This window comes from uncultured Pontibacter sp. (assembly GCF_947499215.1).
In the GTDB taxonomy this organism is placed as follows: Bacteria; Bacteroidota; Bacteroidia; order Cytophagales; family Hymenobacteraceae; genus Pontibacter.
Genome location: NZ_CANMNI010000002.1, coordinates 460,211 through 517,881 on the forward strand (window position 1 = coordinate 460,211; position 57,671 = coordinate 517,881).

Annotated in this window: 54 protein-coding genes (2 of these 54 running past the window's edge); 29 read left to right on the plus strand and 25 right to left on the minus strand. The window is 49.5% G+C overall.

Features of this window, described 5'->3' with window-relative positions:
- A protein-coding gene (locus Q1A04_RS09915) for a hypothetical protein (RefSeq protein WP_018476926.1) crosses the window boundary here: on the plus strand, nt 1-229 show its 3' portion. The gene continues 20 nt to the left of window position 1, outside the view; the window shows 229 of its 249 coding nt (coding positions 21-249); its start codon lies off the left edge, out of view; its stop codon occupies nt 227-229.
- A gap of 109 nt (nt 230-338) precedes the next feature.
- Here the strand turns inward: Q1A04_RS09915 and Q1A04_RS09920 are convergent, their stop codons facing one another.
- The 4 genes from Q1A04_RS09920 to pnuC all read right to left on the minus strand — a co-directional run bounded on the left by Q1A04_RS09920 (nt 339) and on the right by pnuC (nt 3,128).
- Nucleotides 339-1,214: an aldose 1-epimerase family protein gene (locus Q1A04_RS09920; protein WP_299704812.1), complete on the minus strand. Its 876-nt coding sequence runs from the start codon at nt 1,212-1,214 to the stop codon at nt 339-341.
- Between the two features lie 13 nt (nt 1,215-1,227).
- Nucleotides 1,228-1,749 carry an ATP-binding protein gene (locus tag Q1A04_RS09925; protein ID WP_299704814.1) on the minus strand — a complete coding sequence of 174 codons (522 nt, stop codon included), beginning with the start codon at nt 1,747-1,749 and terminating at the stop codon, nt 1,228-1,230.
- A 433-nt stretch (nt 1,750-2,182) separates the two neighbouring features.
- Nucleotides 2,183-2,359: a hypothetical protein gene (locus tag Q1A04_RS09930; RefSeq protein WP_299704816.1), complete on the minus strand. Its 177-nt coding sequence runs from the start codon at nt 2,357-2,359 to the stop codon at nt 2,183-2,185.
- A 145-nt stretch (nt 2,360-2,504) separates the two neighbouring features.
- Nucleotides 2,505-3,128, minus strand: a complete 624-nt coding sequence (gene pnuC / locus Q1A04_RS09935; RefSeq protein WP_299704819.1) for a nicotinamide riboside transporter PnuC — start codon at nt 3,126-3,128, stop codon at nt 2,505-2,507.
- A gap of 108 nt (nt 3,129-3,236) precedes the next feature.
- Between pnuC and Q1A04_RS09940 the strand changes: the two genes are divergently transcribed.
- The 9 genes from Q1A04_RS09940 (at nt 3,237) to Q1A04_RS09980 (ending at nt 13,578) form a co-directional block, all read left to right on the plus strand.
- Nucleotides 3,237-3,554 (plus strand): rhodanese-like domain-containing protein, encoded by a 318-nt coding sequence (locus tag Q1A04_RS09940; RefSeq protein WP_299704821.1) that lies wholly within the window; start codon nt 3,237-3,239, stop codon nt 3,552-3,554.
- Nucleotides 3,555-3,640: 86 nt separating this feature from the next.
- A complete protein-coding gene (gene guaB / locus Q1A04_RS09945) occupies nt 3,641-5,110 on the plus strand; it encodes an IMP dehydrogenase (RefSeq protein ID WP_299704824.1) in 1,470 nt (489 codons plus the stop codon).
- A gap of 204 nt (nt 5,111-5,314) precedes the next feature.
- On the plus strand, nt 5,315-7,384 hold the full coding sequence (locus Q1A04_RS09950; RefSeq protein ID WP_299704827.1) for a GAF domain-containing SpoIIE family protein phosphatase: 2,070 nt from the start codon (nt 5,315-5,317) through the stop codon (nt 7,382-7,384).
- 19 nt (nt 7,385-7,403) lie between these two features.
- Nucleotides 7,404-7,742: an STAS domain-containing protein gene (locus Q1A04_RS09955; protein WP_299704829.1), complete on the plus strand. Its 339-nt coding sequence runs from the start codon at nt 7,404-7,406 to the stop codon at nt 7,740-7,742.
- A complete protein-coding gene (locus tag Q1A04_RS09960) occupies nt 7,735-8,145 on the plus strand; it encodes an ATP-binding protein (RefSeq protein WP_299704832.1) in 411 nt (136 codons plus the stop codon). Before Q1A04_RS09955 ends, Q1A04_RS09960 begins: the two co-directional genes overlap by 8 nt.
- Before the next feature lie 164 nt (nt 8,146-8,309).
- Entirely contained in the window at nt 8,310-10,619 is a 2,310-nt protein-coding gene (locus Q1A04_RS09965) for a peptidylprolyl isomerase (protein ID WP_299704835.1), read from the plus strand.
- Nucleotides 10,620-10,655: 36 nt separating this feature from the next.
- Nucleotides 10,656-12,041 carry a peptidylprolyl isomerase gene (locus Q1A04_RS09970; RefSeq protein WP_299704837.1) on the plus strand — a complete coding sequence of 462 codons (1,386 nt, stop codon included), beginning with the start codon at nt 10,656-10,658 and terminating at the stop codon, nt 12,039-12,041.
- A gap of 7 nt (nt 12,042-12,048) precedes the next feature.
- Nucleotides 12,049-13,014, plus strand: coding sequence for a MoxR family ATPase (locus tag Q1A04_RS09975; RefSeq protein WP_299704840.1), 966 nt, complete (start codon nt 12,049-12,051; stop codon nt 13,012-13,014).
- A gap of 132 nt (nt 13,015-13,146) precedes the next feature.
- Entirely contained in the window at nt 13,147-13,578 is a 432-nt protein-coding gene (locus Q1A04_RS09980) for a hypothetical protein (protein ID WP_299704842.1), read from the plus strand.
- An 82-nt stretch (nt 13,579-13,660) separates the two neighbouring features.
- Here the strand turns inward: Q1A04_RS09980 and Q1A04_RS09985 are convergent, their stop codons facing one another.
- Complete coding sequence (locus Q1A04_RS09985) at nt 13,661-14,527, minus strand: SDR family oxidoreductase (protein WP_299704845.1); 867 nt, start codon at nt 14,525-14,527, stop codon at nt 13,661-13,663.
- A gap of 178 nt (nt 14,528-14,705) precedes the next feature.
- On the opposite strand from Q1A04_RS09985, the gene Q1A04_RS09990 reads away from it, so the two are divergent.
- Nucleotides 14,706-15,335 (plus strand): GNAT family protein, encoded by a 630-nt coding sequence (locus Q1A04_RS09990; RefSeq protein ID WP_299704848.1) that lies wholly within the window; start codon nt 14,706-14,708, stop codon nt 15,333-15,335.
- 5 nt (nt 15,336-15,340) lie between these two features.
- On the opposite strand, the gene Q1A04_RS09995 is transcribed toward Q1A04_RS09990, so the two are convergent.
- Nucleotides 15,341-16,453, minus strand: coding sequence for a hypothetical protein (locus Q1A04_RS09995; RefSeq protein ID WP_299704851.1), 1,113 nt, complete (start codon nt 16,451-16,453; stop codon nt 15,341-15,343).
- A 198-nt stretch (nt 16,454-16,651) separates the two neighbouring features.
- Here Q1A04_RS09995 and recA point away from each other — a divergent pair, with 198 nt between their 5' ends.
- From recA to Q1A04_RS10020, 5 genes are all read left to right on the plus strand, one after another.
- The gene (gene recA / locus Q1A04_RS10000) at nt 16,652-17,695 is read left to right on the plus strand and encodes a recombinase RecA (protein WP_299704854.1); all 1,044 of its coding nucleotides are present in this window, start codon (nt 16,652-16,654) and stop codon (nt 17,693-17,695) included.
- 172 nt (nt 17,696-17,867) lie between these two features.
- Nucleotides 17,868-18,680, plus strand: coding sequence for a DUF3108 domain-containing protein (locus Q1A04_RS10005; protein ID WP_299704857.1), 813 nt, complete (start codon nt 17,868-17,870; stop codon nt 18,678-18,680).
- A gap of 193 nt (nt 18,681-18,873) precedes the next feature.
- Nucleotides 18,874-19,569: a response regulator transcription factor gene (locus Q1A04_RS10010; RefSeq protein WP_299704860.1), complete on the plus strand. Its 696-nt coding sequence runs from the start codon at nt 18,874-18,876 to the stop codon at nt 19,567-19,569.
- 3 nt (nt 19,570-19,572) lie between these two features.
- Entirely contained in the window at nt 19,573-20,613 is a 1,041-nt protein-coding gene (locus Q1A04_RS10015; protein ID WP_299704863.1) for an ATP-binding protein, read from the plus strand.
- A 267-nt stretch (nt 20,614-20,880) separates the two neighbouring features.
- Nucleotides 20,881-21,594, plus strand: coding sequence for an RluA family pseudouridine synthase (locus tag Q1A04_RS10020; RefSeq protein ID WP_299704866.1), 714 nt, complete (start codon nt 20,881-20,883; stop codon nt 21,592-21,594).
- Nucleotides 21,595-21,657: 63 nt separating this feature from the next.
- Here Q1A04_RS10020 and Q1A04_RS10025 read toward each other — a convergent pair whose 3' ends face one another.
- Complete coding sequence (locus Q1A04_RS10025; protein WP_299704868.1) at nt 21,658-22,638, minus strand: NAD(P)H-quinone oxidoreductase; 981 nt, start codon at nt 22,636-22,638, stop codon at nt 21,658-21,660.
- Between the two features lie 201 nt (nt 22,639-22,839).
- Here Q1A04_RS10025 and Q1A04_RS10030 point away from each other — a divergent pair, with 201 nt between their 5' ends.
- The 6 genes from Q1A04_RS10030 to tsf all read left to right on the plus strand — a co-directional run bounded on the left by Q1A04_RS10030 (nt 22,840) and on the right by tsf (nt 28,760).
- Entirely contained in the window at nt 22,840-23,205 is a 366-nt protein-coding gene (locus tag Q1A04_RS10030) for a BlaI/MecI/CopY family transcriptional regulator (protein WP_299704871.1), read from the plus strand.
- A gap of 1 nt (nt 23,206) precedes the next feature.
- Nucleotides 23,207-25,828 (plus strand): M56 family metallopeptidase, encoded by a 2,622-nt coding sequence (locus Q1A04_RS10035; protein ID WP_299704874.1) that lies wholly within the window; start codon nt 23,207-23,209, stop codon nt 25,826-25,828.
- Between the two features lie 240 nt (nt 25,829-26,068).
- On the plus strand, nt 26,069-26,518 hold the full coding sequence (rplM, locus tag Q1A04_RS10040) for a 50S ribosomal protein L13 (RefSeq protein ID WP_299704876.1): 450 nt from the start codon (nt 26,069-26,071) through the stop codon (nt 26,516-26,518).
- Nucleotides 26,519-26,524: 6 nt separating this feature from the next.
- Nucleotides 26,525-26,911, plus strand: a complete 387-nt coding sequence (gene rpsI, locus Q1A04_RS10045; protein WP_299704878.1) for a 30S ribosomal protein S9 — start codon at nt 26,525-26,527, stop codon at nt 26,909-26,911.
- A gap of 21 nt (nt 26,912-26,932) precedes the next feature.
- A complete protein-coding gene (rpsB, locus tag Q1A04_RS10050) occupies nt 26,933-27,700 on the plus strand; it encodes a 30S ribosomal protein S2 (protein ID WP_299704881.1) in 768 nt (255 codons plus the stop codon).
- A 226-nt stretch (nt 27,701-27,926) separates the two neighbouring features.
- Nucleotides 27,927-28,760, plus strand: a complete 834-nt coding sequence (tsf, locus tag Q1A04_RS10055; RefSeq protein ID WP_299704884.1) for a translation elongation factor Ts — start codon at nt 27,927-27,929, stop codon at nt 28,758-28,760.
- A 135-nt stretch (nt 28,761-28,895) separates the two neighbouring features.
- Here tsf and Q1A04_RS10060 read toward each other — a convergent pair whose 3' ends face one another.
- From Q1A04_RS10060 to Q1A04_RS10070, 3 genes are all read right to left on the minus strand, one after another.
- Complete coding sequence (locus Q1A04_RS10060) at nt 28,896-29,138, minus strand: hypothetical protein (RefSeq protein WP_299704887.1); 243 nt, start codon at nt 29,136-29,138, stop codon at nt 28,896-28,898.
- Between the two features lie 69 nt (nt 29,139-29,207).
- Entirely contained in the window at nt 29,208-31,073 is a 1,866-nt protein-coding gene (locus Q1A04_RS10065) for a DNA mismatch repair protein MutS (protein WP_299704890.1), read from the minus strand.
- Entirely contained in the window at nt 31,057-31,482 is a 426-nt protein-coding gene (locus Q1A04_RS10070; protein WP_299704892.1) for a Rid family hydrolase, read from the minus strand. The genes Q1A04_RS10065 and Q1A04_RS10070 overlap by 17 nt, the downstream gene beginning before the upstream one ends.
- Nucleotides 31,483-31,654: 172 nt before the next feature.
- On the opposite strand from Q1A04_RS10070, the gene Q1A04_RS10075 reads away from it, so the two are divergent.
- Complete coding sequence (locus Q1A04_RS10075; RefSeq protein ID WP_299704895.1) at nt 31,655-32,752, plus strand: acyltransferase family protein; 1,098 nt, start codon at nt 31,655-31,657, stop codon at nt 32,750-32,752.
- Nucleotides 32,753-32,759: 7 nt separating this feature from the next.
- Nucleotides 32,760-34,385, plus strand: a complete 1,626-nt coding sequence (locus tag Q1A04_RS10080) for a sulfatase-like hydrolase/transferase (RefSeq protein ID WP_299704898.1) — start codon at nt 32,760-32,762, stop codon at nt 34,383-34,385.
- Between the two features lie 112 nt (nt 34,386-34,497).
- Here the strand turns inward: Q1A04_RS10080 and Q1A04_RS10085 are convergent, their stop codons facing one another.
- From Q1A04_RS10085 to dapF, 13 genes are all read right to left on the minus strand, one after another.
- The gene (locus tag Q1A04_RS10085) at nt 34,498-35,613 is read right to left on the minus strand and encodes a hypothetical protein (RefSeq protein ID WP_299704901.1); all 1,116 of its coding nucleotides are present in this window, start codon (nt 35,611-35,613) and stop codon (nt 34,498-34,500) included.
- The gene (locus Q1A04_RS10090) at nt 35,594-36,259 is read right to left on the minus strand and encodes a hypothetical protein (protein WP_299704903.1); all 666 of its coding nucleotides are present in this window, start codon (nt 36,257-36,259) and stop codon (nt 35,594-35,596) included. Before Q1A04_RS10090 ends, Q1A04_RS10085 begins: the two co-directional genes overlap by 20 nt.
- A gap of 28 nt (nt 36,260-36,287) precedes the next feature.
- The gene (locus Q1A04_RS10095) at nt 36,288-36,845 is read right to left on the minus strand and encodes a sigma-70 family RNA polymerase sigma factor (RefSeq protein ID WP_299704907.1); all 558 of its coding nucleotides are present in this window, start codon (nt 36,843-36,845) and stop codon (nt 36,288-36,290) included.
- 400 nt (nt 36,846-37,245) lie between these two features.
- Entirely contained in the window at nt 37,246-38,820 is a 1,575-nt protein-coding gene (locus tag Q1A04_RS10100) for an aldehyde dehydrogenase family protein (protein ID WP_299704910.1), read from the minus strand.
- A 163-nt stretch (nt 38,821-38,983) separates the two neighbouring features.
- On the minus strand, nt 38,984-40,480 hold the full coding sequence (locus Q1A04_RS10105) for a Do family serine endopeptidase (protein ID WP_299704913.1): 1,497 nt from the start codon (nt 40,478-40,480) through the stop codon (nt 38,984-38,986).
- Between the two features lie 177 nt (nt 40,481-40,657).
- Complete coding sequence (locus Q1A04_RS10110; protein ID WP_299704916.1) at nt 40,658-41,167, minus strand: Hsp20/alpha crystallin family protein; 510 nt, start codon at nt 41,165-41,167, stop codon at nt 40,658-40,660.
- Nucleotides 41,168-41,311: 144 nt separating this feature from the next.
- A complete protein-coding gene (locus tag Q1A04_RS10115) occupies nt 41,312-42,088 on the minus strand; it encodes a DUF2490 domain-containing protein (protein ID WP_299704919.1) in 777 nt (258 codons plus the stop codon).
- Between the two features lie 6 nt (nt 42,089-42,094).
- Nucleotides 42,095-43,297 carry a M20 family metallopeptidase gene (locus Q1A04_RS10120; RefSeq protein ID WP_299704922.1) on the minus strand — a complete coding sequence of 401 codons (1,203 nt, stop codon included), beginning with the start codon at nt 43,295-43,297 and terminating at the stop codon, nt 42,095-42,097.
- A 119-nt stretch (nt 43,298-43,416) separates the two neighbouring features.
- Nucleotides 43,417-43,926, minus strand: a complete 510-nt coding sequence (locus Q1A04_RS10125) for a sporulation protein (protein ID WP_299704925.1) — start codon at nt 43,924-43,926, stop codon at nt 43,417-43,419.
- Nucleotides 43,910-44,581: a deoxyribose-phosphate aldolase gene (gene deoC, locus Q1A04_RS10130; RefSeq protein WP_299704927.1), complete on the minus strand. Its 672-nt coding sequence runs from the start codon at nt 44,579-44,581 to the stop codon at nt 43,910-43,912. Before deoC ends, Q1A04_RS10125 begins: the two co-directional genes overlap by 17 nt.
- Nucleotides 44,582-44,721: 140 nt before the next feature.
- Complete coding sequence (secA, locus tag Q1A04_RS10135; RefSeq protein ID WP_299704929.1) at nt 44,722-48,093, minus strand: preprotein translocase subunit SecA; 3,372 nt, start codon at nt 48,091-48,093, stop codon at nt 44,722-44,724.
- Nucleotides 48,094-48,327: 234 nt separating this feature from the next.
- On the minus strand, nt 48,328-48,846 hold the full coding sequence (locus tag Q1A04_RS10140) for a GNAT family protein (protein ID WP_299704931.1): 519 nt from the start codon (nt 48,844-48,846) through the stop codon (nt 48,328-48,330).
- A gap of 3 nt (nt 48,847-48,849) precedes the next feature.
- Nucleotides 48,850-49,635, minus strand: a complete 786-nt coding sequence (gene dapF, locus Q1A04_RS10145) for a diaminopimelate epimerase (protein WP_299704933.1) — start codon at nt 49,633-49,635, stop codon at nt 48,850-48,852.
- A gap of 102 nt (nt 49,636-49,737) precedes the next feature.
- On the opposite strand from dapF, the gene Q1A04_RS10150 reads away from it, so the two are divergent.
- The 3 genes from Q1A04_RS10150 to Q1A04_RS10160 all read left to right on the plus strand — a co-directional run bounded on the left by Q1A04_RS10150 (nt 49,738) and on the right by Q1A04_RS10160 (nt 53,219).
- Nucleotides 49,738-50,628, plus strand: coding sequence for a class I SAM-dependent methyltransferase (locus Q1A04_RS10150; protein ID WP_299704934.1), 891 nt, complete (start codon nt 49,738-49,740; stop codon nt 50,626-50,628).
- A gap of 150 nt (nt 50,629-50,778) precedes the next feature.
- Entirely contained in the window at nt 50,779-52,116 is a 1,338-nt protein-coding gene (locus tag Q1A04_RS10155) for a Shedu anti-phage system protein SduA domain-containing protein (RefSeq protein WP_299704936.1), read from the plus strand.
- Between the two features lie 164 nt (nt 52,117-52,280).
- Complete coding sequence (locus Q1A04_RS10160) at nt 52,281-53,219, plus strand: phosphatase (RefSeq protein ID WP_299704938.1); 939 nt, start codon at nt 52,281-52,283, stop codon at nt 53,217-53,219.
- A gap of 83 nt (nt 53,220-53,302) precedes the next feature.
- Here Q1A04_RS10160 and Q1A04_RS10165 read toward each other — a convergent pair whose 3' ends face one another.
- Entirely contained in the window at nt 53,303-55,684 is a 2,382-nt protein-coding gene (locus tag Q1A04_RS10165; protein ID WP_299704940.1) for a hypothetical protein, read from the minus strand.
- 188 nt (nt 55,685-55,872) lie between these two features.
- Between Q1A04_RS10165 and Q1A04_RS10170 the strand changes: the two genes are divergently transcribed.
- Both Q1A04_RS10170 and Q1A04_RS10175 read left to right on the plus strand, forming a co-directional pair.
- Nucleotides 55,873-56,940 (plus strand): Ldh family oxidoreductase, encoded by a 1,068-nt coding sequence (locus Q1A04_RS10170; protein ID WP_299704942.1) that lies wholly within the window; start codon nt 55,873-55,875, stop codon nt 56,938-56,940.
- Between the two features lie 4 nt (nt 56,941-56,944).
- Nucleotides 56,945-57,283: a hypothetical protein gene (locus Q1A04_RS10175; RefSeq protein WP_299704944.1), complete on the plus strand. Its 339-nt coding sequence runs from the start codon at nt 56,945-56,947 to the stop codon at nt 57,281-57,283.
- A gap of 73 nt (nt 57,284-57,356) precedes the next feature.
- Here the strand turns inward: Q1A04_RS10175 and dnaK are convergent, their stop codons facing one another.
- Nucleotides 57,357-57,671 carry the 3' portion of a molecular chaperone DnaK gene (dnaK, locus tag Q1A04_RS10180; protein ID WP_299704946.1) on the minus strand. It continues 1,548 nt past the right edge of the window, so only the last 315 of its 1,863 coding nucleotides appear in the window; its start codon lies beyond the right edge, outside the window — the gene reads right to left on this strand; the stop codon is at nt 57,357-57,359.

Sequence of the window (57,671 nt, forward strand, 5' to 3'; positions counted from 1 at the left end):
TACTTTAGCACTGCTAACGATACTGGCATATTACGCTTTCGCTCCGCGCAAAAAATTCAGGGGGTCTTCCTCTACTGATAATGACGATGACGGAGGCGAACCTCTAGGCGACGATCTGCCAGATCTGGATCTACCCCCCGGCATATCATTGCCTATCAATGACTATGAACCGAAGTATGACTTGAGACGCATTAAGGTTCCCAAGTTTCCGGAACCTTCTCTGCAATGAAAACAAAAAAGTCCCCTGCTCTATCTACCGAGCCGGGGACTTTAAATTTATAGGAGCTACTCCTACCTAGTTTGAGGCGATTCCCAATCTAATACGTAATCTACCTTGCCTACAGCACCTCTAACGTATAGGTGCGTTCAAACACATGGTCCGGGCTGAGGTGGTTGATGCCCTCTTTCTTTTCCAGTTCGCCGGACTCGCCGTCGCGGCCCGCTATACCACACCACGGCTCGATGCACACATAAGGCGACGGTCCCGGCTTAGCCCAGATGCCAAGATATGGAAAACCTTCAAACGTCATTTCGATGCGTCGTTGGTTGGTCCTGCTGCCCAAGGAAAGCTTATCTGAGTTTAGTTTCTTAAACACGAGTGCATCTTTGTCAAAATAGCTGTGCCTGAGCGGCAGTTTCCGTTCATGCTCAAGCACCTTCTCCGTATCGCCACTCTGCAACCCTTTGTCGGTAAGCAGGTAGCGGTGAAGCGTTTCCTCTTTGTCAAACTCAATAAAATAGTCTGCATACTGCTCGCCGGGGTAGAAAGGCACATTGAAGCCCGGATGACCGCCAATGGAGAAGTACATCGCCTTTTTGTCGCGGTTAAGCACTTGGTAGGTTATAGAAAGCTTATTATTCTCGAGCTTGTAGGCGATCAGCAGCCTGAATTTGAAAGGGTATACCGGCAGCGTCTCTTCATCATCTTCCAATTCAAACACCAGTTTATTCTCTTCTTGCTCTATCACCTTAAACTCTTTCTGCCGGGCGAAACCGTGGCGCTTCAGGGCGAAAATCTCATCGTCATAAGTATAGGTCCCATCGGGCAGCTCCCCCACGATCGGGAAAAGATTAGGCGCGTGACTGCCCCAGATTTCCGGGTCAGCCTGCCAGATAAACTCCAACTGCTCATCGAGCTTGATCAGGTGCTGCAATTCGGCGCCATTACTTTCGACGCCCACTTTAAAGTTATAGTTCTGCAAATAGTATAGCATGGCAAGGTATAGGTTAGGATTGTTGCTTGAGCAAGCTGTCCACGTACCGCTTGGCCTGCTCCAGACGGGAATCCTGCTGTCCGCTTATTTCCACGAAGGGCACCTGCAGTGCTTCCAGCTCCTTTTTGTACCATTCGTAAAAATACTGTCGCAAGTGCGGATGCTCTCGCTGCGGATCAGGCTCCCACGGCAAATCAACGCCCATGAGCAGATAAAGGTTGTAGTCCTGTTGCTTTAGTTTTTGCAGCACCCAATCCGGGCAGTGGCCAAAGGCGTGTTCGCTCCAGATTTTGATCACGAGCAGGTCCGTGTCGACAAACAAAACCTGCTTTGCCTGTAGCTCCGTTTGCCTTTCCAAAGCCAGCTGCCCCTGCGCAATCGTCTCTATATCCTGCAGGGTATAAGGCCTTCCCAGTTCCTCTATATACGTACGGGCATACTCCGGTACCCAAACTGTGTTGTAGTGCACAGCCAGTTTTTCCGACAAAGTAGATTTGCCCGTAGATTCAGGCCCGGTGACAGCGACTTTCAGCATACAGCAAAGGTATGGCAAAATTTAACAGGGAGACGCTATACCTAGTCTCTCAAAAAAACTGCCGCTGATAAGTCTCCCTACCGGCGGCAGCTCAATTAAACAGCCTCCTACTGTTTGCATTCATCTAATTGCTTGCAACCTATATAGCTGATCAACAAGTATCTTCACTGAAAGTAATATCCTCTAATCTTATGGAACGTTATTCGGTTCTTAGACTCAACAGTGAGTCAATTCTAATTAAGTATACCTTGAAAAATATAATCAATCTAATAAATTTTCAGATTTACAGCAGATAAACAGTCTAATAGTGCTAACGTTGTCTAACACAGGGTATAGAAGAGATGCATTAAACCAAAAAAAGAGGGGATGCATCCGTTAAAATGCATCCCCTCTGTACTTTCCTCTCTGTCAGGTTGGTTAAGACAGGTATTTCTTAGTTTTCTGTGAAGCTGTAATCATAAAAGTTATACACCTCCACCTCTTTGGGGTGCCGATTGCCGTGCTGCTGAAGCAGCAGGCGCTTAGGGCTCTCGTCAGGAGACTCATAGCCCCATTTCATACGGTTTTCGTACTTAAGTTCGGCAGGCAATTCAATCTTACGGTTCTTCATACATAGTGTCGTTGTAGCGTTGAACATAGGTACTCGCATACTTTGGCGCACTAAAATCATCTATTGCCTCAGTTAGACTCATTTACGTTGCTGCTCTTTGCACGATCACATAAGATAAAAACATAAAGTAGGACATTTCCAATAATCAACTTGTAACATGGGCTACAGCCTCTTTTTCCATGTCACGTTTCCAGTCGAAATAGCCAATAGTAGCCAAGATCAGAAATACAAAGTACAGAAAAGCCGTTAGGTATAACTCCTTATATAGGTATACCCCCACATATACCACGTCAACAGCCAGCCACACCAGCCAATTCTCTAGTCGCTTCTTGGCCATCATCCAGTAGGCCATCAGGCTCACGGCAGTGGTGCCAGAATCGGTATAAGAGAGATCAGCGTCAGTGTAATTATCCAAGAAGTAACCTAGTCCGCCTGTAAACAAAACTACTAGCGTTATTAACACCCAGAGTTCGCGCTGTCCTACTTTGGTAACCTTTCGCTCGGTGTGCCCTTTGCCGCCGTACAACCACTCGTACCAGCCATACACACTACTGATGATATAAAATACGCTCAACCCCATATCGGCATAGAGCCGAGCATCGTAAAACACAAATACGTATGCCGTCACGCTCACAATACTAACAGGCCATGTCCAAATATTTTGGCGGGCAGCCAGCCACACTCCGGCTATACCTGAAATCACTCCTATTACCTCTATCAGGCTCATGGCCTGCAGCGCATCTGCTATACTTGTGTAAAAATCTGACATCTATACCTGTTTAAGGGCTGTGCTTTGGGCTAATTTGTTGCTAAGTTTGCAAATCGGAACCAAACCGCCAAAGCAAGCGGTATAGCCATACAAAAGGCATGTAAAATTATGGAAGAAATCACAGTGCTGGAACTGAAGGAAAGACTGGGACGCAGTGACAAACTGCAAGTGGTAGACGTGCGTGAGCCTGAGGAGTTTGAGATCTGCAACCTCGGCGGCGAACTGATACCTTTGGGTGAGCTAGCCAAACAATCGAGCCGCGTCCGCCGCGATGTACCTGTGGTTATGATTTGTCACCATGGCTTCCGCAGCGCACAGGCCATCAACTACCTGTCCCAGCGCCTCGGCTACGACAATCTCCTCAACCTCAAAGGCGGCATACACGCGTGGGCTACGGAGGTGGATCCGACCATGCGGGTGTACTAAAAATAATTTCTACCTCCCCTTGCTATATTATCCGGATTAATTTATGTAATTTTACGCGGCAAATAAGGACCCTTAATTTATTTGCCATGATCTCTGATCAATCCAAGATTGTATTCGAAGCCCTCACCTACGATGACGTGCTTCTGCTCCCGGCCTACTCCGAGGTGCTCCCCCACAACACTGACACTTCCTCACAGCTTACACGCAATATTCGCATAAATATTCCGCTGCTTTCCGCCGCCATGGACACCGTTACCGAGGCTGAACTCGCTATCGCTATGGCCCAAGAGGGAGGCATAGGCATTATCCATAAGAACATGTCTATCCGGGCGCAAGCCGAGCAGGTTCGCAAAGTGAAGCGTTCTGAGAGTGGTATGATCCTCGACCCGATCACGCTGGAGGAAGACGCGACACTGGGCGACGCGGTGCGCATCATGAACGAAAACAAGATCGGCGGTATACCTATCACGAACGGCCACGGCAAGCTGACCGGCATCCTGACCAACCGTGACCTCCGCTTCGAGAAAGACCTAACCCAGCCTGTGAAGGCGGTCATGACCACTGAAAACCTGATCACGGCAGAAAAAGGAACCGACTTGGCTAAAGCGGAGGACATCCTGCAGCAGTACAAGATCGAGAAACTGCCGGTTGTAGATGGTGATGGCAATCTGGTGGGACTTATCACGTACAAAGACATTCTAAAGAAAAAAGACCGTCCGAACGCCTGCAAAGACGAATACGGCCGTCTGCGCGTGGGTGCCGCCGTTGGCGTAACGCCCGACGTGATGGACCGCATCAAGGCGCTGGTAGAGGCCGGAGTAGACGTGATCAGCGTGGACACTGCGCACGGTCACTCCAAAGGAGTGCTCGACGTGGTGCGCAAGATCAAAGAGAACTTCCCTAAGTTGGATGTGATTGCCGGTAACGTAGCTACCGCCGAAGGAGCTAAAGCCCTTGCCGACGCAGGCGCTGATGCCGTGAAGGTTGGCGTTGGTCCGGGCAGTATCTGTACCACCCGCGTGATTGCAGGTATAGGCGTACCGCAGCTTTCGGCTGTGATGGAGGCCACCAAAGGCCTGCAGGGAACTGACGTTCCGGTAATTGCCGACGGTGGCATCAAGTTCTCAGGCGACATCGTGAAAGCATTGGCTGGTGGCGCCAGCACCGTAATGGTGGGCTCCCTGCTGGCCGGCACCGAAGAGGCGCCGGGCGAGATGATCATTTACGAAGGCCGCAAGTTCAAGACCTACCGTGGCATGGGCTCTATCGAGGCGATGGAGGAAGGCTCAAAAGACCGTTACTTCCAAGGCAACGAAAAAGACAGCAAGAAACTGGTACCGGAGGGCATTGTGGGCCGCGTGGCTTACAAAGGCTTGGTGTCAGAAGTGATCTACCAGCTGGTGGGCGGCATACGCGCCGGTATGGGGTACTGCGGCACGCCGGATATTCCGAGCCTGCAGGAGGCCAAAATGGTAAAAATAACAGGGGCTGGTTTGCGCGAAAGCCATCCGCACGATGTGCATATCATGCGCGAGGCGCCTAACTATAGCCGCTAAGCACTCCCGCTATACAACAACAGAAGAAGTAGGTCGGCCTTTGGTTAACCTACTTCTTCTTTTTTACGTTATGCAAGGTGTTCTTTCAAAACTCACCTTGACAGCTTGGCCAAAGAGCGAAAATTTTTCTTACCTTACATGCCGACAAAGTCTCGGGCAAGCCAAATGCTGTCGCCAATAAAACTAAGCACGGGTTACCGTTTTATGCTTTATAGAACCAACGCGAAATCCTTATTTGTCACGGCAGCCATCATCAGCTGGTCACTTCTGCTGGCCAATGTGCTGCTGGCGGCCGAAAGCTTGCGGCAGGACAGCTCCAATTCGCTCGCCCTGCCTTACGTCAACAACTTCCTGATCGTCATTTTCATCGTGTCTGTTTTTGGCTACCAGCGCCTCAGCGCCGAAAACTTAAAAGGCATCGATTTCATCAGCTATCTCTGGAATATTTTCGTGAAGGGAGGTGTGGCCGCCTACCTGAGCGTGGCCCTGTACATGGTGTACCGGATAGTAGTCAATTATGCTAACGTCCAGTCCCCCCTATTGCTGCACATGGTATACCAAGTGAACTTCGGCTTGCTCGTGCTCTTTCTGGCCAAGGCTTTTTACATCTGGCGCCAGCTGCTGCTTTACCACAAAAACAAGTTTCTGCAGATTGCCTGGGACTGGTATGAAATTCTGCTTTTTGCCACCCTGCTACTCACCCTGCTCAACTTCGACTACAGCAGTATGATTTTCCTGCCGCTTCTGGTCCTGATTGGTCTCTACACCTTATTCCTGAGCACCAACCTGAAGTGGGTAGCCTACCTGACGTTCAACAAAAAGGGGCGCTCGTTGATTCTCTTGGCCGCTATCCTACTGGCCTGCTACATTTTCACTGATTTCTTCTACAACTTTGTCGATAGCCCTGAACTGGTGATCGACTACACGGATGTCGGCTTCCTGCAGTTGGCTATGCTCTTTGTGGGCACCTATACCTTGGCAGCCTTTTTGGTGGCACTGTTCAGTTTGCCAACCTCCAGTGTGTTTGAGCAAAAGAGCGAAGACCTGCTCAATTTCCAGCGTCTGAGCCAGTCCATACAGCAGGGGCAAAGCGAGAAGCAGGTATACGACATGCTATTTGAGAGCACCGTAAAAGCCGCCGATGCCAGCGCCGCTTGGCTTGAGATCTTCAAGGGTGACAAAGACGTGGAGCTGTGCCACCAGCTGACCATCGAAGAAGAGCAGATCAAGCGCATCCGCCACTTGCTGCTGGCCTACAACATCCAGAACATCGACTACATCAACAATAATCTGGATCGCAACCCCGGTTTTAGGGACCTTACCCTGCCTTGGAAGTCGCTCATCATACTACCCATCAAATCGAAGAAGCACTTATTTGGCGTGCTATACCTGCTGAAGGATATTGAGCAGGGCTTTGACAGGGAAACGGTGAACGTGCTGCGCACTTTTACCAACCAAACAATTCTCACCATCGAGAACTTGCGACTGGTGCATGAGTCGTTGCAGAACGAACGCTACAAAGAGGAGCTAAAGATTGCCTCGCTGGTGCAGGACAGTCTAATCCCGAAAAACTTTCCGAGTGATAGTTGGTTTGAAATAGCGACACACGCTAAAGCGGCCAAGGAGGTTGGGGGTGATTTTTACGACTTCCTTCAACTCAGTGAGTCACGTATCGCCATTATTATCGGTGACGTGTCGGGCAAAGGTATTTCAGCGGCTTTCCATATGGCGCAGATGAAGGGTATCTTTCACGGGCTGATGCAGCAGGATATGCCGCCGAGCGAGTTCATGAAACAGGCCAACAGTGCGCTGAGCCGCTGTCTTGAGAAAACCTCTTTCATTACTTCTGCGCTATATATCATTGATTATCGCATGAAGGGCTTTATGTTTGCGAGAGCGGGCCATTGCCATACCCTGTACTACAACTCCATGATGGAGGACACCTTCTACTTCCAGACGGACGGACTGGGACTGGGCATTATCCGCGATAAAAGCTACAACAACCACGTGCGGGAAATGTACTACGACTACAACCCGACCGATGTGATGGTGATCTACACGGATGGTATTGTGGAGGCGCGAAACAAGGAAAATGACGAATATGGCGAAGATCGCCTGCGCTACATGCTTACTCAAACCTACCACTTGGAGGCTGAGGATATCAAATGCGCTATTATAAACGACTTGGAGGATTTCACGGGTCCGACAGACAACCTGTACGACGACCAGACCCTGCTTGTCATTAAGTTTAAACCTACTCAACCTAGTGAATAATTACACGTAAAGGATGCCGATGAAAATTACAAACCAAATCAAAGACACGACAATCATCATCACCCTTGATGGTGAACTGGACGCTAGCTCATCAGTTATGCTCGATGAAGCGCTCTCAGACCCCGAAATCATGACTTACAGCAAAATTCTGGTCGACTGCGAGAATCTGAATTACATCTCCTCTGCCGGCCTTGGGGTATTTATTTCGCACCTGCAGCGATTTGAAGACGCACAGATTAAACTCATTTTCTATAACATGCAGGACAAAGTGCGCAACGTATTCGAAATTTTGGGTCTTGACTTACTCATGACCATCGTTTCGGATTACGAGGAAGCCATGACCATCGCTGATGAATAATAAGATTACAGTTAGCTGTACTAAAAAAAATCTAAAGCAAATACGTGATTTCGTCACGGTTTATCTGGCAGGCTATAAACTGTCGGATATCCTGATGAATCAGATCGTGTTGGCTGTGGATGAGATATGCGCGAACCTCATCATACACGCCAATCAGGAAGACCCTTCCAAATTTATTTCACTGGGCATAACGGAGAAGAGCGGCATGCTCAAATTCGAGATTACCGACAACGGCGTAGCCTTCCGCCGCTCAGAATACAGGGAACCCAACATCGAAGAACACATCCGGATCGGTAAGAAAGGGGGCGTCGGCATAGCCCTCGTCAACCGCATCATGGATCGTGTGGAGTTCGAGTCAGACGAGAGGCAGAACACCTGCCTCCTCTACAAAAAAATTAAATAGGGCTGAGCTGTACACTTTTAACGCCCCCTGTCCGTTATCGGGAACGAAATCGCATGCAATAGGATTATAGTGATACTTTTTGACTAATCTGTCAGAAAAATTAACTAAAATTGCATGATCTGACCTCGTCAGGACAAAACCAAGCGTTAGTTTATAATCTATTTATGCGCAGCAATCAACTACTTGTTGCGGCAGCGGCCCTTTTAGTGGCCGGCTGTACCGTAACCAAGAAGAATGACAAGCAGGAACCCATCATCGCGACCGTTGGCTCCCAACCTATCTATACATCGGAGTTTCAGTATGTTTATGAAAAGAACAACGGAGGCAACGAAGATGCTTACACCCGACAGAGCGTAAGCGAGTACCTCGATCTGTATACCCGTTTCAAACTTAAAGTGATGGAAGGCGAAAGCCGTGGGTTGGACACGACCACAGCCTTTAAGCGTGAACTGGAAGGATACAAGGAGCAACTCGCCCAGCCATACCTGACCGAAAAAAGTGTAACCGACAAACTGGTACAGGAGGCCTACGAGCGCCTAAAACAGGAGGTAAACGCCTCGCACATTCTTTTTGGCCTTCCGAACGACCCTAGTCCGCAAGACACTTTGACGGCCTATAACCAAGCGCTTGAGGTTCGCAACCGCATCGAGGCCGGAGAGGCATTCGATAAACTGGCGCGTGAGTTCTCTCAAGACCCCTCAGCCAAGGAGAACGGCGGCAACCTAGGCTATTTTACGGCCATGCAGATGGTGTACCGCTTTGAGGATGCGGCCTACAAAACCCCGGTTGGACAGGTATCCATGCCGGTGCGTTCGCGCTTCGGCTATCACCTCATCAAGGTACACGACAAGCGCCAAGCACAGGGCGAGGTGAAAGTAGCGCATATCATGGTGCGCGCTACGCCGGGCATGCCTAAGGCCGACTCACTGGCCGCCAAACAGCGTATAGACGCCATCTACAAGCGCGTGCAGCGCAACGAGAACTGGGACCGTCTGGCAGCAGAGTTCTCTGAAGACGCCAACTCCGCCCCTAATGGCGGCGAACTGCCTTGGTTCGGCACCGGCCGCATGATCCCTTCGTTTGAAGAAGTCGCTTTCTCCTTGAAGAAAGAAGGCGAAGTGGCCAAGCCTGTGCTAACACCGTACGGCTGGCACATCATCAAACTGATCGGCAAGCAGAACCTCCCTCCTTTTGAGGACATGGAGCAGAGTCTGCGCAACAAAATCGCGAAGGACTCCCGCTCTGAACTGAACAAGGCCGCGTTCATGAAGCGCATCAAGGCAGAGAATAATTTCACGGAAGACGCAGCCGCCAAAACCGCCGCACTGGGTAAGTCGACCGATGCCCTGATGCAGGGTAAGTGGGACTACGATGCCGCCGACAAATCACTTAAAACAACACTGTTCACGATACAGGGCAAGCCTTATACCGTGGGCGACTTCTATACCTTCGTAAAGGCAGAGCAGCGTCCGCGCGCCACGGGTACCTCAGAACACCACATGAACTCGCTTTACGACAGCTTCGTGAACAAGAGCTTGCTGGAGTACGAGCGCGCTAACCTCGAAAACAAATACCCTGACTTCCGCATGCTGGTACGCGAGTACCACGACGGCATTCTGCTGTTCCAGTTGATGGACGAGAAGGTATGGTCTAAAGCAGTGGAAGACTCCGTAGGCCTGAAGGCATATTTTGAACAGAACAGCGCCAAGTACCAGTGGGGAGAACGTGCGCATGCCACCGTAATCAGTGCCGCCAACAAAGAACTACTCACCAAGGCACAGCAACAGCTCGACCAGCGCCGCTACGAGGTGCGCAATGGCAAACCTGCGGACATTACCTTCGAAACCAACAGCGCCACCCCTGACAAGGCTGGTATGGCTAAGCTGAACGAACTGGCTGACCGCCTCAGTAACAACCCAAATCTATCGCTGGAGGTGAATGGGCACGCTGACGCACGCGAAGCCGCCGGTAAGCGAGATCTTTCGGCGGAACGCTCCAAAGCCGTAGTAGCCTACCTGACAGAGCGTGGTGTACCGGCTGAGCAATTGAGTTCCAAGACACTTGGCAAAACGAAACAGGCTGCGGCTGACAATACCGAAACCGGCCGTCGTCGCAACAGAAGAGTTTCTTTTGCGCTTTACTCATCAGACCTGAGCGTACTGGCTGAAAACCTGAATGCCGGCAACCCGCTGGGCGTGCAGATATCGGAGAAGAAATTCCAGAAAGGTGAGAACAAAGCCGTGGATGCTGTGAAATGGGAGAAAGGCGCTCACAACACTGAGCTTAACGGTCGCCAGTACCTCATCATCGTGCACGACGTGTTAGCCCCGGCTGCGAAACAACTCTCTGAAGTAAGAGGTCAAGCCACAGCCGACTACCAGAACTATCTGGATGAGCAATGGGTGAAGCAGCTACAGGAGAAACACCCGGTTTCCATCAACGACGCAGAGGTAGAAAAAATCATCAGAAAATAATTCCGGTCACCAGTACGACACCGGCACCCAAGCAACATGCACAAAACAATCAATAAAACGAAAACGCTGCGCCTTTCATTAGCCACAGCCCTGCTCTGCCTCCTTTCCGTCTTCACGGCTTCGGCACAAGTGCCAACTCAGAAAAAACTGGACGGCATCATTGCGAAAGTAGACAACCACATCATCCTGCGTTCTGAGCTTGAGTTCAGCTACCTGCAGTACCTAGCCCAGACCAAACAGCAGCCAAGCGCTCAGACAGAGCCGCTTAAATGCGACATTCTGAAGTCGATGGTACAGGAGAAACTGTTGCTGGCCCGTGCCGAGATTGACTCCGTAGTAGTAGAGGATGCCGCTGTAACCGGCGAGCTAAACCGCAGAATTGACTACCTCGCCTCCCAAGTAGGTGGCACCGAGCGCTTGGAGCAGTACTATAACAAAAGCATCAAGCAGCTGCGCGATGAGTTGCGCCGCACCGTGCGCAACCAAATGCTATCAGAGAAGATGCAGCGTGAGATCACCGAGAAAGTGACAGTGACGCCGAAAGAGGTGCGCCGCTATTTCAACCAGATCCCGGCTGACAGCTTGCCATACTTCTCGAGCGAGGTGCAGCTGAGCCACATTGTAAAGTATGCGGAAGTTAGCCGTGTTCAAAAACAAGCCGCCCGTCAGAAATTGGAAGCCCTGCGCGAACGCATTTTAGCCGGTGAGGATTTTGCCACATTGGCGCGTGAGTACTCTGAGGACCCGGGTTCTGCCGAATCAGGTGGCGAACTGGGCTTCTTCAAGAAAAAAGAACTGGTACCGGAGTATGAGGCGGCAGCGCTTCGCCTAGAGCCGGGTCAGATGTCCAACGTGATCGAGTCGATGTTTGGTTTCCACCTCATCCAGCTGATTGAGCGCAAAGGACAGGAGTTTAACACGCGACACATCCTGATCAAGCCAGCCACAGCCCGTGTTGATGTGCAGGACGCTATTGCCGTTCTCGACAGTGTGCGTACGCTTATCCTAAACGACAGCACTACGTTTGCGAAAGCGGCCAAAGAGTTCTCGGATGACAAGGGCACCAAAGACAACGGTGGTATGCTTCAAAGCCGCGCGACAGGCAGTACCTACATCCCAATGGACGAAGTGGAGCCCGGCATATTCTTCGTGATCGACACGATGAAAGTAGGCAACATATCGAAGCCGGTGACCTTTACAACGCCTGACGGCAGAGAGGCTGCCCGCATCATTAAGCTTAACTACAAGTCGTCGCCGCACATGGCCAACATGCGCGATGATTACCAGAAAATTGCAACTGCCGCTCTCGCACAAAAGAGAGACAAAGCGGTGGATGAGTGGTTCCGAAAAAACTTCGACACCGTATACATCGAGATCGATCCTGAATTTGACCGTTGTAAGGTGCTAGAACTAACCCAATAAACAGACTATGAAGCAGTATACCTCTGACAAAGAAGCAGCCGACGCGCTGTACCGTGCCTATCAGGACCTGACATCCGAAATCTCAAAGGTCATCGTAGGCCAAGAGGATGTGGTGCGCTTGGTACTCACAGCCGTTTTTTGTCAGGGGCACTGCCTGTTGGTGGGCGTACCGGGCCTCGCCAAAACGCTCCTTATCCAGACGATCGCCTCCTCGCTAGACATGTCCTTCAGCAGAGTGCAGTTTACCCCTGACCTCATGCCGACCGACATTGTAGGTGCCGAGACACTGGACAAAGACCGTAATTTCAACTTCGTGACCGGCCCGATCTTCGCCAACATCATTTTGGCCGATGAGATAAACCGCACACCGCCTAAGACACAGGCGGCCTTGCTCGAGGCGATGCAGGAATATGCCGTGACCGTAGCCGGCAAACGTTACGAACTGCCAAAGCCTTTCTTCGTGCTGGCCACCCAGAACCCGATCGAGCAGGAAGGCACTTATCCGTTGCCGGAAGCGCAGCTGGACCGCTTCATGTTCAACATCACACTGGGCTACCCGAGCTATGAGTCGGAACTGCAGATAGTGAAGAATACGACCGGCGCCCTTCGCACCACACTCGACAAAATACTGCACGCAGACGATATCTTGGCATTTCAACAACTGGTACGCCGCGTGCCGGTGGTTGACAACGTGGTGGAGTATGCCGTGAAACTGGTGCATAAAACCCGCCCGAACACCGAGATGGGATCACAGCAGGCCAGCCAATATCTGGAGTGGGGCGCCGGCCCAAGAGCTTCGCAGCACCTGATCATCGGGGCCAAATGCAATGCCCTGCTCAATGGCAAGTACTCCCCTGACATAGAGGACGTACAGGCCGTAGCCCTCCCTATCTTGCGCCACCGCATTGTGCGCAACTTCAAGGCTGAGGCCGAAGGCATCACCGTAGAGCAGCTGATACAAGATCTTCTGTAATTTAAGACTAGATGCGAGATGAAGTGGGTGCATAGCTAATTTTAGCAATTTAACCACCAAACAATTTAGCAATCTAACCTTATTGGTGTAATTTTGCGCCCGTACTGATTTTTCAACATTACCCCTAGACCTATGGAAGCGGCAGCGCTATACGTTCGCTTTAAAGATAATCTGGCCACCATTATAGGAGCCCTAAACAGCAAGCTGGAGGTTCGCTCCATGCCTTATAATGTATCCATTCCACTGGAAGTAGACCTGCTAGCCGACATTCTTCACCTGCACGGCCTTGAGTTCAAGTCAGAGACTGCAGGCGTTGGCAGACTGGAGGACTTTGTTCGCTGGTTTCAGCAGAACGAGAACGCGGTTATGGATACCATGCAGCATGTGATGGAAGACAAGCGCGCCTACATGAAAACCGCTGGTGGCGTAGTGCTGCAAAAAGAAATGCTGATCAGAAGACTGGAGTACTTCAACGAGACGGCCCATACCTTGGACGTGATGATGCGCCAGCAGCAGCTCAACAGCCCGAAGCACTTCCAGTACCCTTTCCTACTGAACCAATAGTCCAACGCTATACCTGATATACAGAGCGCCCGCAGTTTTATAGCTGCGGGCGCTTTTTCTTATACCTAGTGGCGGTTTAGGCTTAGCTGTTCCGAATTGAGGTATGCCCTTCTTTGGAATGCTTTGTATCCAGCTTGCCATCCGGCTCTTTCTTCATGCTGGAATCCGCCTCCTCGCCTACCGGACCTTTGGCCACTGTAATTCCTCCGTCCACCATATACAGTGCTCCCGTTACATAAGAGGCTTCATCAGAAGCAAGGAAGCAATACACGTTGGCCACTTCTTCAGGGGTGCCTCTGCGACCCATGGGCGTGGCCACTTTCATTGTCTTCACCATTTTGCTGTCCATAGGCCCGGTGCTGGCGTGCGTCCAAGCCGTGTCGATGGGGCCGGGGCCTACGATGTTTACCCGCACACCAAACTGCGCCTGCTCCACAGCCAACCCTTTCATAAAAGCGTGTATAAAGCCTTTGGTACCGCCATAGGGCGCATTTTGCGCTATACCTATCACGCCCGCCTCTGAACCGGCGGACACAATGTTGCCTTTCGTTTTGTGCAGTTCAGGCAGCGCTGCCTTGCTCATCGCAAAAGCCGACTTAATATTGTTCTTGATCATGTAGTCCAATGCCTCCTCGGTATAGTCTTGCAGCAGATTTACCTCTGGGAATACACCGGCATTGTTAACGAGAATATCCAGCTGCCCAAACTCGCTTACTGCCAGTTTCACACAGCTCTTCGCGTTAGCCTCTGTGGAAATATCGCCGGTGAAGGCAATGGCCATGCCTCCCTCCTTTTGGATTTCCTTTGCGACATCCTCCACCGGGTCTTCCGGAAAACCGGCCACGACCACTTTGGCACCTTCTTGGGCGAACTTCTTGCAAATGGCTTCGCCTATACCTGTACCACCTCCTGTTACAATGGCTACTTTTCCTTCCAGTCTGTTTTTCATAGATTTCGAATTAAGATGACAATTCACTGAACATACATTGTTGTAACGGCCGCTTTTTTATGACGGTTGGTTTTTTAGTTAATGTAGAATAATTAAAACACGTTTTCGCATGATTAGCGTATTACAAAGCAAGGAAGGAGATCAACAGAGCGCCTCCCTTTAAAATCAACGTGCATCTATGAGCTTTCTTTACAACACCTTATCCGGCTCCTTTGAAGAAAAGTTGGAAACTGAGCACCTCTTGCTTCGCCCCTATGAAGATGGCGATGAGCAGGAGTTCATGCGGCTGATACAAGAGAATACATTAGCCCTCTGCCCCGCCTTTGCGGGGAGACTGGCCCGAGTACGCGCCCTAGATGACGCCCGTTCGCAGTTGGCGCAGCTCCGCACAGACTGGGACAACCGGAAGCAATTTGATTTTGGAGTGTGGATAAAAGAGAGTGGTACCTACATAGGCGATATTACGCTCAAAAACATTGACCGGAGCGTACCAAAAGCGGAGGCGGCACTTTACTTTACCGGCTGGCCCGACATGAACATTTTGGCCCAAGAGGCCTTTCGAGCCATTCTGAGCTTCGCCTTTGAGGACTTACAGCTGAACAAGGTATACATGCGCTGCACACAGTATAATCTCGCCTGCTCCCAACTGGCAGAGAGCTGTGGATTTAGAAAAGAAGGCGTGCTGCGGAGCGATTTCAGAGGAGCTGATTCGGATGAACTGCTGGACCTGAACTACTATGGTATGATCCGCGATGATTACGAACAGGAAACCCAGCTTAGAGAGAGCGACAGCAAGGCCCTTGTATAATTCCGCTACTTCCGGGGTTTAGCCACAAAAAAATCGGTGTCGAACGTCAGGTATAGCGCATTAGAAAACTCCAGTTTCGGGTCGTCCAAATCCAGTACTGGCTCCAAACGCAAAGTCAGCGTAAGGTCTTCGATTAGCTCAATGTCTTTCATGAGGCGCAAAATAAGCAGTTGCCGATCCTCCTGCACATAGTCCGGATTCTTGTAGGTGGTGGATGCCGACTGAAAAAGCTGCCCACCCAACTCTGTTATATACCCATCTCCTCTCCAATAGCTCATCATCACATCTTGGTACTTGGTATCAATACCAGCGTTCAGGTATAGCGCGCTTCCACGCTTAAAGGGAAGCGTAAACTCATTGGAGTAGTCCCCGAAGCCCAGCACATAGTTTTTGGTGTATATCCGGTGCAGCATTCTGTACGGCAGTTGGCGCTCCAGCTCAAATCCGACAGCTGCATTCACAACAGTAAGTAGCGGCAGCGGTGAATTGTCAATTTGCCCGCCTTTGTGCTGGGCCGTGAACTGTATAGGTATAGAAAGCCGCAGCGAGTCCCCCTCTACCCGGCCCGGTCGGTTGAGCAGGTGTATGGCCGAGCTGATGCCCCCGGCCACTTCTTCGCGGTCCGGATCGGCACGGTAGATCATTTTGTTCCAATCTATCCAAGCATCCATGCTAACGCGGTGTGTGTTGAGCAGGAACTGAAGACCGTTCTCAAGCCGGTTGGTCATTATCCGTTCAAAATCATAGAGAGGCTCTATATAATTATGGCTAAGGTTGCCCTCTAGCGTACCAAACACAAAGGCCCAGTTCTCGCGCTGCAGCTTCACCGTGAAAGTCGGCTGTATGTCCTGATACCCTGAACTTCCGAAGTCTTTCCAGAGAAGTGCGCCTGCATCGATGCGCACTGAGGCAGCCGGATAGTAGCTCACACGAGGCAGCACGTGGTAGCCAAATAAGGTATAGCCGTCGGCTATCTTGTTGAAGTACTCATTGTTTTTAGAGAAACCGAAAGCATGCACACCAATTCTAATATGGTTAGCATTTTCAGGTATAACAGGCATCTTTAGCTTTAAGGCATCGTTGTTAAGCTGCCCATATGCTAAACCGCTGTAAAGCATAGTAAAGGCACATAATAAAAGCCTAAAATATCTCATAAAAAAGGAAAAGAAATGGCACAAAAAGCCGACAAAAGCTGTTGTAACAAGACGGCATTAGTCAACTAAAAAAATTAGCAAAATACCTGTTACTTTTTTTGCAAATTGATTTTGAACGTCGTAATTTCACCATCAATATAAAGCTATTTTAATTAAACACACATGAGCGTAAGCAACGAAAAACTAAAAGCCCTGCAGCTGACGATAGACAAGCTTGACAAGACTTACGGTAAAGGCACCGTAATGAAACTGAGCGACAACAAGGTGGAAGACATTCCGGCTATCTCAACCGGCTCACTTGGGCTGGACATTGCGTTGGGTATTGGCGGTTTGCCACGCGGCCGTGTCATTGAGATCTACGGTCCTGAATCGTCTGGTAAAACCACGCTTACCATGCATGCTATTGCTGAGGCGCAACGCGCTGGTGGCTTGGCCGCCTTTATTGACGCAGAGCACGCATTTGACAAGGTATACGCTGAGAAACTCGGTATCGACACCGAAAACCTATTGATATCACAGCCTGACAACGGTGAGCAGGCACTGGAAATCGCTGACCACCTGATCCGTTCAGGCGCGATCGATATTATCGTAATTGACTCTGTGGCCGCTCTGGTACCGAAAGGCGAACTCGAAGGCGACATGGGTGACAGCAAAATGGGCCTTCAGGCACGTTTGATGTCACAGGCACTGCGTAAGCTGACCGGTACAATTAACAAAACTGGCTGCTGCTGTATCTTCATCAACCAGCTTCGTGAGAAGATCGGTGTGATGTTCGGTAACCCAGAGACAACTACTGGTGGTAACGCTCTTAAATTCTACGCTTCCGTGCGTCTGGATATCCGTCGTATTGGCCAGATCAAGGAATCTGCTGATAACATCACTGGTAACCGTACCCGTGTGAAGGTGGTGAAAAACAAAGTGGCGCCTCCATTCAAAGTGGTTGAATTCGACATCATGTATGGCGAAGGCATCTCTAAAGTAGGCGAGATACTTGACCTTGGCGTAGAGCTAGGTGTTGTGCAGAAATCAGGTTCTTGGTTCTCTTACAACGGCGACAAGTTGGGTCAGGGCCGCGACGGCGTGAAGCAGATTCTGCTTGACAATCCGGAACTGCAGGAGGAGATCGAGGCGAAGATCAGAGCTATCGTTAAAGGCGAGCCTGAGAAGGTGGCTGCTGCCTTAGACGATATTGCCGGAGCCGAGTGAACATTGTTCGCTAATACGAAGTAATTAAAAAGGTGCTGCCCTGTGTAGCACCTTTTTGCATTTTAAGTTGTTGGTAGTGTGAATACAACCCACTATCTTTAATGTGAAGACCCACAGTTGGTATAATAGTTGATTATGTAGCAACTAGAACCCCTGAATGTCTGAAATGCTTATGAAGAAGATTTTCCCAGCGATATTATTAATCCTGCTCGTTCTTTCCGGCTTCGTTGCAAAAGAAAGCCTGAGGACCGTACCCAACGACAGTTTTGGCAAAGGAGAACTGCTGAAGTACAAAGTGCATTATGGTCCCATCAATGCGGCGGAGGCAGTGATTGACATTTCCCCAAACCTGCACCGCATAAACGACAGGCTTACCTACAAGGCTACTGTTTATGGCAAGACCAACAGTTCCTTCGATATTTTTGTTAAGGTAAGGGATACGTGGCAGTCTTACATTGACACAGCCGCCATACTTCCGCACCGCTCCTTCCGCAACATAGAAGAAGGCAGCTACCGCAAGCGCGAAACAGTGGACTTTAATCACTTCACTAACACGGCGCAGGTGGAGATGAAAAAGAAGAACCGAGACAAAAAGCAGAGCACACACAAGATCCCGCATGGCGCACAGGATATTGTGAGTGGCTTTTATTACCTGCGCACACTCGACTACGATCGTTTTAAGGTAGGAGACAAGTTCACGATCAAGGGTTTCTTTGATGAAGAGACTTTTGACATGGTGGTAACTTACCAAGGCCGCGAGACGGTGAGCACGAAGGCCGGTTCGTTTAGAGCGATCAAGCTCGTGCCCAAAATGCCGAAGAATAAACTGTTTAGAGGCGAGGATGCGATTACGGTATACCTGTCTGATGATAAAAACAAGGTACCTGTCATGATCGCGGCGGAGATGTTTGTGGGTTCCGTGAAAGTAGATCTTTACGAACACAAAAACTTAAGACATAAACCCGCCCTTGTAGCACAGAAATAGGGAAAAGCCAGCTCCAGTAGCTGGCTTTTTTTATGGGTGAAGTTAGCCGTATGTTATGATAACATTATGATTTTGTAAAGTCAGCGTTCCGTCTCTTTAAAACAATATATTTGTACTGTGGTCTTAAGTATAAAGAGTAACCCCATACCTGAGAACTACATCATGAAGTGTTACCACTTTAAAACCAAGAAACGTGCAGACACCAACCCATCCTCTCTATAAAATACTGGTAGTGGACGACGATCCGGATATCGTTGAGTTACTCCAATACAACCTGACCCGCGAGGGCTATCAGGTAAACCAAGCGGAGAACGGCAAAAAAGCCATTGAGGTAGCCCATGCCTTTAAGCCCAACGTGATTCTGATGGATGTGATGATGCCGGTACTGGATGGAATAGCCGCCTGTCGCCAGTTGCGCGAAGAACCTGATTTCCGCCATACGCACATCATTTTTCTGACAGCCCGCTCCGAGGAGTTCTCCGAAGTGGCCGCTTTTGACGCCGGAGCCGATGATTTTATCACAAAGCCGATAAAACCGCGTGCTCTACTTAGCCGCCTTGCCGCCTACGCCCGTCGCGATGCACAGCAGGAAGAGCAGGAACAGGTAATAGAGATCGGAGGCCTGCGCATCGACCGCACCAGTTTTGCCGTGTACAAAGGCGAGGAAAAGATCACCCTGCCAAAGAAAGAGTTTGAGCTATTGGCATTTTTGGCAGCCACCCCGAACAAGGTATTTACCCGCGAGGAGCTGCTCAACAACGTATGGGGTAGCGATGTATATGTAATTGCCCGTACGGTGGATGTGCACATCCGAAAAGTGCGTGAAAAAATAGGCGAAGACCACATAAGAACGATTAAAGGTGTCGGTTACAAGTTTAACACCGACTAAAGCATGAATTTAAATTCCCGTACGCTTGCCCTTTTGGTATCACTGGCAGTGGCACTTGTGCTCACTGCCTTTTTGGCTTTGGCCAGCTACTTCTCTTCCAGAGGGTTTATAGCAGCCCTTGTCATCGTATTCGTTTGCTGCTTTCTGCTGATCTACTTTTCATATGAGGCGCTCGTGTTCCGCGAAATTAAGAACGTGTACTCCAGTTTCGAGAAGATAAAGAGACAGGAATTTCGCAAAGCGGAGGGCCGTTCCCTCTTTACAGCAGATCCGCTCCGAAAGATAAAAGACGACATATATCAGATTGCTGAGCGCAAGCAGCAGGAAATTGATGAACTGAAACACCTGCAAGTGATGCGCCGCGAGTTCTTGGCCGATGTGTCGCACGAACTTAAAACACCGATATTTGCCGCACAAGGCTTCATCCATACCCTACTCGACGGCGCCGTGGACGACCCTACTGTGCGCGACAAGTTTCTGCAGAAGGCCGCCAACAGCCTCGACGGCCTCGACACGCTGGTTCAGGACCTCATCAGCATCTCGCAGTTTGAGAAAGGGGTCGTGAAGATGGAGAAGCTGGACTTCGACGCGGTGCAATTGGTGCGCGAGGTCTTTGAGCAACTGGAGCAGAAAGCAGACAGCCGCCAGATCAGCCTGCACCTCGAAGCAAAGCCGAACGAAAAAGTCATGCTGCACGCCGACCCTAACCGCATACGGCAGGTCTTTATCAACCTCGTGGACAATGCCATTAAGTACGGCCGCACGGGCGGCAACATCTGGGTGTCATTTACAGAGGGCCGCAAGCGTTATACCATCACCGTGAAAGACGACGGTACAGGTATAGCCCAAGAGCACATCAACCGCATATTCGAGCGCTTCTACCGCATCGACAAAAGCCGCTCCCGCGATAGCGGCGGCTCCGGCCTCGGACTGGCCATCTCCAAGCACATCATTGAGGCGCACCGCTCCTTCATCGCCGTAAAAAGCGAGCTCGGCAAAGGCACTACTTTGCGCTTTAAGCTGCTGAAGGCGAAGGTAGGTTGATTGCCTAATTGTTGATTGTCGAATGTTTCAAGAGAAATTAATTAAAGGGCACGTACAGATATCCTCACAAACTTAAAGGAGGAATTCAGAATCACACCTCTCACATATCCTCACATACTTGGTGTGTTAGCAATTAGACTATTTAGCAATCATCAACTGACAATCTACAACCAACAATCAACAATCAGCCTAACCACCAAATTTACGTATCTTTGCAGGCTGCGCGGCTCTAAGGTATAGCCGCGCCCATTAACGATACAGTACAGCATGAAATACCCGGTTTTTAAAGACCTGATCATATTTGAGAATGAGGACTTCTTGGTGGTGAACAAGCCGCCTTTTCTATCCACGCTCGAAGACCGCACACCGAACACAACCAACCTGCTCAAACTTGCCAAGCAGCATAACCCGGACCTGCAGGCCTGCCACCGCCTCGACAAAGACACGTCGGGCTGCCTCGTGTTTGCCAAAAATCCGGAGGCTTACCGCCACTTGTCGATGCAGTTTGAGCACCGCGAGGTATACAAGGTATACCATGCCGTAGCTTGGGGCGTGCACAAGTTCGAGGACCAACTGGTGAACCGCTCTATCTTGGCAGGCGCCAAAGGTGTGGCCAAACTTACCCCACAGGGCAAACCAGCTGAAACTTACTTCACGACGCTCGAAAGCTACAGCCGCCATACCTTGCTGGAGTGTATGCCGGTAACTGGTCGCCTGCACCAGATTCGCATACATTTGGCCTTTTTGGGAGCACCGATTGTAGGTGACTCGCTATACGGCGGCGAAAATGTATACCTGAGCAGCCTAAAGCGCAAGTTTAACCTGAAACAGCAGACAGAAGAGCAGCCGCTCATCAAGCGATTTGCCTTGCACTCGCATACCATCGGTTTTAAGCTGATGGATGGAGAACCGATCAAAATTGAAGCGCCCTACCCGAAAGACATGGCCGTGCTGATCAAGCAACTCCGGCAATACAACTAGCGTAAAAACAAAGGGGCCTGATGCGACATCAGGCCCTTTTTGCTTTTATAAGGTATAAACTTTCTAGCTTACCCGCAGCACAATCTTCCCGATATTCTTGTTGGCCTCCATATACCGGTGCGCCTCCGCTGCGTCCGACCAGTCGAATACAGAATCAACAACTGGTTTGATCGTGCCATTCTCAAATAAAGGCATGGCAAAAGCTGCCATGTCTTGTGTGAGTCGGATCTGGTAATCGCGGGTACGGGAGCGCAGCGTAGAGCCGATCACTTGCAGGCGCTTGATCAGAATCTGACGCAGGTCAAAGTCTTCTACTTTGCCGCCGCCTAAACTAGCCAACAACACCATTCTCCCATCTAGGCGCAAGCACTCGATGTTCTGCTTAAAGTAGGGGCCGGCAATAAAATCCACGATCACATCCACCCCTTCCGAATTGGTATGCGCCAGCACCTCGTCTTCAAAAGGCACTTCTTTATAATTAATGGCTTTGTGCGCACCCAGTTCTAGACAGGCTTTGACTTTGTGCTCCGAAGCCGTCACCAGTACTTCCGCCTTCAGGGCACGGGCCAACTGTATACCTGCCGTGCCCACGCCACTTGCTCCGGCATGAATCAACACCCGCTCGCCAGCCTGCAGCTTGCCTAGCCAAGAGATCGCTTGCCAAGCCGTCAGGAAAACCTCCGGTATGGCCGCCGCCTCTTCCATGCTCAGGTTTTCAGGTATAGCCATGGCCATCTCTTCGTGAATCACGGCGTACTCGGCATAGCCGCCGCCCGGTAGCAGGCCCATCACCTTGTCTCCCTTTTTGAAACGGGTGCAGCCTATACCTGCCTCCACCACCTCTCCGGCTATCTCAAGCCCCAGCAGCGGGCTTTCTCCCTTCGGAGGAGGGTACTTGCCCTGTCGCTGCAAGGTGTCGGCACGGTTAAGCGCAGTGGCATGCACGCGCACCAGCAGTTCATATGGCTTGGGCAGTGGCTGTTCGGACTCTCCCAGCACCAGTTGTTCTGGTCCGCCGGGTTGCTTTACAAGAATGGCTTTCATATCTGTTGATTTAGAGTTAAGTCAGGCTATACCTTAAGACGCCAGCTAAAAATAGATGTTTCCGCTTTATTCCCATAACCGCTTCCACTGGCAGCATTCGTAATTTTGATCCTCATCAGAAAAAAATAATTAAAGAATTATTACATAAACACTTGACCTTATTACGAAACTTTCGTAACTATACGAAAATATCGTAGAATTATGGAAAAGCTGACACAACAAGAAGAAGATGCCATGCAGGCGATTTGGTCGCTGGACGGCGGTTTCATCAAAGACTTTTTGGAACAACTGGACGAGCCGAAACCGCCTTATACCACATTGGCCTCTACGGTGAAAAATCTGGAGAAGAAAGGCTTTTTGCAGAGTGAGAAGTTCGGCAACACCTACCGCTATACGCCACTCATCAAAGAAGAAGACTACAAAAAGCGCTTCATGAAAGGCTTTGTGGGCGACTATTTTAAAAACTCCTACAAAGAACTGGTGGCTTTCTTTGCGAAGGAGAAGCAAATTAGCGCCGAAGAGCTGAAAGAGATTATTGACATGATCGAGAACAAAAAGTCGAAATGATATGCCAACCCTGCTCCTATACCTGCTGAAAGCAAACGTAGCCCTCGTGCTGTTTTACTTGGCTTACCACTTGGTGCTGCGCAAACTCACGTTTTATCACCTCAACCGAATTTTTCTGGTGTTCGGCATTGTGTTCTCTGCTGTGTATCCGCTGGTTGACCTCACCGAACTATTTAGCCGACACGAAGAGCTTGCCGCCATGCAAAGCTATGCGGTAGTGCTGCCTGCTTGGACACCCACCGCTATACCTGAGCAAGCCGAAGCATTCGACTACTGGCTCATACCTGTCGGGCTATTCTGGCTCGGCTGCGGCCTGATGCTGCTACGGCTGATCATGCAGTTTGCCTCGCTCTACCAAATACACCGCGCCTCGGTGCCCGCCTCCTATCAAGGGGTAGGCTACCGCAAGGTGCAAGGCATAAGCGAAGCCTTCTCGTTCTGGAAAACTATTTACCTGAATCCGACACAGCACCAATCGCCTGAACTGGAATCGATCCTGCGGCATGAGCAGATTCACGTAAACGGCTGGCATACGCTGGATGTACTGCTAGCGGAGTTGAGCACCGTTTTTTACTGGTTCAACCCGGGTGTGTGGCTCATGAAAAAGGCCATGAAAGAAAACTTAGAGTTTATAGCTGACCAGCATGTTGTAGATGCTGGCGTCGATAGAGTAGCATACCAATACCTCTTACTGAAAGTTGTAGGCGCCACACAACCTCAGATTGCCAATCAGTTTAACTTCCCATCCCTTAAACGAAGAATTGTCATGATGAATAAAATGCCCACAAGCAAGGCAAACCGGCTCAGACTGCTGGTTGTGTTACCGCTCGTAACGGTGCTGCTGGTTGCCTTCCGGAACGCCACTCCTCTAACAGAGTCTATAGCAAACATAGCAGAAACTGAGACGTTGCAACAAAATGAAGGATCTAAGCTGCCTGACGAACTTGTAGACATCTTAAAAAACATCTTAACAAATCATCCAGCCATAAAAAGCGTGCGTGGTAAAGTTGTTGACAACAGAAATGCTGTAGTTATCAGTTTAAAAGACGGCGGCACGGAAATATATTACCTTGACAGTAGCAAAAGCATTGCTGCCTTAGAGCGCAAATATGGTGAATTGCCAAGTACGCCACCAGTAACCAGAAGAGATAAAACAGGCCAAGAACCCATCTACACATCAGAAGATTATGAAGAATTTTTGATACGCAACCCGAATGTAAAGCGTGTGTATTGGGTACCTGATGAAGAAGCAAGCCAAGAAAGCAAAGTTGACCGTATGGTAGTTGAGCTTAAGTCTGGTGGCCTTGAAAGCTACCGAATGGTTTACAAAAGCGAGATAGACGCAGCCGAGAAAAAGTACGGCAAACTGCCTGCAAAGCCAGCTAGGCCGCCAATGGTCGACAACTCAGAGCTGCCAGTTCCTCCTGCGCCTTATAACCCAGATCAGGATGAAAGGGCGAAAAAAGTAGCTGAAGAGCACAAGGCTTTCTATGCCCGCAACCCGCAGGTAAGAAAGATTGAATGGATATCCAGAAATGAGATCAGGGTAAGGCTTGAATCAACGGAGGAAATCTACAAAATGACTGACAAGAAAAGTCGTGCTGCGGCTGAGAAAAAGTATGGTCAGTTTCCATCAAGCCCAGGTGCTGCACAAGTTGTATCCAGAGCAGAGTTTGAATCTCAGAAGAATAATGCTGTACAGCAACAGAACGGGGAACGCATCTTCTCACCAACGGATATTGGCTACTACCAAGACCGCAAAAACCTGCCTGTGGAGTATACCAACTTCCTGAAAAGGAACCCGACGATTGATAAAGTTGGCTGGAAAATCCATCCGGAGAAAGGCCCACAAGCAGTAGTGCTTTTTCTAAAATCGGGCACCACCGAAATATATAACCTGAATGACCAGAAGAGCATGGCGAAAGCGAAAAGTAAATACGGCGAATTCCCTGGTTTACTGCCGCCGCCACCGCCTGTGATGATAAAAGATGAATTGCCTCCTCCCCCACCGCCTGCACCGGCTGCCCCAGATGCGCCGCCAGCTCCGGATAAAAATGAACTACTGTCAGGCATGCCAAAAGGAGCGCTGTATTATATTGACGGAGTAGAAGCGAGCCGAGAAGCCTTACAAAAGCTTGACCCAAAGACTATCCACAGTATGAATGTAGTCAAAGGTAAAACCGCAGTAGATCTATTCGGCAATAGAGCCTCAAAGGGTGTTGTTTCGTTTGTAACTGAAAAGAACAAAGAATCCCGTCAGGTACAGGAGTTTAATAAAAAACTTCCTACCCCGCCAGCACCGCCTGTTCCAAATGCACCCGGCACGCCACCGCCTCCTTCTGCACCAGCCGACATCCCTGTAAAAATTTATATTCCAGATGCCGATAATCTTCATGAAGACCATAAAGCGTTCCTAAAACGGAATTCAGAGGTAAAAGAAATAGGCTGGATGATTGGTGAAAATGACAGCAAAAAGCTCAGGATGATAATACTGTATTTGAATGAGGGGAAAACAGAAGCGTATGATTTGGATAATGAGGCATCTATTGCAAAGGCGGAGAAAAAATATGGAAAACTACCTAACCTGCCACCTCCGCCGCCACCTGTAAAAAAGCAGAAATAGGGTAACAGCTTATACCTGAGTTTAAACTCACCGACCTAAAGAAGCCCTCTGCCACTTCAGGTCGGTGAGTTTATACCTAACCTTCCTAGCCTTTTGCTTTTTACACTATTCCCCTGTGTCACAGCATATTTCTACACCAAGTATTGCATATCAAATAAAGAGTTTCTATCTTTGTGACCATTTTTCAAGAACCATCGAGAAAAAATTAATTGTTAAATAAATCGCTTACAACCACCAAAAATGGATCATTTAAGTTATAAGACCCTTACTGTCAATAAGAAGACAGCCAACAAAGGCTGGGTGATTATCGACGCGGGGCAAGGAAGCTTGGGTCGTGTGGCATCGGAAGTTGCCAAGATCCTCAGAGGCAAGCACAAGCCTTCATTCACGCCAAACGCTGACTGCGGTGACAACGTGATTATCATCAATGCTGATGATACTCGTTTCACAGGACGCAAGTGGGATCAGAAGTACTACCTGACACACACGGGTTACCCAGGTGGTCAGAAGAAGACTTCTCCACGTGAGCTTAAGGCTAAATCATCAACGCTGCTCGTAGAGCGTGCGGTTCGTGGCATGTTGCCTAAAGGCCCACTAGGTCGCGAGCTATTCAGAAATCTTCATGTTTTTGCAGGAACCGAGCATCCATTTGCAGCTCAGCAGCCTAAAGAATTAACCCTCAACATCTAATAATTAATGGAAGTTATCAATACATCTGGTAGAAGAAAAACCTCGGTGGCTCGTATCTACATGACGGCCGGGCAAGGGAATATCACTATTAACGGTAAAGATATCAAGGCGTACTTCCCTAACGAAGTACTGCAAACTATTGTGAATCAGCCGTTTCAAACCTTAGAAGCAATTGGCAAGTACGATGTTACTGCTAATCTAAAAGGTGGTGGTGTAAGCGGCCAGGCTGAAGCACTTAGACTTGCTATCGCGAAAGCACTGGTAGTAGAAAACGCCGAGACTAAATCTGCACTCCGCAAAGAAGGATTCGTAACCAGAGATCCTCGTATGGTGGAGCGTAAGAAGTTCGGTAAGCGCAAAGCGCGTCGTTCATTCCAGTTCAGTAAACGTTAATATTAAAGGTGTATCAACAACATGGCAAGTACTAATTATAAAGAATTACTTGAGGCAGGTGTTCACTTCGGTCACCTTACCCGCAAGTGGGATCCGAAAATGGCTCCGTATATCTTCATGGAGAAGAACGGTATCCACATCATTGACCTTAACAAAACTTTGGTTGCGCTTGACGAGGCTACTTCAGCTATCAAGAACATCGCCAAGTCTGGTCGTAAGATCCTTTTCGTAGCTACCAAAAAGCAGGCGCAGGACATCGTAGCTGAAGAAGCTCGTCGTCTTAAAATGCCTTATGTAACCGACCGTTGGTTGGGTGGTATGCTTACCAACTTCGCTACTGTGCGTAAATCGCTTAAGAAAATGTCTACTATCGACAAGATGGTGAAAGACAACACAGCTTATGCAGCTATCGCAAAGCGTGAGCGTCTGATGCTTTCTCGTGAGCGTGAGAAACTGGAGCGTGTTCTTGGCGGTATCGCTGATTTGTCTCGCCTGCCAGCCGCTCTTTTCATCGTTGACGTGAAGCGTGAGCACATCGCAGTAAAAGAAGCACACAAGTTGAACCTTCCTGTATTCGCAGTTTGCGATACAAACTCAAACCCTGAGACGGTTGACTTCCCAATCCCTGCAAACGATGACGCTTCTAAGTCTATCGCCCTGATCGTTTCTATCATGGGTAAGGCCATTGAAGAAGGTCTGTCTGAGCGCAAAGTGGACAAAGAAGAGACTGAGCGTAAGCGTTCTGAAGAAGAAGGCATCAAGGCCAAGCAGGAAGCTGACGAGCAATAATCTCTAATGCATATAGCATCGTAAATAAACTGAACATTGGGCCCTCAAGCTTCAATGTTCAGTTTGTTTTAGGGGAACTCGGAAGCAGATAGTCCCATTGACGAAAGAGATTTTGACAAAGGACAAAAGACTGGAAATAATTTCAACTAGGTCTAACTTTCTTTTACTGAGAACCTCACAAAAGATACTTCTTAATTATTAATTCATAATTCTTAATTATACAATCATGGCTATTACAGCACAAGACGTTAACAGACTTCGCCAGGAAACTGGTGCAGGTATGATGGATTGCAAAAAAGCACTTACAGAAGCCAACGGTGACTTCGAAGCTGCTAAAGATATTCTGCGTAAGCAAGGCCAGAAGATTGCCAGCAAGCGTGCTGACAACGTTACTTCTGAAGGTCTGGTACTTACGCAGGTAAGCGAAGACGGCACTAACGGTAAAGTAGTTGCTGTAGCTTGCGAAACTGAGCCAGTTTCTAAAGTTGAAGACTTCAAGAACTTGGCTAAAACCATCTTGGAAACTGCTGTTTCTACAAATGCTTCTTCTAAAGAAGAATTGCTGGCAGCACCACAGGCTGACGGTCGTTCACTGCAGGACCACATCACTGACCTGATGGGTAAAATCGGCGAGAAAATCGACGTAGTTTCTTACGAGTCTGTAACTGCTGAGAAAGTTATCGCTTACAACCACTCTAATGGTAAGTTGGGTGTATTGGTAGGTATGAACAACACTAACGGTACAGACGTGACTGAAGTTGGCAAAGACATCGCGATGCAGATCGCTGCCATGAAGCCAATCGCTCTTGACAAAGACGGTGTTGACGCTGCTACAATCGAGCGTGAAATCGAGATCGGCAAAGAGCAGGCACGTGCTGAAGGTAAGCCAGAGCAAATGCTGGAGAAGATTGCTCAGGGTAAACTGAACAAGTTCTACAAAGAGAGCACGCTGTTGAACCAAGAGTTCGTAAAAGACTCTTCACTTACAATCTCTCAATTGCTTGAGAAAACAAGCAAAGGTTTGACTGTAACTGAGTTCAAGCGTGTAGCTATCGGCTAATCCCTATTAGCATGCATATTAAAAAGGCTCTGAGAAATCAGAGCCTTTTTTGTTTGTCTATACCTTAAAACGATAAAGCCTGCTCCGTTGCAGGCGTTATCATTCTGTACAACATGAAGCCAATACGACTATACCTTAATCATTACGCCTTATCGTACTCACGAAGGCATCGCGCATGTCTTGGAATCGATTGACAACCGCTTCAATAAACTCTTCGTCTAGTAAAGCTTTGGCTCCCTCGTCTCCATTTACTTCCGTTTCTTCTATTTTATAAATCTGCTCCAGGTTGGCTTTTTCCAGCTTCAGGATGTACTTACCATTATAGGAATGCAGCGTGATCTTCACGTGCGGGTTAGGTATGTCGGCTACTACTCTCATAGGTTTATCTGTTGGTTGTTTAAGTGTGTTGATATGCTAACGTAAAATTGGGGGCAGAGGTACACGCCTTTATCCAGCCTCATCGGTCCTTTCCATCTCAATCCCCATCAGCTGCATGAGTTTACTGGCATTGAAGCTGCCGCAGATGCCGCGCTGCAAGGTATAGTCGAATAGAATTTTATCTCCCTCGATGGTGCTGTTAAAGCTGAAGTTCTCTACGCTACCAGGCAATTCTTGCTCCATCGCGCCCAGCTCCAGATCATGTGTCGAGATAAGGCCGGAGGCGTTGCGGCGGTGCAGCTGACGGATGAGGGCCATCGCGCCGGCGTGGCGGTCGCGGGAGTTGGTGCCTTTTAGTATTTCATCGAGGAGGTAGAAAACCGGCTCCTCTCCTTCTGTCATGTTCAGCAAGATGCGCAGGCGTTTGAGTTCGGCGTAGAAAGAAGAGGTATTCTCAGCCAGATTATCAGCAGTACGCATGGCGGTGTATACCTGAGCCGGGGCCACTATCAGACGGCGAGCGCATACGACAGCCCCCATAAAGGCCAGCACCATGTTGATGCCTACCGTACGCAGGAAGGTCGTCTTACCGGACATATTAGAGCCTGTTACCACAATGGTCTTGCCCGCTCCCTGCATCTGGAAATCATTGGCGATGCGCTCCACCGAAAAGATAAGCGGATGCGCTAGTTGCTCGGCATCAAACTCGAAAGGTATAGCGCTTAACTCAGGTATAGCAAAATGCGGCTGGGCGTATTGGAAGGCTGCCATACTGGTCAGTGCTTCAAACTCCGCCAACAAATCAAGTCCCTTCTCTATGTGGTCCAGATGCTCTGCTTTCCAAGACTCAATCCTGTAGATCCACACAAAGTCCCACATCAGGATAGTGTTCAGGAAAAAGCTCATCAAAGTGCTGAGCCGCCACGAAAAATAATCGATGATGGTGGCCACCTTGCCAATGGCTGTGGAAGTAGGCGTGTTGCCTTTGTAAAGCCGCGTCCGGATCTCCTCTAGAAGCGGAGCTTTAAACGGATGCGCCTCCAAGTGCCGCAGCTGATCGGTATAGCTTTGCATGGCTTCGTACATGCCGATGCTCTTATCGTAGTAATCGTCGCGTTGCTTCTGAAACTTAAGCCCCAACAGGTACTGAATAACCAGAAAACCAACTGCGATGTACCCTGAGTAGCCATAGAACCAAGCCGCGATCGAGGCTAAGGTCAGTACAGGCAGCACAAACACCAATAGCTTCAGCCAAGGATGCGCTTTGTACAGGTCTTGCGCATGTAACCAGTCGAAGAACTCCTGTGTATTCTCATTGAAGTGCTTGTAGTGCATCGGCTTCACGATGGCCTGCTGCAGCCATTCCTGTTGGTCGGGCTGGGCTAGTTCTGCCACTGCCTCCTGCCTGCGCAGCACTTCCGGGGTAGGCGCCGCCTGCCGAAACCATTGTGCTAGCCGTAGCTTACCGATGCTGGTCACGGAACGGTTCATGAGTTGAAAGAGCGAATCCGGGCCGAAAATATCCAGATCGGAGGTATAGGGATGCTGGTCGTTTTTGAAATCGATGCCGCCATCGAAACTATGCAGCTTGCCATGCAGCCGGTCAATCTCCTGCAGGTTGAGTTTGCCGAGCAACTGCAGCTGCTTATACCTGTAGTCGAGCCGGCTGTGCCAGCGCATGGTGATCACAAAAAGGATGTAGAACCCAACGATGCTGATGGCTCCTGCACTGGTGTTGCCGTCTCTGAAAAAGAGCCAAGCCGTAATAACGACTGCCAAAAACACCACTACTCTTAACCACGACACCGACTTCGATTTGCCGGCTGCTTTATGTTCTTGTTCAGCATAGGCCGCAGCCCGCTGCTTAAATTCGTTTTCTCTGCTGTTCACGTATAGCTGTTCTGTTTGCAGGTATAGCCTAGTCGATCGTGGCAATGCACTTTAACTCGATGGCAATGGGCGTTGGCAATTTATTTATCTCCACGGTGGTGCGGCAAGGCTGGTTGTCCTTGAAATACTCGGCATAGATTCGATTATACGTGGCAAAGTCGTCTTTCATATTCGTCAAGAAAACGGTCACGTCCACAAGATTTGCCCAGCTCGAACCGGCGTCTTCCAGTATGTAGCGCACATTTTGAAACACGGAATGACACTGCGCTTCAATGTCGTATGAAGTGATTTCACCTGCCTCGTTCAGCTCCACACCCGGAATTTTTTTATTGCCTCTTTCCCTAGGTCCAACGCCAGACAGGAACAAAAGATTGCCCACGCGGCGGGCATGCGGGTATAGCCCCACCGGTTCAGGGGCTTTCGATGAATTGAGAAGCTCTTTGTCGTTTGTCATTTAAGCTTAGTTTATGGTTACAGATCAGTTGTTATACTTTCTGTTAATCAAATCTACGAATGCCTACCGATTTTCTATAGGAGGAGGCCCTTTATTAATTTAAGATATATTCTATTTAACTTTAAGATTGATATGGGCATCTCAGTCCATAGCTGTTTCATAATTCCGTGAGATGTTTTTAAAACAGATAGAAAGCTTTGATTCCAATTACTTGAGGGGTATAGCTATTCTCACTATTATGCTCCACAACTATTTTCACATCTTGGATGGGGCACCGGGAGAAAACGAATTTTCCTTCTCTATTACCCCTACTTATACCTATCTGCATAATCTGCTTTACCTACCGGCAGACTTTCTTAAGCAAACCTTCTCTTTCTTTGGTCATTATGCGGTGCAGGTATTTATATTTTTGAGTGGGTATGGATTAGCCATGAGGTACGCAAAAGGTACCCGCATCAGCTATTTTACATTCTTACAGGAGCGCTTCCTTAAGATTTACCCTACTTTTTTCTTTGCCGTTATCCTCTTATTTTTCTATAAGGCAGGGATTTCCACACTGTTTCCTGCCAAACAAATGGATCTTAGTTCTTTTGCTTACGAAGCTTTCCTTAAGCTGACCTTATTATCCAATTTTATTCCGGGCGAAGCTCTGAGTATTTCTGGCCCATGGTGGTTCTTCTCACTTTTGTTTCAGCTGTACCTAGTTGCACCACTTCTATTACTAATCCGCAAACAGGAGCACCTGCTGACTCTTATACTTGTCTCTTGGACACTTCAATTATTGATACTCACGTTTTACCCTGATTCTATCTCCTACCTGCGAGTTAATTTACTGGGGCATCTACCTGAGTTTATACTTGGAATTTATATTGCCCGAGCATCCACAAATATTCTTACTCCTTTAGTGTTACTCTCTGCATTGGGCCTTTTTATAGCAGGGTCATTTAGCCCTTTCTTCTGGGTAATCTCATTCATTAGTGTGCCAATACTAGCACTCGCGGCCTATACATCCATCAACCCAACAGTTTATGGTTCACTAACTAGACTCATTATATTCTTCGGGAAAAATTCTCTATACTTCTTTGCTGTGCATGGCCTGTGCAGAGCTCCTTTTGTGCCGTGGGGCAATAAGTCCGTTTTGTGGTCTATAATCGCTGCTATAGCTTATCTGGTAGGAGTTGTAATCATAACAATGTTATTTAAGTTTATCGTTCTTACTCTAACTAACTGGATCAGTAATAAGTGGCTAACAACTTTTTCCAAAAATTAAAGTCCTAATGCATTTCCCTTCAAGATATCTACAGCCAGCTCTGCTCTATATTACCATTTCCTTGTTTATAGTCACTGTAGAAATGCGGCCGGGCAGGGTGTATCAAATATTGCAGATGCTGCTATTTCAAGATAGTGTGTTAAGTCTAACGCTATACCTATTGGTTTTCAGTATTGTGGCATGGAGCTTTCAGGCTGCACTATTCAACAAAAGCCGTGCTATAGGTATACTTACAATGGGCATATGGCTTCCATTCTTGTTCATAAGTCTACTTTATCGCTTTATTTCCGGCTATAACTACAATTACGCCGATGCGCATACCGCACTTAACAATACCCAATTTGCGACATCGGCTTTCGAAAATTATACCTTACCCGTATTGCTAGCTCTATTTTCGGCTGTGCTTATTGGCATTTTGGTGTACATTATTCGCAGGCGTCTCCCATACTTACATCGCCCCTTACATGCTTTAGCTTTAGTACCTTCAGCATTAATTAGTTATTGGTATATAAGTAATACGTTAGGGGTTATAGACGACCTGCCTGCCTTATACCGGGTACCCCTTAGCACATATATTGCACACAGTCACGCTCTCCCCAGCACACCTAGAGTGGCAGTTCTACAAAAGTCACAGCAAGCTGGCGTAAAACATCTTTTTATGCTAGTTGATGAGAGTATAACAGGGAGTGCGCTGGCCATTAATGGCGCAACGGCTAACACAACACCTTTTCTAAATAGTGTTGCAGGTCAGTTTCAAAATTTTGGTATTGCTTCGGCCTACACTAATTACAGTGCGGGCAGTAACATTGCCCTTATGAGCGGTTTGCAAGCGCATGAACTGCCGGACTATGAGAAGCAAGCTTTGAAGAAGCCTAGTATATTTCAATATGCTAAACAAGCAGGTTACGAAACCTATTTTATCGATATGCAAATGGGGCGAGGCATTCTGCAAAACTATGTAACGCCGTATGATCTAGAGAGTATTGACCACTACATTTTCGTCACGGAAGAGCAACTGGAGAGGCCATACTATGAACGCGACCACTACATTGCAGATATGTTACTAAAAATGGCCAAGTCAGATCAAAAGGTATTCGTTTATGCTAACAAAGTGGGTGCTCATTGGCCTTATGCTCGTACTTACCCAGCTGACTCTGCTTTTTTCATGCCGGTCCTTTCAGAGCGCAGCATGCTTAAAGACAGAGAAAAATCAACAAATACCTACTTTAATTCTATCAGATGGTCGGTAGATGAATTTTGGAAAAAGCTTTACAATGACTTAACTCCACAGGATAGCACATTTATAGTATATACATCCGACCATGGACAAGATCTATCAGGAGACGGCATCAGTATTGTACATGCCAGAAATCAGGATATTGCGACGGTCGAGGCAGATGTTCCACTTTGGTGTTTGGATAAGACAGGATATACCGCCTCCTTTCCTATACCGGCGCCAAACCGGCAGACTCACGCCCAAATTTTCCCGACTTTACTATTATTGCAGGGATACGATCCTAGTTTTATTATAAACAGGTATGGTCCTACTCTTTATGATTCCCCCCCAACCAAGCGTTCTTTCTTAAGCGGCGATATCTTTGGGAGGGGTCGTAGTAATGTACATGATTTTTAAGCTTCTGTCTCCCAAAACAGAGAAGCCGACCCAGTGATAGGTCGGCTTCTCTTACCTTAAACAAACTCTATTATTCAACCCACTCGGGGCTAATATGTTTCAAATCAAGGGCTTATTTTGTAAACCTTACATCGTTGTACTTCGAGGTGATGTTGATGGAACCCTTAGAAGTCGAGCTTCCAAATCTGCCTTTATACGCTGCTGAGGTATGGCCTTTTTCTAATGTTGTGAACTTAACCAGGTTACGGTCTACTTTAAAGTCGGCAAACTGCACGTTTACGTTAAAGTCGAAGGCTGAGTCATCCTCAAAATGAAACTGGATTGGGGTAAAGCCGCCGTTCACCGAAATGGTCTTGAAATTCCTTTTCACGTTGTCCACTCTGAAAGTGCCGTACTTCACATCCATATCTAAGGCTTCGGAGAGATTGCCAATCTTCAGATCACTGAACTTGGAAGAGCCATTCACGCCGTTGGTATTGCCCAGATTTAAAGTAGAGTAGGCTAAATCCACATTGCCTTTGTTGAGGGAGCTGATCGTGTTAGAGGAACTGTTGCAGAACGAGGCTTTGATGGAGTTAGAGGAGTTCGCCAAATTTCCTACTTTAAAGGCCCCATAGCGCACAGTCAGGTCCACTTTGCCTTTCATATCTGGCAGGTATACGTTGCCGAAGCTGTTCTTCACCACCAGTTGGTTATCTTCGGGCATGTTAATAGTATAGTTGATCTCAAAGCTCTGGTGACCACCCTTGGAGTTCATAGATCCCATTTCGGTCTTGACAGAGATGGTACTACCGCTTCGGCTGTCAGCTACATTGATCTTGTTTAGCATTTCCTGTGCCAGCTGCTCTGAGTTGGCACGGCTAATGATGTCGACTTTCACCTGTATCTCGTTGCGATTCCAAGTGTTCACGTGCACGTTGCCGAACTTATTATCGATGTTCAGCACATCCGACTTGCTTACTTTGTAGGTCTTGTCGAAGGTCTTGCGCTTCTCTGATTTATAGGCATAGACCTCAGCTTCCGGTTGTTGTGGCATCACCACAGGGGGCACTGGGGGAACTGGAGGTGCAGGCGGCAGTGTCTGCTGCGCAGTAAGGATTGGCGGCGCAGGCGGCGCTTGGCTTGGACAAGGCTCTGGCGCATAAGGCTGTGCTATGGCCAAGGCGGGCAGTATAACCAAAAGCGTGGCTATGTGGTAGCGCAATGATTTAAATAGTAGTAGTTCCATTGTTCTGTGGTTCAGTAGTATCCTGTTCTTTTATAGCTTCTATTTTCTTGAGCACTTCCAGCTGACGGTTCAGCACTTCGATCCGGATCTGCAGGTTCTGGATCATGGCCGCCATCACTTGGTCGGTGTTCGGAGAGGTATGCAATTGATTTTTGAGTCGGGTATAGCTGCTGTCGAGGCGGGCTAGTTCGCGGTCTATCTCGCGTGTCTCGTCCAGACCAAGCACTTTCAGGTCGTATTCGCTCAGTTCTTCGCGTTTGCTGTTGATCTGGCTGGTATAGTATACCTCCACTTCGGCAAGTTCTGGCGCCATTTGGTATACTGAAGCCTGCTCACTTACCGCGGTATTTGAGGCGAGGGTATTTATGGCGGCCGGATTGTTCTGTTTCACCATAAAGATCGTGATGCCACAGGCGAGCAAGAGCACGATGGTGGCGGCTACGCGCATGAACATGAAGTCGGCAGTGAAGTTGAGGCGCTCCCCGAAGTTGATGCTGATCACCTTTGCTTCCTTGCGGGGCTTCTCTACCTGTGCCTTCTGTGTTTTCAGATCGCTACAGATCTCCTGCCATAACTCCGGTCTGGGCTCGAATACATCGAAGTCCTCCCGGTTTTCGTTCACAAATTCCTTTAATCTATCTTTCATCTTTCTCCTCTTTATAATCTACCCACGGCTAGGCCATGGAATGTGTGTCTTTCATAATCTCTAAGAGCTTCTTGCGAGCCCGGCTGTACTGCGACTTCGAAGTAGATTCGGTTATACCTAGCACCTCTCCTATTTCGGCATGGTCGAGACCTTCCAATAGGTATAAGCTAAGCACCACTCTGTAGCCATCGGGCAGTCGCTGTATGGCGCGTCGCACCTGATCTACCTGCCACTCGGTATCGTCGTCGTAGTCCTCGTCAGGTATGTCCCCGGCGATGCGGTCTTCGAGCGGCACCAGCTCCGAGCGGCGCTTGCGCACGGCATTGACCGATGCATTGATCACGATCCGTTTGAGCCAGCTCCCGAATGAAGCTTCTGCTTTGTAAGAATGAAGGTTCTTGAAGGCGCTCATGAAGGCTTCCTGCAGCACATCCTCGGACTCGGCATAGTCGTTGGTGATGCGCATGCTCACGTTAAACATGGCTTTGGAGTACAGTTTATACAGCTCGTACTGGGCACGGTTATCCCCTTCCCTGCAGCGCTGCACTACCTGTGCGTTTACATCCTGAAAAGTGCCTTTTTCCAAAATCGCCTCGTTTATCGTTCTATTTACCTTGTTAGTCGACCTAATCCCTTAGTTCATCTTGTTTTTTACCCTCCCTTCATTCTATCTGCACTAAAGACACAAGTGAATGCGTTGGGTTGCATCAAGTTGCAAAATATTTTTAAAAATTTTCCGTTGCTCACCGCTGCCTAGCGCAGTTTCACTTATTTGTCAGGTATAGCCACAAAAAAAGCCAGCCCCCTTCGGAGCTGGCTGTATATTTTCTGAATCATGATTTGCAGGATTTTGTAAGATGGACAGGTCTGGGTTACCCTGCATGGTAAGTATAACAACGACTAAATTTCAGGTTAGAATTTTGTCTTATAAGACATACTCAATTCTGCCTATCCTTAATAATCCTCAGAATCCTGATTCAGACACATTACCCAATATCAAACTTGATACCCTGTGCCAGTGGCAGTTCGCGGCTGTAGTTGATGGTGTTGGTCTGGCGGCGCATGTAGATTTTCCATGCGTCAGAACCTGACTCGCGGCCACCGCCTGTGTCTTTCTCGCCCCCGAAGGCACCACCGATCTCAGCACCGGACGTACCAATGTTCACGTTGGCTATACCGCAGTCTGAACCCCAGTGTGTCAGGAAGGCTTCTGTTTCTAGGAGATTGGATGAGAAGATCGCAGACGATAAGCCCTGCTTCACACCGTTTTGGATATCAATAGCGTTTTCCACTTCGCCACTATACCTAATCATATATAGGATCGGCGCAAAGGTCTCTTCCTGCACCATATGGTAGTGGTTCTCGGCCTCTACGATGGCAGGCGTCACATACGTTCCTGTTGCGTACTGCTCGCCCTCCAGCACCTCACCACCGATCAACAGCTTGCCGCCTTCGCTCTGTACTTCTTCCAGCGCATTTTGGAAAGCCTTTACCGCATCTTTGTCAATCAGCGGACCAACCAGTGTCGTGTCGCTCAGTGGGTGACCAATCGGCAAATTCGGGTAGATCTTGAGCAAGCGGTCGCGTACCTGATCATATACATTCTCGTGGATGATCAGACGGCGGGTAGAGGTACAGCGCTGTCCGCAGGTACCCACGGCACCAAATACCACGGCACGAAGCGCCATTTCAATGTCTGCATTTTCGGTGATGATAATGGCGTTGTTACCGCCCAGTTCCAGCAAGGACTTGCCCAGACGAGCACCAACCGCCTCGCCTACTTTTTTGCCCATGCGGGTAGAGCCCGTGGCGGATACAAGTGGAACGCGGGTGTCATGCGCCATCAGGCTGCCGATCTCGGCATCACCGATGATCACGTTGAAGATACCTTCCGGCAATTCGTTGTCGGCCAGCACGTCGCGGATGATGTGCTGACAGGCGATGGCCGTAAGCGGTGTCTTCTCGGATGGTTTCCAGATGGTTACGTCGCCGCAAACGGCTGCCAGCATGGCGTTCCAGCTCCATACTGCCACCGGGAAGTTAAAGGCCGAAATAACGCCCACAATACCCAGCGGATGGTACTGCTCGTACATGCGGTGCTGCGGACGCTCTGAGTGCATCGTGAATCCGTGCAGCTGACGAGATAGGCCTACGGCAAAGTCGCAGATGTCAATCATCTCCTGCACCTCGCCAAGGCCTTCCTGCAGAATCTTGCCCATTTCATAGCTCACCAGTTTGCCCAGCGCCTCTTTGTGCTCACGCAGCTTGTTGCCGATCTGGCGGACAATCTCGCCACGCTTCGGGGCCGGCATCGTACGCCATACCTTAAATGCTTCTTGTGCGGTCTTCACGACTTGCTCGTAATCCTCGGCGGTGGCCATGTTCACGCTGGCAATCAGGTTGCCGTCGGCTGGCGAGTAGATTTCGCGGGTAGTTTTGTTATTCTCCCCACCCCAGTTTAGACCGGTGCTGTAGGAAGGATTCAGTTCTTTTATACCTAGCTGCTGCAATACATCGGCAATGGCTTTTGTCATTGGCATTTCATCTATGGCTTGTTTCATAATTTTACTGCGTGTTATCGGGTTATAGGTGTTTTAACATCATTCGAGCAGCATACCTATGCATAGGACGCTACGCAGCATGAAGATAGGCCTTTTTTTTCGGCTAAGAAAACAAAAAAGCTCCTGCTTTGAGGCAGAAGCTTTTCTAATAATTGATTAATTTTTAACGTTTACCGATTGGGTAGTAAGCCTTCAGACCGTCAGGGTATACACCTTCTATGTATACAATTCCGGTTTCAAAGTTTTTCAAGTGACGCTCTACATCGGCTGGCACATTCACGGCATACTTGTCAATACGGGTGATGATGAAGCCGTCTTTCATGCCCGTGTCGCGGAACTTGCTCTTGGCCACGTTAGAGATCTTGGCACCACCGTCTATACCCAGTTTGTTCATTTCCGGTTTGCTAACCGCCTCGAAAGTAGCACCGTCAAACGTTACCGAGCTGGCTGTGCTTCGCTTCGATATCTCGGTGCTGTTATCGGAGCTCTTCAGGGTTACATTTGCTGACTTTGTCTTGCCGTCGCGCAGATAATCCACTTTCACCTTGTCACCAGGGCGGTAGCGGGCTACTTGCTCCAGCAGTTGAGAGGACCGGGCTACTTTCACACCGTTGATCGCCGTGATGATGTCACCTGCACGGAGGCCGGCATCTTTGGCGCCACTGCCTTCCTCCACACCGTTCAGGTATACCCCGTTAAGTGTGTTCAGCCCTTTTTCCTTGGCAAAAGCAGCGTCAATCTCATTGATGGTAGCACCCAACAAGGCGCGCTGCACCTCACCATACTTCAGCAAATCGTCTATCACCTTGCTCACAATGGCGGAAGGAACCGCGAACGAGTACCCGGCAAAAGAACCTGTCTGCGAGGCAATCGCCGTGTTGATTCCCACCAAGTCCCCATTCAGATTCACAAGCGCGCCACCACTGTTTCCGGGGTTCACGGCAGCATCCGTCTGGATGAAGGACTCGATGCTTAGGTCTTTCTGCTGGCCGGTGCGCAATATGTTAATGTTACGTCCTTTAGCGCTCACGATACCGGCTGTTACCGTGGAAGTCAGGTTCATGGGGTTACCCACGGCCAACACCCACTCGCCTACTTGCAAGTCGTCGGAGTTGCCGTACCGAATCACAGGCAGTTTATCGGCGTTGATCTTCAGCAAGGCCAGATCTGTGGTAGGGTCAGTTCCCACCAATGTCGCTTCATACTTGCGCTTATCGTCCAGTGTCACTTCTATTTTGTCGGCACGGTCGATCACGTGGTTGTTGGTAACGATGTAGCCGTTAGACGCGATGATCACGCCGGAGCCGGAGCCCATCTGCGGGCCGCGTGGCACACGCTCTCCAAAGCCGTCGCCGAAGAACTCGCGCAAAAACGGATCCATAGGCGTGTTGCTGCGCTGCGCTGAACGCACGCTATATTCCGTCATCACGTGCACTACGGCTGGCGTGGTCACCTGCGCCGCTTTAATAAAGTTGAGACCTTCCGGCACGATCACATCGCTGCTGCGCATGTCGCTCGTGTAGCGTACGGTTGGGTACTCTTGTTGTGCTTCTACTCCTCGTGGGCTGTTATCTTCCAGCAACTTATAGCTGCCTACTGCCACACCGCCGCCCATGAGCGCCGAAAGTGTAAGGCCAACGATAAACTGTTTCGTCTTCATGTATTGAACTCCTCCTGATTGGTGTAAATCGAATATTAAGGATAATCTATATTATAAACCTATAACGCTAATATACTATACGGCAGTATACAAGGTCAAGGCAATCCGTGTTCTTTAACATTTCTATAACAAAAAAGAGGCCAGTTTAGGTGGCCTCTTTTTTGTTATGCGCTTATCTTATTTTTCCTTTCCATTCTCAGTGGCTGAGGCTGCCATACGCTTCTGCTTTGCTGGCTGTTTGGCCTCTTCTTCACCGCCTGAGATCGTGATCTGGCGCTTCATGGTTTTGTGCTCGTCTTTCGGCACGCTTACCATCAGCACACCGTCCTGCAGCTGCGCTGAAATCTTGTCTGGGTTCACATTGTCAGGCAGATAGAAAGAGCGGGAGAAAGTACCGTATTGCGTTTCCAGCATCTGGTATCGGCGTCCTTCCTCTTTCTTCTCGAAGCGGCGCTCACCTGAAATGGTCAGCTTGCCTTCCTGAAAATCGATGGCAATGTCCTCTTTGCGAATGCCGGGCAGGGCTACCTCAATCTCGTAGCCGTTGTCGGTTTCGCAGGCGTCCACGTGCGGTGTAAAACCGGTGAAGCCTCTGGTGTTTACAGACTCGTTGAAGAATCTGTCCAACATTGAGCTGAAAGTCTGTGGCATCTCGTTCTGCATGCCATTATATTTTCTGAGTACCATAGCTACCTCCTTTTTTTAAGTTGTTGTTTTCAATACATAAAGGATATAGCCAAAAGTCTGCCAGTTGTATTATTTTATAAAGTCATGAAATAATGTCATTTCATGCAAAGCGTAATACTGCCAATGCTGTCAATTTTTCAGAAATTAGTAGGTATAGCTGGCTGTAGAAGTTGCTCTGTTGAAGGTATATTTCAGTTCAAGGCCAAACACAGGTGAGATGCGGTTGCGCTTTGTGGTATAGCCTTGCTCAACCAATACCCCGTCTTCGTCATACTTCGGACTCACTTCTACAAAGTAATAATCGGTTTGGCGCAGGAAGTAGGGTGTGATGCGCAGCTTGTCACTGAATTCGTACGTGGCGTCGAGTCGCAGGCGGGTCCGGTCGATGGTGCGCTCTAACAGTGCGTTCGTTTCCTGACCAAACTCATTGACTACAATCATTTCATAGGATAGAGACGGCGTGATAAAGCGTTCTCCTAATGGAAGTCGCTTGCCCAGTTCCGCCATCAGCCTAAAACGTGCGAAAGGGTCGCGACGCTCTTGGTTCACATAGTCGAGCATCAGCTGTTTGTTAAAGTATAAGCCTTTAATGTTACCGGCATGGCGCACAAAAGCCGAGGTGAAGTTGCTCGAAGGCATGTCTTCTTTCGCATAGCGGAACATAGCGCCCGCCAGCCAGTGATCGGTAAAAGTATGCTCATAGCCCAACGTGAATTCGACGCGCTCAAAGCTTCCCACGCCGTTGTAACGCTCGTCGGTGTTGATGCGGTACTGGTTCTGCAGAAACAAGAGACCGCTCTCGCCGAGCCCGTAGCTGAGTTGCAACTCGGGCCAGATGGCGGTAGGCGCACTTACTTTGCTTTGTGCACTGCTCAGGAGCGGCAACAATGCCAGTGAGAGAATCAGGTATAGTTTTTTCATCTTCAGTTATTCTACTGTTTTGGTCTCCAGTTCCTGCACGGCAATCCAAGCCATCAGGCCACTGCCAGTTTCAAGGGCGGCTTCGTCTATGTCGAATGTCGGGGTATGTACGCCTGAGGTAATGCCACGCTCCTCGTTACGGGTGCCCAAGCGGTAGAAGCAAGCCGCCACTTCCTGTGAGTAATAGGCAAAGTCTTCGGCGCCCATCCACAAGTCAAGGTCCACGACGTTGTCCGCACCTAGGTATAGCGCTGCCGCCTCGCGGGCGTGGCCCGTCAGGTCAGGGTCGTTTTTCAGGAAAGGGTAGCCAAACTTGATGTCGATGTCGCAGCTGCCACCCATGCTTTCGCAAAGCCCTTCGGCCAGTTTGCGTATACGCCGATGCGCTTCTTTGCGCCATACCTCGTCCATAGTACGGAAAGTACCTTCTACCTTCACCTCATTCGGGATCACATTGGTAGCACCCAAGGCTTCTACTTTTCCAAAAGACAGTACGGTCGGCACTTTGGGGCTGGCGTGTCGGCTCACGATCTGTTGCAGGGCCACGATCAGGTGCGAAGTGATCAGCACAGGATCCACGTTGAGCTCCGGCAGAGCCGCGTGACCGCCCTTGCCTTTCACCGTGATGTAGATCTCGTCGGCGCTGGCCATGTACATACCTGACCTAAAACCGACCTTGCCGGCCGGCAACATCGGGAACACGTGCTGTCCGATTATACCTGCAGGCGCCGGCTGTTGTAGCACCCCTTCTTTGATCATGATAGAGGCTCCACCCGGAAACTTCTCCTCGCCCGGCTGGAACACAAGTTTCACGGTGCCTTCAAACTCCTCGCGCAGCTCCTGCAGAATACGGGCCGCACCCAGCAGAGAGGCCGTGTGCACATCGTGTCCGCAGGCATGCATCACACCTTCGTTCTTCGATTTGTAATTCACTGCATTTTGCTCCACAATAGGCAGAGCATCCAGATCGGCGCGCAGGGCGATAGTTTTACTCTCCGGGTTGCGTCCTCTGATTAGGGCTACCACCCCGGTATTGGCCATGCGGGTTGTCTCCAGTCCATAGCTCTGCAACACTTGCTCCACATAGGCAGCCGTGTTGTGTTCTTCGAAGGAAAGTTCTGGATGGGCGTGGATGTGCCGGCGTATACCTACCGTGTCGTGGGTATAGGCTTTGGCGCGTTCTTTTATTTTCTGTGCTAATGGATTCATTTAATCTTTTTGGCAGCGAGGTTTAGGGCCTCTGTTCATTCCATCACTAAATATAAAAATAAAAACGTTGCAGCCACTGTGGCAACTGCAACGCTCTATACCTGTATCGAAGCTATACCTTAGTTTTTAGGTATGTTGATCTGGTCCTGTACAATGTGTGCGTTGGGTATCAGGTCGCTGATCTGGTTGAGTACCTGTTGCGCTTCTATACGGCTAAAATAGTCGCCTATCTTGAGCCGGAAGTTGGGTTGCTGGTAGGTCAGGTAGTCCTTTTGTTCCGGCACGCGTTTGATGATCGCTTTGCGCAGGTTCATCACAGTCTGGCGCTCTGAGCCGTTGTAGGCCAGTATACGGTAGCCCTGTGCGTACTTGATGCCTTTGTTCACGCTGGCGACCGAGTCTAGGAGCACCGCTACTTTGGCATTGGCGTGGTTGGTCGGCTCTACGCGGGCCACGGGCGCACTCGCATCCTCCACAGGGTACTTGGGGCGATACACGCTGATGTCGTCCATCACGCGGGCACTCGCTGTGGTTCTTTCAGGTGTGCTTTTGCGCGCCTCTGCCGAGGGCTTACAGGCCGCCGACACCATGAGGGCCATGATAAAAAGAAAACTAAGCGCTTTGTTCATGCTTCACAATTTGAATGCTGGCAGAGCAACCCAAACGGTCAGCTCCCGCCTCGACTAACGCTTTGGCGTCAGCATATGTTTTAATTCCTCCGGATGCCTTGATCTTGATGTGGTGCGGCAGTACGCGGCGCATCAGTTGAATGTCTTCCACGCGGGCGCCTCCAGATGCAAAACCAGTGGAAGTCTTTACAAAGTCCACACCGGCGGCAGCGCAGATCTCACAGGCTTTCACGATCTCGTCCTGAGACAGAAACGCAGTCTCGATGATCACCTTCAGCTCCGCCTCTTTCAGGTGACAGAAATTCGCCAGATCGGTCAGTTCGTTTTCGATCTCGCTGTACTTGCCTGACTTAAAGAAAGAGATGTTCATCACGACATCAATCTCGTTGGCACCGTCTTCAATGGCCTGATGGGTTTCCAGAAACTTTACTTTGGAATGGCTATAGCCGAGCGGAAAACCTACCACCGTGGCCACTTTCACCAAAGCCCCCGGACCAAGGCGCTCTGTGGCTGCCTGCACGTAGCAAGGCGGTACGCAAACTGCCGCAAAGCCGTAGTTGCGCGCTTCATCACAAAGCTGCAGCACCTGATCCTGTGTGGCGTCGGCGCGCAGCAAGGTATGGTCTATGTAGGTAGCGAGTTCTTCTCCTGACATGTTTATCGACAAAAGAGGTTTAAATAAAAGACAAAGGTATAAGGACGAGGGTTTTTCCCCAATCTTATACCCTATGCTTTTTCGTTATTCATGTAAAAAGGATAGCCGCCATGCTTTTTGGATGGCGGCTATCTCTTTATTTAATCTTCGATCAGTACGCAGCGGTGGTGCATCAAGTCTTCCTCCACTGTCTTGAACTTCACGTCTTTCAGCACACGGCCGTCGTTGTACTGCACGCTCACGCGGTCATTGCGGCCTGCCACTTTCTGTGAATGGGCCGGCATGATACGCTCCGGCTCAGGGGCTGGCATAGAAGTGGCTCCGTCGCTGCCTTCTAGTGAAGAGTGCACTTCGGCTTTCTGTTCGTGCAATACCGGCGGCTTCGGCATTTGCTGCGGACGTGGCGGTTGCACGTCTTCCGGCGCCTGCACAGGTATAAAAGCATGGAACAGGAAAGAAACTGTTTCTTCGTTCACCTTACCGATCATACGCTTGAACAGCTCAAACGACTCAAACTTGTAAATCAACAGCGGGTCTTTCTGTTCGTACACCGCGTTCTGCACCACTTGCTTCAAGTCGTCCATCTGGCGCAGGTGATCGGTCCAAGCTTGGTCAATCGTACCCAGCGTAATAATCTTCTCCATGGCACGGATCAGCTCCATGGCATGCGACTCATACGTCTTGGTCAGGTTCGCCACGGCGGCTAACTGGCGCTTGCCATCTGTGAATGGCACGGCCACATTCTCGATCATCGGTCCACGGTTCAGGTGGATGTTTTCGATAATCGGGAAAGCTTGCTCCGCGATTTGCTTATTCTTGGTCAGGTAGTGGTTCAGGGCCTCGTTGTATAGACGCTCAGCCAACTGGTTAGCCTGACCGGATTTGAATTCCTCTTCCGTGATAGAGGTGTTGATACCGAATACACGGATGATGTTCAGTTGGAAATTGTCGTAGTCAACGGTGTTCTTGTAGTTTACCACCATATCCTCGCTGATATCATAGATCATGTTCCAGATATCGAGCTCCAGACGCTCACCGTACAGGGCGTTGCGGCGGCGCTTGTACACCACTTCACGCTGAGCATTCATCACGTCGTCGTACTCGAGTAGGCGCTTACGCTGACCGAAGTTGTTTTCCTCCACTTTCTTCTGCGCACGCTCAATCGAGTTCGTGATCATCGAGTGCTGAATTACCTCTCCTTCTTCCAGACCCATGCGGTCCATGAGTTTGGCAATACGATCAGAACCAAAAAGACGCATCAGGTTATCCTCCAGCGACACAAAGAACTGCGAAGAACCCGGGTCACCCTGACGACCGGCACGACCACGCAGCTGGCGGTCAACGCGACGGGACTCGTGACGCTCCGTACCAATGATGGCTAGACCACCTGAAGCCTTGGACTCCGGTGTCAGCTTAATGTCGGTACCACGACCGGCCATGTTGGTCGCGATAGTTACCGTACCCGGCTTACCAGCTTCAGCCACAATTTCGGCTTCTTTCTGGTGCATTTTAGCATTGAGTACTTGGTGCCTGATCTTGCGAAGCGTGAGCATACGGCTCAGGAGCTCCGAGATCTCTACCGAAGTGGTACCCACCAGCACCGGACGGCCTTTCTCTGTCAACTGCACGATCTCGTCGGCTACGGCATTGTATTTTTCACGCGTGGTCTTGTATACCTTGTCGTGCTCGTCTTGTCTGGAGATCGGGCGGTTAGTAGGTATAACTACCACGTCCAACTTATAGATGTCCCAGAATTCGCCCGCTTCTGTCTCGGCTGTACCTGTCATACCTGACAGTTTGTGGTACATACGGAAGTAGTTCTGCAGCGTAACCGTGGCGTAAGTCTGGGTGGCATCCTCCACTTTCACGTTTTCCTTTGCCTCAATGGCTTGGTGCAGACCGTCAGAGTAGCGACGGCCTTCCATCACACGACCTGTCTGCTCATCTACGATCTTCACCTTGTTGTCCGGCGTCACGATATACTCCGTGTCTTTCTCGAACAAGGTATAGGCCTTGAGCAACTGGTTGATGGTATGCACACGCTTGGTCTTCTCTTGGAAGTCAGCGATCAGTTTTTCTTTGGCGTGAAGCGTTTCCTCTTCGTTGAGCGAAGTGTCGTTCTCGATGTTGGCGATCTCCGTACCGATATCTGGCAAGATGAACAGCTGCGGATCTTCGCCCTGTCCCGTGATCAGGTCAAGGCCTTTCTCGGTCAATTCGATCTGGTTGTGCTTCTCGTCAATGGTGAAGTAAAGCGGCTCATCGGCCTCCGGCATCATGCGGGAATTGTCCTGCAGGTAGTAGTTCTCCACCTTCTGCATGATGGCACGGTTACCTGTCTCGCTCAGGAATTTGATCAATGGCTTACTTTTCGGTAGACCTCGGTAAGCGCGGAACAACGAAAGACCACCTTCTTGTGTGTTTCCCTCCTTAATCAGACGCTTGGCTTCTGTCAGGTAGTTCATCACTACTTTGCGCTGCGCATCAACCAGCATGGCAATACGTGGCTTCAGTTGGTAGAACTCGTGCTCATCGCCACGCGGCACCGGACCAGAGATGATCAATGGCGTACGGGCGTCGTCAATTAATACAGAGTCAACCTCATCGACCATGGCGTAGTGGTGCTTGCGCTGTACCAAGTCTTTGGTTTCGCGTGACATGTTGTCGCGGAGGTAGTCGAAGCCGAATTCGTTGTTGGTACCGTAGGTAATATCCGCACGGTAGGCGTTGCGACGGGCCTCAGAGTTAGGCTGGTGCTTGTCGATACAGTCGATGGTGATGCCATGGAACTCGAACAACGGGGCCATCCACTCGGAGTCACGACGGGCAAGGTAGTCGTTTACGGTTACCACGTGCACACCGCGCTTCGACAGGGCGTTCAGGAAAGCTGGCAGCGTCGCTACCAAAGTTTTACCTTCACCTGTGGCCATCTCGGCGATTTTGCCTTGGTGCAGCACGATACCACCGATCAACTGCACATCGTAGTGCAGCATTTCCCACGTGATCTCGTTGCCGGCAGCCATCCACTTGTTTGCCCAAATGGCTTTGTCACCGTCTATCTGAACGTTTGGCTTGCGTGAGGCAAACTCACGGTCCATGTCGTTGGCAGTTACCACAAGCTGACCGTTTTCTTTCCAGCGGCGGGCTGTTTCTTTCACAATGGCAAAACCAACAGGCAGCACTTCCATTAGCACGACCTCTAGTTCTTTGTTACGCTCCTTCTCCAGTTCATCGATCTCGGAGAAGATATTTTCTTTCTGCACAATATTCAGTTCCGGCTCATCGGCCACGCGCTTGTGCAGAGCGGCTATTTTCTCATCAGTGGGCTTGAGGTGCTCATCAATGATGCCTTTTATCTCTATTGTTTTCTGACGAAGCTGGTCATCAGTCAGGCCAGAAAGCTTTGCGTATTCTTCGTTTACTTTGGATACGTAAGGGAGCACCTCCTTTATATCTCTGTCGGACTTGGTTCCGAATAGTTTCGCAACGGTTTTACCGAAAAAATCAAACATCTGTATTGTTGTTCTTAAATGAAATCCTGTGTTTGCAATATCGTCAAAAATAGCTGTTTTTCTGATATATCTAAAGTTCTACACTAAAACAATACCAGAATGGCAGCTGTATAGGCTATCTGCCATATTTGCCGATAGGCTGTACTTTCTATTCCAACAAAGCGCAGGCCGTGTAAATTCCTGTGTCAGAAAGGGAAAACAGGGGGGATGGGTTGTGGCATTGTGACAGGGAAATTAAAACACCCGCTGCATCTCCACCACATCATCCCAACTGCCGTCGGATTTCCGCAGCCATTCCTTGCGGACACCCACCTCCTCAAAACCGGCATTCTTAAAAAGCTTGATGCTGGTATGGTTGGTGGCCGTGACGCTGCAGTATACCTGATGCAGTTGCAAGGTATGCTGGCAGTAGCTAAGCAACAGGTTTAGCGCCTCGGCAGCATGGCCTTGGCCGCGGTAAGAGGCCGAAACGACTATACCTATACCTGCGCGATGGTGCAGCGGGTCAAAATCGAAAAGATCGATGGCGCCGATGGCTTCTTGCTCGTGGTTGCAGATGACCAGCCGGAGTTGCTTGATGGTGTAGATGTCGAGAGCGGCGTTCTCAAGGTATTGCTCCAGCACAAACTTAGAGTAGGGCGTGAGCGTGTTGCCGACATGCCAGACCGAGGTGTCGTTCTCTAAAGTATATAGAAAGTCCAGATCGGTGGGCTCGAGGGCCCGCAGGTAGGTATGTTCGGAGCGGAGAAACATGCGCTATACCTTCTCTGGAACCGGCACTGTGCCCGTAAACACCAGCTTGGCCGGGCCAGTCAGGTATACGTAGCGGAAACCGAGGCCATCTTGCTCGAAGCTCACCTGCAGTGTTCCTCCCGGCGTTTTTACGCGCACAGGGCTTTCCATGCCGCGCATACCTGCCACGAGTGCGCAGGCCGTTACGCCGGTTCCGCACGACAGGGTCTCATCTTCCACGCCGCGCTCGTAGGTGCGCACGTGAATGGTGTCTTCGGACAGTCGCTCCACAAAATTCACGTTCGTGCCCACTGCCTCGAAGCGCTCATTGTACCGTACGGCACGACCTTCGGCGTATACGTCCAAGTCCCGCACGTTGTCCACGAAGCGAACATAGTGTGGCGAACCTGTATTGAGGTAGAAGTCCTCCCCTATTCTTTCCACACCGGTAACATCGCTCATTTTGAGCTGAATTTCCTCACGCTCTATGGTCGCTTGGTGCTCGCCGTCAGCTGCCAGAAAATAGGCCACATCTTCGATCACGCCGAGTTGTTTGGCGAAGCGTACCGTGCAGCGGGCTCCGTTGCCACACATCGAGCCCAGGCGGCCGTCTGCGTTAAAGTACACCATCTCGAAGTCGTAATCGTCGTGGTCTTGCAGCAGAATAAGGCCATCGGCACCGATCCCGATCCGGCGGTCGCACAAATGTTTGATCATCTGTTCGTCCTCTGCCGGGAAGGTCATCTTCCGGTTGTCGATCATGACGAAGTCGTTGCCTGTACCCTGATATTTATAAAAGCTTAGTGGCATACTTTAGAAACATTTAAAACAGCTGATACGTGCAATTTTCAGGCACGGCATATAATTCGTAATTTGCCGCTATTACACAAGCCGGATATAAACAGCAAATATATGTATTCCTTTTTAACAACAGAAAACTGGGCTGACTACGAACTCGTTGACTCTGGAAATTTTGAGAAAATGGAGCGCTTCGGGCAGTACTATGTGGCCCGTCCCGAGCCGCAGGCCATCTGGGACAAGCACCTGCCCGAGTCGGAGTGGCAGCGCATGGCCAATGCCGTGTTCACCCGCGACAAAGGCAGCCAGGAAAGAGGCCAGTGGAAACTCCAAAAAGGAATGCCCGAGCAGTGGTACATCAACTACCAGTACAACGACCTGAAACTGCGCTTTAGGCTGGGCTTGTCCTCGTTCAAGCACGTGGGCCTGTTCCCGGAGCAGGACAGCAACTGGAAATTCATCTTCGACAAAACCCGCTCGCTCAAGACTAAAACGCCGAAGGTGCTCAACATGTTCGCCTATACCGGTGCTGCTACCCTTGCCGCCAAAGCTGCCGGTGCCGATGTAACGCACCTCGACTCCGTGAAACAGGTGAACTTCTGGGCCCGCGACAACATGGAGGCCAGCGGTCTCGACAATGTGCGCTGGATCGTGGAAGACGCCATGAAGTACGCTCGTCGCGAAGTGAAACGTGGCAACACCTACAACGGCATCATTCTGGACCCTCCTGCCTACGGCCGAGGCCCGAACGGCGAGAAGTGGCAACTGGAAAACGAGCTGAACGAACTCATCAAACTCTGCCACCAGATGCTCGACAAAACCGACTACTTCCTGGTGATCAATCTCTACTCTCTCGGCTTCTCCGCTTTGATTCTGGACAACCTGATGCGTTTGACGTTTGGGGAACAGATAAAGCATGAAGAATTGGGTGAGATCTACCTGCACGACCGTGGGGAGCGTAAGTTGCCGTTAGGGACTTTCTTTCGGTTTAGTTCGGAGGGGTAGGGCTGTTGTAGAAACATTTTGACATAAACGACTACGGTTATCTATTAGAAGCGATAAATCAGCGGATTTTTATTGTGTTTGGCTCCTGATTGTTCTTAATTTTTAATAAAAGACCTAGCCAACATCTTTATAAGAATTTATATCAAACTTATGGTTAAATCAGTACTTGATAAGCTTTATTCTGCACTTAATGAATTAGATAAATTATTAAGTGCAGAAACATCAAATGAGGCTCAATTTCAGCTTTGGTTCGAAAGAAATCCTTTTGTATTTGAAATTTTATGTTACAACCAAACTATACCACATCCCTCACAAATTGTTTGTGGAAATGGAGAGGAGTATATCCCAGATTTTCTCGTGCGTTCTTATAATGGATTATGGGAAATATTTGAACTTAAAAGACCCGATACTAAAATACTTAAGAATACAAGTAGGAGAACCACGTTTTATAGCTCATTTGAAGAGTACATCTCTCAGTGTCGTGAGTATGCTCAATACTATTTTGTTCCTGATAATCGGAAAACAATAGAAGCCAAATATAATATCCGAATACAAAGAGAATTACTTTCCTCAATTGTTGCAGGAGTTGATAAAACTGTTGATAAACAGAAGGTACATGACTTATTGTTTGATAGAGGAAATAGTGTTAAAACAATCACGTATGATGATATTCGAAACACTTTATTAAGTTCTATTTCTTTACAGACAGCTCATATAAGCAACTTACCCGGGCTAACATATTCTTCAGTTTTGATGCTGCCAAATTCTGCGAAAGGTCAGCATCAATTCTTTTGTGATTTTGGTTTTGAAAAAGATAAAAACAGGATTTCTGTAGGAACAGATAATGATAGCTTATTTATTAAAGTATGGTCTGACCAAAAGCTTGTATTAGATAATTTGGTTGCAATTTCGGATACTCCAATTGAATATGATAAGCTTTTCAACCTACACTTTGAATTTGGTATAGCAATAGACTCCACTTACTTAAGTTTGTTTATTGATGGGAAGTTAATCTTGCATAGGTCTTTTGAAAAAATTTCTATTCATCCTTCCGTGTTTCACTTTTGGTCTTTGGGTGGCGATATGTTTCAAGAGACAAGTTCAAATCATGGTTATTCTCAAGTCATATTATTTGCAAAAACACTATCTGTTGAGGAACGGATGGATGTGATTCGTTATTTCCTTGAAACGTATGAACATCACTATAAACATCAGACGTCTGGGCCTTTAATGATAAATATGACTAATAATCAGAGATTATTTTATTATAATCATCCATTACTAAAGGCGGATGTAAAAATACCAGATGAACACCCAAACTCAGCTGAAAAAATATGGGCATGGTATATAGCTGATGTAGAAAGGAACTTTATCAATCATGAATTTTTCTCAAAATACAGAAATGTTATTAGAGAGAAGCATCCTGACTTAATCGGGACATTCAAAGAAACAATCCATTATAAAGATGGAAGAGTGATTGAAGTTTGAACCTAATGGCACTAAGTGCAAAAATAGCTATACAATGTAGTCCAAATAGTAACACTGGTTGGAGGCAGTCCTTCTAACTACATTTAAATACCTAAATAGGTACTCACTTAAAAAGTCTTTCATTTTGCATCCTGAGCCTTATAGTTAATATAAAACTCCCCCCTATGACCAAACGCCTCGCACTCATCGACATGGGCACCAACACATTTCACCTCCTCATCACGGAGGTAGACGAAAAGGGCCAGCGCACCGACTTCGTGAAAACCAAGCTGCCGGTGCGGCTTGGGCAGGGCGGCATCAGCAAGGGGGAGATTGCCCCGGAGGCTTATGAGCGGGCACTTAAAACGCTGAAGGATTTCCGCCGGCAAATTGATGAGTATGGGGTGGAGACAGTGCAGGCCATGGCCACCAGCATGGTGCGCAACGCCAGCAACGGCGACGACTTCATCAAAGACATTTACAAACAAACGGACATACGGGTGGAGATCATCGACGGTGACCGCGAAGCGGAACTGATTTACTTTGGCGTGCGCTCGGCTGGGGTGCTGGATGAACAGACTTCCCTGATCATGGACATTGGTGGGGGGAGCGTGGAGTTCATCATCTGCAACAACCAGGAAATCTTCTGGAAACAAAGCTTCGAGGTGGGTGCCCAGCGCCTCATGGACAAGTTCTATACCCAGGACCCTATACCTACCGAACAGGTGGAAGCCGAGAAAAGCTATCTGGCCGATGTGCTCCAGCCCCTCACAGAGGCCGTGGCCAAATATAAACCAGTTCGCTTAGTAGGAGCCTCCGGCACGTTTGACACGCTCTGCGACATCGACGCCCTGAGCCGCGGCGACAACTCACGCCAGTTAAATCCTCCTGCAGCCTCCTCGCTGGAAGTGGCGGACTTTTATAAGATATACCAAGACCTGCTTCACAAGACCCACGAAGAGCGTCTTGTAATACCGGGCATGCTTGAAATGCGCGTGGATATGATCGTACTGGCTAGTATCGTGGTGGACTTTGTGTTGGAAACCTACAACCTGCAAGAGATAAATGCATCGGCTTACGCCCTGAAAGAAGGGGTACTGGCGCAGGCGCTTGCGTCGATGTAAGCATCTACTCATACCTTAACGTAAACAAGAAAGCCTACCCTGAAGAGAGTAGGCTTTCTTGTCGGCATCGGAGTTATATCTTCCTATCGCTTCGCCAGTTTCTTATATTCTTTCTCGTAAGCCTTGCCCAACTTCTTGAGCTTTTTGTCGCCTTGGGTATAGTTGGCTGCCATTACTTTCGGAGACTCGCTATAAATATTGCTTGCGTCTTTTTTGGCGAGCTGTATACCTAGTTGCTGCTGCACTTTCTTCGTCTTGCCCTTCGCATAGCCTTTGTTGAGCAAGGTGGTTAGGAGTTGCAGGGCAGCCTTTTCCTGCTGAATGGAGGTGAAGTGGGCCACCACGGCAGCTGTAAAAGGCAAGGAGTTCTGTTCTCTCGAAAAATTGTACAGCGAAATATGGTTGAGTCCGAACTTCCCGATTGATTGGCCTAGGTAATGCTGTTCGGCGTCGTTGTACTTCTGAATGGCATCCGTGTAACGGCCACTGGCCACCATCCTATTCACATCTTCGAGCATGCGCTGGTAAGCTACTGCACTGGCAATGGCATGGCGACCATCATCAGCAGTGAAGGTAGAATTCATACAGGTCGCCTTGGCCCCCGCCGCTTTAATGGCTGCCTGATAAGCCTGATCAGCGGCGATGAACTTCTTCTCCCGCACAAGTGCCTGCGCATTCTGGTAATGACGGTCGTAGTCGGCCTGCACATTGAGGCACTCCTGCGTAAAGATCCGGTCGCGCAGTTGCACGTACTTGGCTTGCACCTCCGCATCCTGCTCCAATGCATAGCGAGTACGCATACTCTCGGCCGAAGTGGCGATAGCCCTTGCATCGGCCAGTCTGTTGTTCATGGCCTGCACATATCCATCGCTCAACTGACTTAGCAGTATAGGTTTTGCTGCCTGCTGTGCTAATTTCCCTAACTCACGAAACGGCTGGAAGGTATAGTTCTGCTCCAGCGCAAGGGCCGCCTCAAACTGATTGAGAGCAAAGCGATAGTCTGTGGCTTTCATGGCCTGACGGCCTTTGTCAATATGCTGCACATAATACTGGTATTTCACTTGGCCCTGCAGTTCGGCTGCCTCTGGTGCGTCACGCAACAGGTAGTCATACTGGCGCTGGAAGGCATAGGCCTCGTCAGCCAGCTGGTCAGCCTGTGCTAAGTCACCTTTGCTCAGGAAGCGCTTGCCCTCATCCACCATACTGCGGTAATAGCCATACACGGCACGGCCCTCCCCGTCGTTCAGGGCAGGCAGGTTGCAACGCAATCCCCCAATGGTGCTGCAAAGCGTGCGGGCATCGGCATAGGCTGCCACAGCGCTGCGGTAGTCGCCTTGGCTGTTGAAGGCATGCCCCTCCGTCACGAAAGCGCTGTAGATGTCGTGCGCCAGTCCCAAAGCCATCTGTTCTGTTTCCGGGTCTACGCGCATTTGGGTGAGGATATCGCGGGTGCGGCCAGCGGCCTCGTGCAGGTTGCCGGCCATAAAATCGAGGCGGGCCAGTTGCAGGTGAGCAGGCGCAAAGCGCGGGTTTACCTCCAGCGACTTCACGAAATAGGCTCCCGCCGCTGCTAGGTTGCCTTTCGCGATCAGGCTTATACCTCGGTTGTAGAATTGCTGGTCGAGCGTAGCCAAGGTATGGTTAAGTGCACGGCGGCGTTCTTTTAACAGCTGTTTCAGTTGGTTTGACTTAGTGGTATAGCGTTGCGGATCGAACTGGTTGAGGCTAAGCTTTTCGGTGAAGCGCTTCTCCTGCAACTTTTGGTGGATTTCCTCGATATCGCGCAGGCGCTGGTCCTGTACTTTTATCCGGTCTACATCCTCCGGATTGATAAGCGCAATATCTTTCAGCGCCTTTTCTAGAGTGGCGTCAGCGGCATAGTAGTCTTTGATGAGGTTAATCTGGTCCTGTACCTTAAGAACATCTGCAGAAGTATACACCAACTCAAGTCCTTCTACCTGCAAGGTATAGCCCTGATTGCTGGCCGTGTCCGGCACAGTCGTTTCGAGAGCCACTACGCCATTCTTCGTTAAGTTTACAGTAGGCAGGCTGTAGCGCTTCAGTTCCTTCTGCTGGCTGTTGAGCAACCGCACGGTCATCTTCGCCTGTTCCGGCAAAAGCGCGCTGCCCAGATCGAAGCCACGGTAGTGTACATCGCCGCTAACACTTACTTTCTGCAACTGCACCTTCAACTGCAACACATTGCTGGCATCGGCTATGCGGGCGTGTTGCTCCATTCGCACCACAAACTCCGGTGTGCGACTCGGGCGGCCTCCACGGGCAGAAGTGGTTTCCCCGCTCAACAACTGGATGATGCTATTGCTATGGGACTGGCCACTGTTGCCCGCCGGCACCTGCTTGATCAGAAAAGAGACCGGGGTGGTCTGTTCAAACACAAGCTTGGTCTGCGCATGCCCCGCAAATGCCAGCGCGAGTACCCAAATCAGAAGTAGAGCTCTTTTCATAGTCGTACGTTTATGCCTGCTTTCGCCATTTCAAATTCTATTCCACTTTTCTAATGTTGCCCGAAAGTATATAAAAAATGATATATAAATGAGGTTCACAGGTATAAATTCTGGCGGCCGTAATCGCCGCAGGATTTGTAAGGCAATGGCCTAATTATTTTTTAATTTGCGGCCCTAACCTTTTTGCTATGTACCCTTACCGACAACTCTTTGACTTCACCCGCGAAGTTTTCACCAAGATGGGCTGCCCACTTGAAGATGCTACATTGGCTACACAGGTGCTTTTAGAGGCCGATTTGCGCGGCGTAGACTCCCATGGCGTGGCCCGCCTGAGCGGCTATGTGCGCCTTTGGGAAGCCGGACGCATCAACACAAAACCCAATATGACCATTGTGCACGAAACACCCAGCACCGCTACCGTAGACGGTGACAGCGGACTTGGCTTGGTGATAGCACCCCGTGCCATGGAAATCGCCTTGGAGAAAGCGGATAGAGTCGGTTCGGGCTGGGTTTCGGTTCGCAATTCCAATCACTTTGGCATAGCGGGCTACCATGCCATGCAGGCTTTGCAGCGCGACATGATCGGAATGGCCATGACCAACGCCAGTCCGCTGGTGGCCCCGACCCACTCGACGCAGCGCATGCTTGGTACCAATCCGATTGCGGTAGCCGTGCCTGCCCTGCACCAGCCTCCTTTCGTAGCCGACTTGGCCACCACCACCGCCGCCAACGGCAAGTTGGAGATACTGCAGCGCAAGCAAAAGAAGACGCCGAGCGGCTGGGTGCAGACTGCCACGGGGCTAGGCTCTACTAATCCGTTCGAAGTGCAGGCAGGCGGCGCTTTACTCCCGCTGGGCAGCACAAAAAACCGAGGCAGCCACAAAGGCTATGCACTGGGCTCCATCGTGGATATTTTTTCGGGAGTTTTGTCAGGCGCTAACTACGGCCCATGGGTACCACCTTTCGTGAGTTTCCTCGCCCCTCCCGCCGATCCGGTGGGCAAAGGTATAGGGCACTTTTTCGGTGCCATGCGCATCGATGCCTTCCGCCCTGCCGAGGAGTTTAAACAGCATATGGATAACTGGATCGAGACGTTCCGCAATGCGCAGGTGAAACGTGGCGAGAAAGCCGTGCTCATCCCCGGCGACCCGGAGCGACACATGACCGCTACACGCCTGAAGAAAGGTATACCGCTTCTGCCGCCTGTGGAAAAAGACCTCGAAGAGGTTGGCAAGAAGTTCGGTGTAAAGCTATAGTCCGATGGCTGGGGAAAAGGAAATGCAGGTTTTCCGTGCCTTGGGTCTTGGCTCTACCAGACGCAGTATACTGATGCTGGTACTGGTCTGGATACTGAATGTGGCTTGGCTCGGGGTAAACTATTTTTGGAGCTTGGTCCCTGTTTCAGTGTTGGTTGCTATACCTGTGCTGCTGTTGCTGTATGCCCTTGTTGCGCTGGTAGCCTATGTATACTGGGGCGTGAAAGGCGTGCGCGAACAGGACGAGCCCTACGCCAATGTGATGGTGGGCGTGATCGTGGCCATCACCTTGATCTACCTCAGCTATACCCTCCTCGACGCCTTGCTTTCGGTCAGCAAGTAAGCTGTATACCTATAAAACAAGAAGAGCTGGCCACAACGGTCAGCTCTTCTTGTTTTATGTAACTAGGTATAGCCTATTCAATTTTCTTACCAGCCATGGCTTTTTTAATGGAGATCTGCATTACGCGCTCCGCGAACGGGCTGGTTTGCTCCTCCAGTACATCCACAGCTTTCAGAATCTGGTCTTTGTCGCCGCTTGGCAGGGCATCGCGCAGGTTTTGCAGGTTCTCTCGGGTCAGGTTAATTTCCTCTTCGGTCAGGTGCTCGCCATTCTTGTCAAGGAAGCGCTCCACCTGATAGAGCATCTGCTCAGCAGTCGTGCGCGCCTCAATCACCATGCGCGCCGAAACGTCTTCACGGGCATGCGTGATCGAGTCCATCAGCATCTG

What these genes read in the sequence shown, in the direction of transcription:
- Q1A04_RS09965 (WP_299704835.1), top strand. Translation starts at nt 8,310, where the DNA reads ATGCGCAGCAATCAACTACTTGTTGCGGCAGCGGCCCTTTTAGTGGCC.
- Q1A04_RS10015 (WP_299704863.1), top strand. Translation starts at nt 19,573, where the DNA reads ATGAATTTAAATTCCCGTACGCTTGCCCTTTTGGTATCACTGGCAGTG.
- guaB (WP_299704824.1), top strand. Translation starts at nt 3,641, where the DNA reads ATGATCTCTGATCAATCCAAGATTGTATTCGAAGCCCTCACCTACGAT.
- Q1A04_RS10160 (WP_299704938.1), top strand. Translation starts at nt 52,281, where the DNA reads ATGACCAAACGCCTCGCACTCATCGACATGGGCACCAACACATTTCAC.
- deoC (WP_299704927.1), bottom strand. Translation starts at nt 44,581, where the DNA reads ATGTCAGGAGAAGAACTCGCTACCTACATAGACCATACCTTGCTGCGC.
- pnuC (WP_299704819.1), bottom strand. Translation starts at nt 3,128, where the DNA reads ATGTCAGATTTTTACACAAGTATAGCAGATGCGCTGCAGGCCATGAGC.
- Q1A04_RS10085 (WP_299704901.1), bottom strand. Translation starts at nt 35,613, where the DNA reads ATGGAACTACTACTATTTAAATCATTGCGCTACCACATAGCCACGCTT.
- Q1A04_RS10005 (WP_299704857.1), top strand. Translation starts at nt 17,868, where the DNA reads ATGAAGAAGATTTTCCCAGCGATATTATTAATCCTGCTCGTTCTTTCC.
- Q1A04_RS10165 (WP_299704940.1), bottom strand. Translation starts at nt 55,684, where the DNA reads ATGAAAAGAGCTCTACTTCTGATTTGGGTACTCGCGCTGGCATTTGCG.
- Q1A04_RS10155 (WP_299704936.1), top strand. Translation starts at nt 50,779, where the DNA reads ATGGTTAAATCAGTACTTGATAAGCTTTATTCTGCACTTAATGAATTA.
- dapF (WP_299704933.1), bottom strand. Translation starts at nt 49,635, where the DNA reads ATGCCACTAAGCTTTTATAAATATCAGGGTACAGGCAACGACTTCGTC.
- Q1A04_RS09980 (WP_299704842.1), top strand. Translation starts at nt 13,147, where the DNA reads ATGGAAGCGGCAGCGCTATACGTTCGCTTTAAAGATAATCTGGCCACC.
- rpsB (WP_299704881.1), top strand. Translation starts at nt 26,933, where the DNA reads ATGGCAAGTACTAATTATAAAGAATTACTTGAGGCAGGTGTTCACTTC.
- Q1A04_RS10150 (WP_299704934.1), top strand. Translation starts at nt 49,738, where the DNA reads ATGTATTCCTTTTTAACAACAGAAAACTGGGCTGACTACGAACTCGTT.
- Q1A04_RS09975 (WP_299704840.1), top strand. Translation starts at nt 12,049, where the DNA reads ATGAAGCAGTATACCTCTGACAAAGAAGCAGCCGACGCGCTGTACCGT.
- tsf (WP_299704884.1), top strand. Translation starts at nt 27,927, where the DNA reads ATGGCTATTACAGCACAAGACGTTAACAGACTTCGCCAGGAAACTGGT.
- Q1A04_RS09985 (WP_299704845.1), bottom strand. Translation starts at nt 14,527, where the DNA reads ATGAAAAACAGACTGGAAGGAAAAGTAGCCATTGTAACAGGAGGTGGT.
- Q1A04_RS10105 (WP_299704913.1), bottom strand. Translation starts at nt 40,480, where the DNA reads ATGAAGACGAAACAGTTTATCGTTGGCCTTACACTTTCGGCGCTCATG.
- Q1A04_RS10090 (WP_299704903.1), bottom strand. Translation starts at nt 36,259, where the DNA reads ATGAAAGATAGATTAAAGGAATTTGTGAACGAAAACCGGGAGGACTTC.
- Q1A04_RS10020 (WP_299704866.1), top strand. Translation starts at nt 20,881, where the DNA reads ATGAAATACCCGGTTTTTAAAGACCTGATCATATTTGAGAATGAGGAC.
- Q1A04_RS09970 (WP_299704837.1), top strand. Translation starts at nt 10,656, where the DNA reads ATGCACAAAACAATCAATAAAACGAAAACGCTGCGCCTTTCATTAGCC.
- Q1A04_RS10070 (WP_299704892.1), bottom strand. Translation starts at nt 31,482, where the DNA reads ATGACAAACGACAAAGAGCTTCTCAATTCATCGAAAGCCCCTGAACCG.
- Q1A04_RS09930 (WP_299704816.1), bottom strand. Translation starts at nt 2,359, where the DNA reads ATGAAGAACCGTAAGATTGAATTGCCTGCCGAACTTAAGTACGAAAAC.
- secA (WP_299704929.1), bottom strand. Translation starts at nt 48,093, where the DNA reads ATGTTTGATTTTTTCGGTAAAACCGTTGCGAAACTATTCGGAACCAAG.
- Q1A04_RS10170 (WP_299704942.1), top strand. Translation starts at nt 55,873, where the DNA reads ATGTACCCTTACCGACAACTCTTTGACTTCACCCGCGAAGTTTTCACC.
- Q1A04_RS10110 (WP_299704916.1), bottom strand. Translation starts at nt 41,167, where the DNA reads ATGGTACTCAGAAAATATAATGGCATGCAGAACGAGATGCCACAGACT.
- Q1A04_RS10120 (WP_299704922.1), bottom strand. Translation starts at nt 43,297, where the DNA reads ATGAATCCATTAGCACAGAAAATAAAAGAACGCGCCAAAGCCTATACC.
- Q1A04_RS10030 (WP_299704871.1), top strand. Translation starts at nt 22,840, where the DNA reads ATGGAAAAGCTGACACAACAAGAAGAAGATGCCATGCAGGCGATTTGG.
- Q1A04_RS10025 (WP_299704868.1), bottom strand. Translation starts at nt 22,638, where the DNA reads ATGAAAGCCATTCTTGTAAAGCAACCCGGCGGACCAGAACAACTGGTG.
- Q1A04_RS09950 (WP_299704827.1), top strand. Translation starts at nt 5,315, where the DNA reads ATGCTTTATAGAACCAACGCGAAATCCTTATTTGTCACGGCAGCCATC.
- Q1A04_RS10060 (WP_299704887.1), bottom strand. Translation starts at nt 29,138, where the DNA reads ATGAGAGTAGTAGCCGACATACCTAACCCGCACGTGAAGATCACGCTG.
- Q1A04_RS09925 (WP_299704814.1), bottom strand. Translation starts at nt 1,749, where the DNA reads ATGCTGAAAGTCGCTGTCACCGGGCCTGAATCTACGGGCAAATCTACT.
- Q1A04_RS09955 (WP_299704829.1), top strand. Translation starts at nt 7,404, where the DNA reads ATGAAAATTACAAACCAAATCAAAGACACGACAATCATCATCACCCTT.
- Q1A04_RS10175 (WP_299704944.1), top strand. Translation starts at nt 56,945, where the DNA reads ATGGCTGGGGAAAAGGAAATGCAGGTTTTCCGTGCCTTGGGTCTTGGC.
- Q1A04_RS09940 (WP_299704821.1), top strand. Translation starts at nt 3,237, where the DNA reads ATGGAAGAAATCACAGTGCTGGAACTGAAGGAAAGACTGGGACGCAGT.
- Q1A04_RS10140 (WP_299704931.1), bottom strand. Translation starts at nt 48,846, where the DNA reads ATGTTTCTCCGCTCCGAACATACCTACCTGCGGGCCCTCGAGCCCACC.
- Q1A04_RS10080 (WP_299704898.1), top strand. Translation starts at nt 32,760, where the DNA reads ATGCATTTCCCTTCAAGATATCTACAGCCAGCTCTGCTCTATATTACC.
- recA (WP_299704854.1), top strand. Translation starts at nt 16,652, where the DNA reads ATGAGCGTAAGCAACGAAAAACTAAAAGCCCTGCAGCTGACGATAGAC.
- rplM (WP_299704876.1), top strand. Translation starts at nt 26,069, where the DNA reads ATGGATCATTTAAGTTATAAGACCCTTACTGTCAATAAGAAGACAGCC.
- Q1A04_RS10115 (WP_299704919.1), bottom strand. Translation starts at nt 42,088, where the DNA reads ATGAAAAAACTATACCTGATTCTCTCACTGGCATTGTTGCCGCTCCTG.
- Q1A04_RS09960 (WP_299704832.1), top strand. Translation starts at nt 7,735, where the DNA reads ATGAATAATAAGATTACAGTTAGCTGTACTAAAAAAAATCTAAAGCAA.
- Q1A04_RS09920 (WP_299704812.1), bottom strand. Translation starts at nt 1,214, where the DNA reads ATGCTATACTATTTGCAGAACTATAACTTTAAAGTGGGCGTCGAAAGT.
- Q1A04_RS09990 (WP_299704848.1), top strand. Translation starts at nt 14,706, where the DNA reads ATGAGCTTTCTTTACAACACCTTATCCGGCTCCTTTGAAGAAAAGTTG.
- Q1A04_RS10075 (WP_299704895.1), top strand. Translation starts at nt 31,655, where the DNA reads ATGTTTTTAAAACAGATAGAAAGCTTTGATTCCAATTACTTGAGGGGT.
- rpsI (WP_299704878.1), top strand. Translation starts at nt 26,525, where the DNA reads ATGGAAGTTATCAATACATCTGGTAGAAGAAAAACCTCGGTGGCTCGT.
- Q1A04_RS10035 (WP_299704874.1), top strand. Translation starts at nt 23,207, where the DNA reads ATGCCAACCCTGCTCCTATACCTGCTGAAAGCAAACGTAGCCCTCGTG.
- Q1A04_RS10125 (WP_299704925.1), bottom strand. Translation starts at nt 43,926, where the DNA reads ATGAACAAAGCGCTTAGTTTTCTTTTTATCATGGCCCTCATGGTGTCG.
- Q1A04_RS09995 (WP_299704851.1), bottom strand. Translation starts at nt 16,453, where the DNA reads ATGCTTTACAGCGGTTTAGCATATGGGCAGCTTAACAACGATGCCTTA.
- Q1A04_RS10100 (WP_299704910.1), bottom strand. Translation starts at nt 38,820, where the DNA reads ATGAAACAAGCCATAGATGAAATGCCAATGACAAAAGCCATTGCCGAT.